Origin of the sequence: Candidatus Clostridium helianthi (assembly GCF_045310795.1) — a bacterium.
Taxonomy (GTDB): Bacteria; Bacillota; Clostridia; order Clostridiales; family Clostridiaceae; genus Clostridium; species Clostridium helianthi.
In genome coordinates, this window is record NZ_JBJIAB010000027.1 from 1 (window position 1) to 57,671 (window position 57,671).

General features: G+C 29.9%; 55 protein-coding genes and 1 pseudogene (1 of these 56 running past the window's edge). 47 read left to right on the forward strand and 9 right to left on the reverse strand.

Going from position 1 to position 57,671, the window contains the following annotated elements; genetic code table 11:
• Positions 1 to 49: 49 nt before the first annotated feature.
• From ACJDTP_RS18230 to ACJDTP_RS18260, 7 genes are all read left to right on the forward strand, one after another.
• On the forward strand, positions 50 to 562 hold the full coding sequence (locus tag ACJDTP_RS18230; protein WP_406762033.1) for an EFR1 family ferrodoxin: 513 nt from the start codon (positions 50 to 52) through the stop codon (positions 560 to 562).
• A gap of 74 nt (positions 563 to 636) precedes the next feature.
• On the forward strand, positions 637 to 1,257 hold the full coding sequence (locus ACJDTP_RS18235; RefSeq protein WP_406762034.1) for a GyrI-like domain-containing protein: 621 nt from the start codon (positions 637 to 639) through the stop codon (positions 1,255 to 1,257).
• A 62-nt stretch (positions 1,258 to 1,319) separates the two neighbouring features.
• Entirely contained in the window at positions 1,320 to 1,778 is a 459-nt protein-coding gene (locus tag ACJDTP_RS18240; RefSeq protein ID WP_077842521.1) for an AraC family transcriptional regulator, read from the forward strand.
• A 106-nt stretch (positions 1,779 to 1,884) separates the two neighbouring features.
• Positions 1,885 to 2,646, forward strand: coding sequence for an EFR1 family ferrodoxin (locus ACJDTP_RS18245; RefSeq protein WP_406762035.1), 762 nt, complete (start codon positions 1,885 to 1,887; stop codon positions 2,644 to 2,646).
• Between the two features lie 141 nt (positions 2,647 to 2,787).
• Complete coding sequence (locus ACJDTP_RS18250) at positions 2,788 to 3,243, forward strand: AraC family transcriptional regulator (protein ID WP_406762036.1); 456 nt, start codon at positions 2,788 to 2,790, stop codon at positions 3,241 to 3,243.
• 362 nt (positions 3,244 to 3,605) lie between these two features.
• Positions 3,606 to 3,932 carry a PadR family transcriptional regulator gene (locus tag ACJDTP_RS18255; RefSeq protein ID WP_161223789.1) on the forward strand — a complete coding sequence of 109 codons (327 nt, stop codon included), beginning with the start codon at positions 3,606 to 3,608 and terminating at the stop codon, positions 3,930 to 3,932.
• A 15-nt stretch (positions 3,933 to 3,947) separates the two neighbouring features.
• The gene (locus tag ACJDTP_RS18260) at positions 3,948 to 5,237 is read left to right on the forward strand and encodes an FtsW/RodA/SpoVE family cell cycle protein (protein WP_406762037.1); all 1,290 of its coding nucleotides are present in this window, start codon (positions 3,948 to 3,950) and stop codon (positions 5,235 to 5,237) included.
• Positions 5,238 to 5,483: 246 nt separating this feature from the next.
• Here the strand turns inward: ACJDTP_RS18260 and ACJDTP_RS18265 are convergent, their stop codons facing one another.
• Positions 5,484 to 5,822 (reverse strand): hypothetical protein, encoded by a 339-nt coding sequence (locus ACJDTP_RS18265; protein ID WP_078115415.1) that lies wholly within the window; start codon positions 5,820 to 5,822, stop codon positions 5,484 to 5,486.
• A 248-nt stretch (positions 5,823 to 6,070) separates the two neighbouring features.
• On the opposite strand from ACJDTP_RS18265, the gene ACJDTP_RS18270 reads away from it, so the two are divergent.
• Positions 6,071 to 6,358, forward strand: coding sequence for a putative quinol monooxygenase (locus tag ACJDTP_RS18270; RefSeq protein ID WP_406762038.1), 288 nt, complete (start codon positions 6,071 to 6,073; stop codon positions 6,356 to 6,358).
• Between the two features lie 657 nt (positions 6,359 to 7,015).
• Here the strand turns inward: ACJDTP_RS18270 and ACJDTP_RS18275 are convergent.
• Positions 7,016 to 9,829 (reverse strand): sigma-54-dependent transcriptional regulator, encoded by a 2,814-nt coding sequence (locus ACJDTP_RS18275; protein ID WP_406762039.1) that lies wholly within the window; start codon positions 9,827 to 9,829, stop codon positions 7,016 to 7,018.
• Positions 9,830 to 10,183: 354 nt separating this feature from the next.
• Here ACJDTP_RS18275 and ACJDTP_RS18280 point away from each other — a divergent pair, with 354 nt between their 5' ends.
• The 8 genes from ACJDTP_RS18280 to ACJDTP_RS18315 all read left to right on the forward strand — a co-directional run bounded on the left by ACJDTP_RS18280 (position 10,184) and on the right by ACJDTP_RS18315 (position 18,150).
• Positions 10,184 to 11,059, forward strand: a complete 876-nt coding sequence (locus ACJDTP_RS18280) for a PHP domain-containing protein (RefSeq protein ID WP_406762040.1) — start codon at positions 10,184 to 10,186, stop codon at positions 11,057 to 11,059.
• A 174-nt stretch (positions 11,060 to 11,233) separates the two neighbouring features.
• Positions 11,234 to 11,710 carry a PTS sugar transporter subunit IIA gene (locus tag ACJDTP_RS18285; protein ID WP_168981822.1) on the forward strand — a complete coding sequence of 159 codons (477 nt, stop codon included), beginning with the start codon at positions 11,234 to 11,236 and terminating at the stop codon, positions 11,708 to 11,710.
• 25 nt (positions 11,711 to 11,735) lie between these two features.
• Positions 11,736 to 12,020 (forward strand): PTS sugar transporter subunit IIB, encoded by a 285-nt coding sequence (locus tag ACJDTP_RS18290; RefSeq protein WP_206154658.1) that lies wholly within the window; start codon positions 11,736 to 11,738, stop codon positions 12,018 to 12,020.
• Between the two features lie 152 nt (positions 12,021 to 12,172).
• Positions 12,173 to 13,543, forward strand: a complete 1,371-nt coding sequence (locus tag ACJDTP_RS18295) for a PTS galactitol transporter subunit IIC (RefSeq protein WP_206154657.1) — start codon at positions 12,173 to 12,175, stop codon at positions 13,541 to 13,543.
• Positions 13,544 to 13,593: 50 nt separating this feature from the next.
• Complete coding sequence (locus ACJDTP_RS18300) at positions 13,594 to 14,256, forward strand: class II aldolase/adducin family protein (RefSeq protein WP_168981821.1); 663 nt, start codon at positions 13,594 to 13,596, stop codon at positions 14,254 to 14,256.
• A 365-nt stretch (positions 14,257 to 14,621) separates the two neighbouring features.
• Entirely contained in the window at positions 14,622 to 15,629 is a 1,008-nt protein-coding gene (locus tag ACJDTP_RS18305; protein ID WP_406762041.1) for a dihydroxyacetone kinase subunit DhaK, read from the forward strand.
• A 46-nt stretch (positions 15,630 to 15,675) separates the two neighbouring features.
• The gene (gene dhaL, locus ACJDTP_RS18310) at positions 15,676 to 16,308 is read left to right on the forward strand and encodes a dihydroxyacetone kinase subunit DhaL (protein ID WP_406762042.1); all 633 of its coding nucleotides are present in this window, start codon (positions 15,676 to 15,678) and stop codon (positions 16,306 to 16,308) included.
• Between the two features lie 396 nt (positions 16,309 to 16,704).
• Positions 16,705 to 18,150, forward strand: a complete 1,446-nt coding sequence (locus ACJDTP_RS18315) for a lipase family alpha/beta hydrolase (protein WP_406762043.1) — start codon at positions 16,705 to 16,707, stop codon at positions 18,148 to 18,150.
• Between the two features lie 206 nt (positions 18,151 to 18,356).
• On the opposite strand, the gene ACJDTP_RS18320 is transcribed toward ACJDTP_RS18315, so the two are convergent.
• Positions 18,357 to 18,563, reverse strand: a complete 207-nt coding sequence (locus ACJDTP_RS18320; protein ID WP_406762044.1) for a DUF5808 domain-containing protein — start codon at positions 18,561 to 18,563, stop codon at positions 18,357 to 18,359.
• A 327-nt stretch (positions 18,564 to 18,890) separates the two neighbouring features.
• The gene (fliB, locus tag ACJDTP_RS18325) at positions 18,891 to 20,051 is read right to left on the reverse strand and encodes a flagellin lysine-N-methylase (protein WP_406762045.1); all 1,161 of its coding nucleotides are present in this window, start codon (positions 20,049 to 20,051) and stop codon (positions 18,891 to 18,893) included.
• A 372-nt stretch (positions 20,052 to 20,423) separates the two neighbouring features.
• Here fliB and ACJDTP_RS18330 point away from each other — a divergent pair, with 372 nt between their 5' ends.
• From ACJDTP_RS18330 to ACJDTP_RS18390, 13 genes and pseudogenes are all read left to right on the forward strand, one after another.
• Positions 20,424 to 22,331: a BglG family transcription antiterminator gene (locus ACJDTP_RS18330; protein ID WP_406762046.1), complete on the forward strand. Its 1,908-nt coding sequence runs from the start codon at positions 20,424 to 20,426 to the stop codon at positions 22,329 to 22,331.
• The gene (gene ypdE / locus ACJDTP_RS18335; RefSeq protein WP_406762047.1) at positions 22,324 to 23,385 is read left to right on the forward strand and encodes an aminopeptidase; all 1,062 of its coding nucleotides are present in this window, start codon (positions 22,324 to 22,326) and stop codon (positions 23,383 to 23,385) included. Before ACJDTP_RS18330 ends, ypdE begins: the two co-directional genes overlap by 8 nt.
• Positions 23,378 to 23,701, forward strand: a complete 324-nt coding sequence (locus tag ACJDTP_RS18340) for a PTS sugar transporter subunit IIA (RefSeq protein ID WP_017210580.1) — start codon at positions 23,378 to 23,380, stop codon at positions 23,699 to 23,701. The genes ypdE and ACJDTP_RS18340 overlap by 8 nt, the downstream gene beginning before the upstream one ends.
• Before the next feature lies 1 nt (position 23,702).
• A complete protein-coding gene (locus ACJDTP_RS18345) occupies positions 23,703 to 24,041 on the forward strand; it encodes a PTS sugar transporter subunit IIB (protein ID WP_406762048.1) in 339 nt (112 codons plus the stop codon).
• A 12-nt stretch (positions 24,042 to 24,053) separates the two neighbouring features.
• Positions 24,054 to 25,367 (forward strand): PTS sugar transporter subunit IIC, encoded by a 1,314-nt coding sequence (locus ACJDTP_RS18350; RefSeq protein ID WP_168982199.1) that lies wholly within the window; start codon positions 24,054 to 24,056, stop codon positions 25,365 to 25,367.
• A gap of 128 nt (positions 25,368 to 25,495) precedes the next feature.
• Complete coding sequence (locus tag ACJDTP_RS18355; RefSeq protein ID WP_406762049.1) at positions 25,496 to 26,584, forward strand: M24 family metallopeptidase; 1,089 nt, start codon at positions 25,496 to 25,498, stop codon at positions 26,582 to 26,584.
• Positions 26,585 to 27,766, forward strand: coding sequence for a MalY/PatB family protein (locus ACJDTP_RS18360; protein WP_406762050.1), 1,182 nt, complete (start codon positions 26,585 to 26,587; stop codon positions 27,764 to 27,766). It begins immediately after the preceding gene.
• A gap of 12 nt (positions 27,767 to 27,778) precedes the next feature.
• Complete coding sequence (locus ACJDTP_RS18365) at positions 27,779 to 28,378, forward strand: RDD family protein (protein ID WP_406762051.1); 600 nt, start codon at positions 27,779 to 27,781, stop codon at positions 28,376 to 28,378.
• Positions 28,379 to 29,128: 750 nt separating this feature from the next.
• Positions 29,129 to 32,303: pseudogene (locus ACJDTP_RS18370) on the forward strand (efflux RND transporter permease subunit).
• Positions 32,293 to 33,549, forward strand: a complete 1,257-nt coding sequence (locus tag ACJDTP_RS18375; protein ID WP_406762052.1) for an efflux RND transporter periplasmic adaptor subunit — start codon at positions 32,293 to 32,295, stop codon at positions 33,547 to 33,549. The pseudogene ACJDTP_RS18370 and the gene ACJDTP_RS18375 overlap by 11 nt, the downstream one beginning before the upstream one ends.
• Positions 33,550 to 34,022: 473 nt before the next feature.
• Positions 34,023 to 35,189: a stalk domain-containing protein gene (locus ACJDTP_RS18380; RefSeq protein ID WP_406762053.1), complete on the forward strand. Its 1,167-nt coding sequence runs from the start codon at positions 34,023 to 34,025 to the stop codon at positions 35,187 to 35,189.
• Positions 35,190 to 35,881: 692 nt separating this feature from the next.
• The gene (locus ACJDTP_RS18385; RefSeq protein ID WP_017210572.1) at positions 35,882 to 36,373 is read left to right on the forward strand and encodes an RNA polymerase sigma factor; all 492 of its coding nucleotides are present in this window, start codon (positions 35,882 to 35,884) and stop codon (positions 36,371 to 36,373) included.
• Positions 36,360 to 37,535, forward strand: a complete 1,176-nt coding sequence (locus ACJDTP_RS18390) for a hypothetical protein (protein ID WP_406762054.1) — start codon at positions 36,360 to 36,362, stop codon at positions 37,533 to 37,535. The genes ACJDTP_RS18385 and ACJDTP_RS18390 overlap by 14 nt, the downstream gene beginning before the upstream one ends.
• A gap of 161 nt (positions 37,536 to 37,696) precedes the next feature.
• Here ACJDTP_RS18390 and ACJDTP_RS18395 read toward each other — a convergent pair whose 3' ends face one another.
• Complete coding sequence (locus ACJDTP_RS18395) at positions 37,697 to 39,070, reverse strand: MATE family efflux transporter (protein WP_406762055.1); 1,374 nt, start codon at positions 39,068 to 39,070, stop codon at positions 37,697 to 37,699.
• A 127-nt stretch (positions 39,071 to 39,197) separates the two neighbouring features.
• On the reverse strand, positions 39,198 to 39,674 hold the full coding sequence (locus tag ACJDTP_RS18400; protein ID WP_168982190.1) for a MarR family winged helix-turn-helix transcriptional regulator: 477 nt from the start codon (positions 39,672 to 39,674) through the stop codon (positions 39,198 to 39,200).
• Between the two features lie 333 nt (positions 39,675 to 40,007).
• On the opposite strand from ACJDTP_RS18400, the gene ACJDTP_RS18405 reads away from it, so the two are divergent.
• From ACJDTP_RS18405 to ACJDTP_RS18465, 13 genes are all read left to right on the forward strand, one after another.
• Positions 40,008 to 40,130 (forward strand): P-loop NTPase family protein, encoded by a 123-nt coding sequence (locus tag ACJDTP_RS18405; protein WP_406762056.1) that lies wholly within the window; start codon positions 40,008 to 40,010, stop codon positions 40,128 to 40,130.
• A gap of 315 nt (positions 40,131 to 40,445) precedes the next feature.
• Positions 40,446 to 40,790 (forward strand): cupin domain-containing protein, encoded by a 345-nt coding sequence (locus ACJDTP_RS18410; protein WP_270566843.1) that lies wholly within the window; start codon positions 40,446 to 40,448, stop codon positions 40,788 to 40,790.
• 42 nt (positions 40,791 to 40,832) lie between these two features.
• Positions 40,833 to 41,225, forward strand: coding sequence for a cytidine deaminase family protein (locus tag ACJDTP_RS18415; protein WP_077839186.1), 393 nt, complete (start codon positions 40,833 to 40,835; stop codon positions 41,223 to 41,225).
• A 73-nt stretch (positions 41,226 to 41,298) separates the two neighbouring features.
• Positions 41,299 to 41,772 carry an isochorismatase family protein gene (locus ACJDTP_RS18420; protein WP_270566844.1) on the forward strand — a complete coding sequence of 158 codons (474 nt, stop codon included), beginning with the start codon at positions 41,299 to 41,301 and terminating at the stop codon, positions 41,770 to 41,772.
• Between the two features lie 107 nt (positions 41,773 to 41,879).
• Positions 41,880 to 42,113: a hypothetical protein gene (locus ACJDTP_RS18425; RefSeq protein ID WP_065417196.1), complete on the forward strand. Its 234-nt coding sequence runs from the start codon at positions 41,880 to 41,882 to the stop codon at positions 42,111 to 42,113.
• Positions 42,114 to 42,126: 13 nt separating this feature from the next.
• A complete protein-coding gene (locus tag ACJDTP_RS18430) occupies positions 42,127 to 42,390 on the forward strand; it encodes a hypothetical protein (RefSeq protein WP_017210565.1) in 264 nt (87 codons plus the stop codon).
• Positions 42,391 to 42,545: 155 nt separating this feature from the next.
• Positions 42,546 to 43,478: a homocysteine S-methyltransferase family protein gene (locus ACJDTP_RS18435; RefSeq protein WP_406762057.1), complete on the forward strand. Its 933-nt coding sequence runs from the start codon at positions 42,546 to 42,548 to the stop codon at positions 43,476 to 43,478.
• 113 nt (positions 43,479 to 43,591) lie between these two features.
• The gene (locus ACJDTP_RS18440; RefSeq protein ID WP_406762058.1) at positions 43,592 to 43,942 is read left to right on the forward strand and encodes a TIGR04076 family protein; all 351 of its coding nucleotides are present in this window, start codon (positions 43,592 to 43,594) and stop codon (positions 43,940 to 43,942) included.
• A gap of 498 nt (positions 43,943 to 44,440) precedes the next feature.
• Entirely contained in the window at positions 44,441 to 46,144 is a 1,704-nt protein-coding gene (locus ACJDTP_RS18445; RefSeq protein ID WP_406762059.1) for an SWIM zinc finger family protein, read from the forward strand.
• Between the two features lie 121 nt (positions 46,145 to 46,265).
• Positions 46,266 to 47,084, forward strand: a complete 819-nt coding sequence (locus ACJDTP_RS18450; RefSeq protein ID WP_406762060.1) for a MerR family transcriptional regulator — start codon at positions 46,266 to 46,268, stop codon at positions 47,082 to 47,084.
• Positions 47,085 to 47,316: 232 nt separating this feature from the next.
• Entirely contained in the window at positions 47,317 to 48,132 is an 816-nt protein-coding gene (locus ACJDTP_RS18455; protein WP_406762061.1) for an MBL fold metallo-hydrolase, read from the forward strand.
• A gap of 133 nt (positions 48,133 to 48,265) precedes the next feature.
• A complete protein-coding gene (locus tag ACJDTP_RS18460; protein ID WP_078115438.1) occupies positions 48,266 to 48,523 on the forward strand; it encodes a hypothetical protein in 258 nt (85 codons plus the stop codon).
• Between the two features lie 451 nt (positions 48,524 to 48,974).
• Positions 48,975 to 49,604 (forward strand): HD domain-containing protein, encoded by a 630-nt coding sequence (locus ACJDTP_RS18465; RefSeq protein WP_406762062.1) that lies wholly within the window; start codon positions 48,975 to 48,977, stop codon positions 49,602 to 49,604.
• A gap of 122 nt (positions 49,605 to 49,726) precedes the next feature.
• Here the strand turns inward: ACJDTP_RS18465 and ACJDTP_RS18470 are convergent, their stop codons facing one another.
• On the reverse strand, positions 49,727 to 50,284 hold the full coding sequence (locus ACJDTP_RS18470; protein ID WP_078115441.1) for a DUF5662 family protein: 558 nt from the start codon (positions 50,282 to 50,284) through the stop codon (positions 49,727 to 49,729).
• A 695-nt stretch (positions 50,285 to 50,979) separates the two neighbouring features.
• On the opposite strand from ACJDTP_RS18470, the gene trxB reads away from it, so the two are divergent.
• Together trxB and tpx are read left to right on the forward strand one after the other, a co-directional pair.
• Positions 50,980 to 51,888: a thioredoxin-disulfide reductase gene (trxB, locus tag ACJDTP_RS18475; protein WP_406762063.1), complete on the forward strand. Its 909-nt coding sequence runs from the start codon at positions 50,980 to 50,982 to the stop codon at positions 51,886 to 51,888.
• A gap of 45 nt (positions 51,889 to 51,933) precedes the next feature.
• Positions 51,934 to 52,419 (forward strand): thiol peroxidase, encoded by a 486-nt coding sequence (gene tpx, locus ACJDTP_RS18480; RefSeq protein ID WP_077843333.1) that lies wholly within the window; start codon positions 51,934 to 51,936, stop codon positions 52,417 to 52,419.
• Between the two features lie 240 nt (positions 52,420 to 52,659).
• On the opposite strand, the gene ACJDTP_RS18485 is transcribed toward tpx, so the two are convergent.
• Complete coding sequence (locus ACJDTP_RS18485; RefSeq protein WP_077840388.1) at positions 52,660 to 53,259, reverse strand: acetate uptake transporter family protein; 600 nt, start codon at positions 53,257 to 53,259, stop codon at positions 52,660 to 52,662.
• Between the two features lie 693 nt (positions 53,260 to 53,952).
• Here ACJDTP_RS18485 and ACJDTP_RS18490 point away from each other — a divergent pair.
• Both ACJDTP_RS18490 and ACJDTP_RS18495 read left to right on the forward strand, forming a co-directional pair.
• A complete protein-coding gene (locus ACJDTP_RS18490; protein WP_406762064.1) occupies positions 53,953 to 54,969 on the forward strand; it encodes a pirin family protein in 1,017 nt (338 codons plus the stop codon).
• Between the two features lie 139 nt (positions 54,970 to 55,108).
• Positions 55,109 to 55,399 (forward strand): hypothetical protein, encoded by a 291-nt coding sequence (locus ACJDTP_RS18495; protein ID WP_017210553.1) that lies wholly within the window; start codon positions 55,109 to 55,111, stop codon positions 55,397 to 55,399.
• A 159-nt stretch (positions 55,400 to 55,558) separates the two neighbouring features.
• Here the strand turns inward: ACJDTP_RS18495 and ACJDTP_RS18500 are convergent, their stop codons facing one another.
• Positions 55,559 to 56,176 carry a DUF2238 domain-containing protein gene (locus tag ACJDTP_RS18500; protein WP_406762065.1) on the reverse strand — a complete coding sequence of 206 codons (618 nt, stop codon included), beginning with the start codon at positions 56,174 to 56,176 and terminating at the stop codon, positions 55,559 to 55,561.
• Positions 56,177 to 56,473: 297 nt separating this feature from the next.
• Here ACJDTP_RS18500 and ACJDTP_RS18505 point away from each other — a divergent pair, with 297 nt between their 5' ends.
• Positions 56,474 to 57,671, forward strand: the 5' portion of a protein-coding gene (locus tag ACJDTP_RS18505; RefSeq protein WP_406762066.1) for an aldo/keto reductase. 11 nt of this gene lie beyond the right edge of the window; only the first 1,198 of its 1,209 coding nucleotides appear in the window; its start codon is at positions 56,474 to 56,476; its stop codon lies off the right edge, out of view.

The following is a 57,671-nucleotide window of genomic DNA, read 5'->3' on the forward strand; positions in this document are numbered from 1 at the left end:
GTTGTTTTGTTCATTTTATATTAATGGATATTTTTCACAATAAATTATTTTGGGAATTTCATTTTGCAACATATATAATATAATGCTTAATTCTGGTTTTTTACTCCATATGCCATTAAATAATATTTTTGCTTTTGGATCAATTTCTATTGAAAAACAAAACAAAATTTTTCAAAAAGAAAAATATAAAGTAAAACATATAGCTAATATAGTTACAAAACACGAAAACTACAAATGTGAAGTTAGCCCATTGATATTTGATACATTGATTGATAGGATTTTTATAAAAACTACTGACAAGATAGTGAAAAACCTACATCTAAGAGATAAAGATTTTTGGGTTGATGATAATTGTAATGGTTGCAGATTATGTGAAAAAATTTGCCCTGTCAATAACATACAGTTTAATATTAATAAGCCAATATGGAAACATAATTGCGAGCAATGTGCAGCTTGTATTCAGTACTGTCCAAAAGAAGCAATTCAATGGAGAACGAAAACTAAGAAAAGAAGAAGATATAGAAATCCTAATATAAGTATTAACGAACTTATAGGGTGTTAGTATTAAGATTTATTTATAATATGACAGTATGTTGTCATGTTTAACAATTTATAATGATTATGGAGGTGATGAGTTTGAAATATGAATGGAGAAAAGAGGAAAAAGAGATCTATCTTCCAAAAGAAAAACCTGCTTTAGTTAAAGTCCCTAAAGAAAAATATTTCTGTATTAAGGGAAAAGGAAATCCAAATAATGAAGATTTTTCTAATAGAATTGCTGTATTATATTCTCTTGCCTATGCAGTAAGAATGATGCCTAAAAGTGGCTTTATACCTGATGGATATTTTGAATATACTGTTTATCCGTTAGAAGGATTATGGGATATGACTGAAGGTGGCAAGAGTAGTGATGTATTTAATAAAGATGAACTGATATATACCATAATGATAAAACAACCAGATTTTGTAAACGAAGAAGTAACACAGAAAGCCTTTGAAATTGCTAATAAGAAGAAGCCTGATAAATTATTAAAAGAAGCTTATTTTGATGAAATAGAAGATGGATTATCGGTTCAAATGCTACACATAGGTTCTTATGACAATGAGCCAGAAACATTTAGTAAGATGAAAGACTACATTAACAAAAGTAATTTAAAGATTAAAAGCTTAATTCATAGAGAAATATATTTATCAGACGCTAGAAAAGTTGAAAGAGATAAATTAAAAACAGTATTAAGATATACGGTAACTAAATAATAAACTTAAATTTGTACAAGAGTTTAAATTAATAATCATTTATACAATAAAGGAGAAATACTATGGCATATAAATTGAAAGAAATAACAACAAGAACAAATAATTCTGAAGAGGGAATAAAGATGATTGATGAACTATGGGGTGATATTGTAAGTGGTAAATTACCTCTTCTTTTTGATAGTGAACATATACTTCAAAAAGATGCTTCTCCAATTTCAAAATATAGTAACTATTCTAGTGATGAAAGAGGGGATTATGACCTTACAATAATGAATGTAACACCTGATTTCTTTGAGAAAATGGAAATGAAAGTGAGTAAAGGCCTATATAAAAAATATGATGAAAGAGATGAAGATGGGAAAATAGATGTGTGTGCAAAAAAAGCATGGGAAAAGGTATGGAGTGAGCAAAAATTAGGAGCTATAAAGAGAGCATTTTCGGAGGATTATGAAATTACTGTTCCTAGTGAATACGCAAAAGATGGAAATGCACATTGCTATTTATATATTTCTGTTCAGTAAAATAGAAAACATAATCCTAAAGATAATTTTAAATTCATAAATTTAGGTTTTAGAAATATTTATAAATTAGTCTTGTGGTAGTGGAAAGAAGTGATAGATTAAAAGTATGTTAGGAGTATATTTTAGTGGAACAGGTAACACAAAACATTGTATTGAACTGTTCGTAAAAGAACTTGATGCAACAGCGAAAAGTATTTCAATTGAAGATGAGAGTGTGCTAGATGAAATACAAAAAAGTGACTTTATCATTCTAGCGTATCCAATTTATTTCAGCAACTTACCTAAAATAATGAGAGATTTTATTTTGCAGAATAAACAAAAGTTTATGGATAAAAAAGTTTTTATCATTGCTACTATGGGATTATTCAGTGGTGATGGGGCTGGCTGTAGTGCAAGGTTACTTTCAAAATATGGTGCTGAGATTGTTGGCGGACTACATCTAAAAATGCCTGACTGTATAGGTGACGAAAGGGCATTAAAGAAAACATTAGAGCAAAATAAATCTATTGTAGAGCAAGCGCACATAAAGATAAAAAAATCTGCAAATCTCATAAAAGAGAATAATGCAACACAAGACGGAATTGGATTTTTCTATCATATTGCAGGTCTTTTGGGGCAAAGACTTTGGTTCTATGGAAAAACAAAAGAATATTCAAATAAGCTGAAGATAGACAATAAAAAATGTGTTTCTTGCGGAGTTTGCACGCAACTATGTCCGATGAAAAACTTAACTATTGTAAACCAGAAGGTAGCACAAAAGGGAAGATGCACCATGTGTTACAGGTGTATTAGTAATTGCCCTAAGCAGGCAATTACTTTGTTAGGAAAAAAGATATATGAACAATGTAAAATAGAAAAATATCTCTAATGGACAAAATGAGAATATACAGTATATATTCTTATAATGACTATTAATTTAGTAATTTTAAAAAATAAGTTGAAATACATTTTAAAGCGTTATATTATGAATTCAGGCACCGGTGTACTTTATTAACAAAGAAGGTAAGTCATGGATATTAATATTGAAATAATACCAGAATATAAAATTGCTTATATAAGGAAAGTAGGTCCTTATGGTTTAGAAAATGCGCAAGTAATGGAACAATTGAAAAGCTGGGCTACAGAAAATAGCTTATTTAATGAAAGGTCAATAATATTAGGAATAGCTCAAGATAATCCTGGAATCACAGAGCCTACAGATTGCCGTTATGATGCATGTCTAGTTGTTTCTGATGAATTTCATTTCGAAAGTAATAATATTAACGTTGGAAAAACTATGGGTGGAAAATATTGTGTGTTTAAAATAAACCATACAGTTGATGCTATACAAAAAGCTTGGATTGAAATATTTTCGGAGTTAGCAAAAAGAAATTATAAAATTGATGATAAAAGAAAGATTATTGAACGTTATACCATGCAAATGATAAGTAACCATTATTGCGAAATTTGTGTGCCTATAGTATAAAAAATATTAAAACAAATTCTAGTTTACCTGAGCAAACAATATGAAAGAGGTATGCTATGATTAATTTTGGATTTTAATATAATAATAAGCGTTTAAGATTTAGAATTAAATATCTGCATATTAGGAAGAAGTATCTAAAAAGATAAAGATACTTCTTCTTTTTGTAAATAATAAAGTGATGTTCTACATATGATCTAAAATACTTTATAAGCAAATATATTGTGTTATATTACAAGTTAGCGGCGAGTTTACTATAATTTTTTATAAGCGAAATTCCTAACATCAAGTTCATTTACAATATAAGGTTATTATGTTAATATATATACATAGATATACTAGGTATCATTAATGGAGGTCGCGTAATGAAAATAAATAAAGAACTTCTAAAAGGAAGCACAAATATCCTAATATTAAGTCTCTTACAGAGAAATGAAATGTATGGTTATGAAATAATAAAAGAAATGCAATTAAAGTCTAGTGGCGTTTTTGAATTCAAAGAAGGTACTTTATATCCAATACTTCATAGCCTTGAAGAAGAAAACTTAGTTGAGTCCTTTTGGAAGGAAGGTGAAAATTCAAGAAAAAGAAAATACTATAAAATAACCAAAAAGGGAAGAGAAGCTTTAAAAGAAAAGAAAGATGAATGGGGATTGTTTACGGCAACTGTAAACAAGATAATTACTGAATAGGGGTGAATAGTGGTTATGGGAAACGATACAATTGAAAACTACTTAAAAGAGGTATGTAGTTACATTAAGAATAAGGATGTACATCAAGAAATTTCAGAGGAAATAAGAAATCATATTAGCGAAATTGCTGATGAATATATTAATGATGGACTTGAAGAAGTAGAATCAATAGACAAAGCAATTGAAGGGTTTGGAAGTGCCTATGAGTGTGGCGCTAGGTTAAATAAGGTACATAGGGCAAAGCCTGATATAACTACTATAATATTGGCTATGGCGTTAGCAAGCATAGGCATATTTACCATGTATTCGATGAGCGAAAATAGTTCGGCAGTCTATGATTTAGCTTTCAATAATATAATTGGATTAATTATAGGAGGGATAATTGGTATAGGAATTTACTTCTTTGATTATAGAAAGCTAAAAAAATATAGTTACTATATTTTTTGGCTATCGATTATCATGTTAATAATTTCGTCAATGAAAGCAAATATTTTTCATGTTATAAAAATCGGTGAATTTTCTATTAGCGAGGTTTCAGTTCACTTGTCAGTAGTAACATTGGTTTTAATAGGATTAAGTGGAATAATAAACATTAGGAGCATAAATAACAAGATTGATTTGGCTCTAATTGGAGCTGTGGGAATTATCCCATTAATTGTATTTTATTCCACATCTGACATAACTATAGGATTAGTTTATTTGTGTGGTATAAATGTAATTTTTTTATCATCAAAAGTTAGTAAATCATTAAAAAAGAGTTTAATTTACATAGAAACAATTTTTATAGTAATATCCTTATTTTTATTGTTACGTGAGCCTTATAGAATTAAACGTATCTATAGTCTTATTAATCCAACCCAAGATCCACTTGGAGATGGTTATACTATTAATAGGATAAGAAATTTATTGTCTAATGTAACCTTGCTTGGAAACAAATTAAGTGTAAAAGAATTAAAAATTGGAGATGTAAAAAGTAATTTTGCTTTAATATATACTATATATAATTTTGGAATTATATTTGGAGGAATATGCATATCTGCAATGATTGTATTTGTAGCAAGAATATTTAATATCATGAGAAAAGTTAAGGATTCTTATGGAAGAATGCTAGTATTGTCCATAGGATATGTATTTTTTGTACAAACAATAATAAATCTTCTTAGTAATCTTGGAATTATGGGGATTTATATTAGTTTACCATTTATTTGTTTTGGAAGTATTGATTATATTATAAGTATATCAATGGTTGGCTTAATATGTAGTATATATCGAAGGAGAGGGCTTAGTGATAGAGCTGTTAGTTAATCATTCATTTAAATAAATATTATTTTAAATAAACCTTTTTCAAAATTTAAAAAGTAAAAAAGTTACGAAGGTAAAAACAAAAAAAGTTAACAATTTAACTTAAGGTGAATCTCTATCTAATTAAAAAAGCCCCTCTACTAGGGGCGAAATAAGCACTTTAACTTAACAGGAAATAGAATTATCATAATATTTAATAAATTTGAAGATATTTTTACAATAAATTATCGTAAAAAATCAAAAATATTATTATTGAGTTATGCTTGTTGGAGTAAAAACTAATTGGCCATTACCTAATACAACAAAATTAAAATCTTCCTTCATTGGCCTTAAAACATAACGTATTGAATTACCTTCTAAACGTATGGATTGCTGTATTACTTTGCTACCATCGAATATAATCAAGAAAACTTCAGTAGGGGAAACATTCTGAGCAGTATACGCAACATTGGGGAGCAGATTTAAATCCTTCATTCTGTAAATACCTTGTGAGAATGTTTTTTGAGCTGGAGACGCAAAAGAAGGAATTGTATTTAGGTTAAGCGATAAGAATAAAAAAATGGAGCAGATAAAAATAATTTTTTTCATCGATTTGCACCCCTTCATAATTTTAGTAACTAAATTTATTATGTGAAGGCTCAAAGAAAATATTCGTGTTAGAAGATTTAAATATTATAGTAAAAAAGATCAAGAAATAGTCAGTGAATAAGCAGTTTATAAAGCTAGAAAATGCTATATATAATATACATCTATCTGTAGTCAATAATAAAATACTTATCTAATATGCTATAATTAGTTTATTAAAAATTTATATTGCATATAAAGGGGGATTAATTATGATAGTAAAAAGTGTAACAATTTATGTAAAACAAGAGCATGTAGATGAATTTATTAAAGCAACTAAAGAAAATCAAAATAATTCATTGAAAGAAAAAGGAATTATATGTTTTGATTTTTTTCAATGCAAAGATGATTCAACTAGGTTTTTACTTTACGAAGGCTATAAATCAGAAGACGATGTGAACAAACATATGGAAACCGAACACTTTAAAAAATGGATTAATACAGTTGAACAGTGGTTTTCAGCTCCGAGAGATAAGGCTACATACATACTTGTTCGCTAAATAGTATAAACGTTAAATGTAGAATAGTAACTCTATTTTGTATTAATAGATGAAAAAAATTTATATTAAGTCTAATCCTAGGCGTTGAGAGGTAGTAAGAATAAATTGAATTAAGCTAAGATTTTCTTAAATTTAATGAAGCCTAGCTTTTTATATTTATTGGTATAGATAACTTATATGTAGCTTTCTTTCATTGATAAGTAATATTCTAACGAACTATAATTAATGTTAATGGATATAGGAATACTTATACAATGTTATCAAATATCACAATAAAGAATAAAATTTATATTTTAATAAATGCTTCAGACATATTAAAAAATTTTAAGAATAACATAAGGTTTCAGAAAGCTGCAAAATAATAGATAAAATATTTGTTAAACAGGAGGTAGAAAGAGTGGATTTTACAGGAAAAGATATAGCCTGGGAGGCATAGTAGTATATCTTTTATTTCGGGACTTCTTAAACAAAAGAGAGTAATTAGCATAGTAAATATTATGAAACAAAGCTGAAGTTTTTATAGTTAATATTGAAAACTTCAGCTTTAGTATTATATATTCAAGCAGATAATTTAAACATAAGATTCTAGCAATCCAGCTATTTAATTAAGTTTAGAATGTAGAAACTTAAATCCATTAGCCAATGAAATAAATTTTCTTATTTCTGAAGAACTTTAATAATATAACATATCTCATCATCACTAATGATTATATCGTATGCTTTCTCAAGGATATGACATGACGTTTTTATTTTGTTAAAATATGATATATTACTTTGTTTAAATTCTTGTAAGTTTTCAAATTTTATTAAATCACCATGTACACATCTTTCGAGCATACAGCCAATATGAATTAGCAAATCTAAAAGATTATCCTGGTTATTTTCGGTATAGTTTAAATCGATATTTTCAACAAATTTTTTTATAATAGCAATTGCTAATTTAGGGTTTATATATTTAACATATTGTTCAAGCATGTCTTTTGAAATCTCATATACGCTTTTTGTATTCTCTAAATTGTTATCAGATAATTGAGAGCTAATTAAACTTGAATCTAAAAATTTGATAAACTCTGTCTTAAACCCTTTGGTTAAGAGTTTATTTATAGGAAAGTAAGGTACATTTATGTTTGGCTTTAAACTTCCTACGCAGGCAATAATATCATAATCTTCTGTTATATTAATTAAATTATTTTCTATATCATTATAGTTTATAGCAATAACATCTACTTTTGTTTTATAAGATTCGCCTATCATATTTATAAGAATATCTCTTGCAACAAGACTTGCACCTTGTCCTGTTATACATACAGTAATAATAGTTTTCTTCTTGTTACATATTTTATTAGATTTCTCAGAGATTTCAGGCATATTTAAAGAATTATAAATCTCTTCTAAGCTTTCCTTTTTGTAAAGTACACTTCTGAGAGCATCTAAAGCAAGTAGGGTAGATGCATTCTTTATTGTTTTAATCTTAATTCCGGTTTCATTCATTATTTTTTCACCGAAATTGAGTAAAGATCCCATATCCGCTAAGATTAGAACACCTTGTCCGCTGTTAGCTGCTGTAACTTCTAACTTCACTTTTTGATAAACCCTTTCTATTTCACAATCTAAAGGCATGTTAACAGCTCTTATATTATTAACACCTAAAAGTTTATTAGCTACAGAAGCCATGCTAGAAGCAGTGCTATCTCCGTGGCAAACTAAAATAATTCCAATATAATCGTTGGTTACATCATCAATCTTATTATTTGCAAGGAGTATTGCAAGATATCCCTTTTCGTCTTCAGGAATAAGTAATGCGAGCTTTTCAGAAATCATTTGAACTAATTTAGAAGCAACTTTAAATTCATTTTGATGTTGCCTTTTGATAATAGCAATATTAGGATTTTTTATGGATTTATTTTCTCTTAGTCTTTTTATCAAGGAATATATATGAAAGGTAAAACCAAAGAAAAACTTATTGTTAAATCGTGTTTCTAATTCTGCCTGAGCAAGATTAATAAGTTCGATAGAAACGTTTACTACATCCCTAGGAATAACCTTATATAAATTTCTAATGCTTATATCATCAGGATTAAATTTGCTTATAACACTGTTAAAATGATTTTCAAGTTCACTGTTTATTTCATCCTCAATTTCTTTTTTACTTAAACCCGCAAATTTTAATTGTTCCATTTTCGTATTTATAGAATCATATATATCATCATTATCGTTTAAGCTTAATGAATTATAGTCTTTATTAAAATTCTCAGAAGGATTTATTATTATATCTTTGGTAAAAACGCTTAAAAAGACCATATCCTTATTAGGGATATTAATATAATTTAAAGTATGTTCCTTTATTTTACTGCTTAGCATTTTAAAATTTACATTAAGCTCTTGATTACTTTTCAGATGCTCAAAAAATGCTTTTGCACTTAATAATTTTATTTCAGAGTTTAGCTCACCTATATTCCCAACTTTAAACTCATATAAAGCTAATGATTTTACAACTTTAGAAGAGATTTTTATTGGCATATTAAGTTTTACTGCTTCGTTATAAAACAATTTCTCAATTATTTCAAATTTTTCTTCTATATTTTTACCTCTATATGAAGGGAGGCCAATTATTACTGGAATTCTTCTTAAAAATGTAGATAAGAATGTGTCATTTGGATTTTCAGTGGTTGCGCATATAATTAAAACGTTGCTTTTTCTTGTTTTTGTTTCACCAAGTCTACAAAATTCTCCCTTATCCATAAGATAAAATAGCATTTCTTGACCATCAGGAGGAAGCCGATGGACTTCATCTAAAAATAATATTCCATTATTAGCTTTTTCGACTAATCCTAATTTATCATTATCAGCGCCTGTAAAAGCGCCTTTTGCATGTCCAAAAAGCTGAGAAAGCAAAAGTTGTGCAGCATTAAAATAATCTGAGCAGTTAAAAGATATAAAGGGAAAAGTTTCAGAGTTCAAGTTTTTGTTGAGTTTAGCATACTCATATATAGCAGATACAAAAGTGGTTTTACCAACGCCGCTTTCTCCAAGTATTAATGTATGAAGACCATATGGCGGATACATAATAGCAGTTTTAGCTTGTTCAACTTGATGGGAAAGACTATTTTTATATCCTATTAAATAGCTAAAAGGATCTAAAGCATTATCATCTTTAACAAACTTCTTAAGTATTTCACTAAATTCTTCAAGAGAGAATATATTATTTTTCTTTTGTTCTTCAGATAAATTAAGGTTTGAAACTATATGTTTGGGAATAAAGGTTACTGGTCTGCTGTTTATTTTGATAAGCATGTTGTTTTTTAGTAATTCATTAAGCATAGTACTTGCATTATTTCTTACAATTTTAAAGTGTCGCTCAATTTCTTGAGCATCGACTCCAAAACTAATATTTTTCTTAAAGTTATTCAAAATTAATTCTAGAGTTACTTTATTATTTATATATTCATAAATAATCTCAGATTTTTTCAAAATTATCACCCGCCCCTAAAGTAATTTGTTATAACCGTTTTAAATTGAAACTTTATTAAATAGTAATTAAGACCACTATAATGTTAAGTCATATTTTAGTATAAAGTTCCATTAAAATCAATATATTGTAAATGGAATGTAGCGATGGTAGTATTGTATATAAGCAAAGTGAAAATTAATCTCATGTGTAAATCATATAGAAGGCTCGAGTATTCGTATTTTATAAGTATAGGGCATGCTTGAGGATAAATCTAGTGTTTAAAGTGTTTATCTATGTTAATGGAGCAAAAAATACATTTTGCTTACTTGCAAGAAAGTTGTTTAATTTATAGTAGTTAAGAAGTTGGGGGTAATATGGAAAATATAATTGATTTGCATACTCATACTGTTATGTCTGATGGGAGTGACACACCTAAAGAATTAATAAAGATTGCAAGTGAAAAAAATATAAAAGCTGTTGCTTTAACTGATCATGACAGTATTGAAGGAAATGAAGAAGCTGCAAATGAGGCTAAGAAAAGAAATATAGATTTTCTTCCAGGAATTGAAATAAGCGCAAAATATGATAACAATAGATTAGTTCATATTTTAGGATTAGGAATAGATATGAATAATAGAAAATTTTTAGAATCTTATAATAAGATAAAAAATGCAAGAGAAGAAAGTGTAATTAATATTTTGAAGATTTTAAAAAACAAAGGCATAGATATAAGCTATAGTGTCTTAAAACAAAGATGCATAAAAAAATATTTGGACAGATATGATATATACAGCTATTTTCTTAAGGAAAAAATATGCACTAAACCTCAGGATATATGGGATAAATATTTAGATCCAATACCTTATGGGCCTTATGAATTAATGGATGTCCGTAAAGCTATAGAAATAATAAAAGATGCAAATGGACTTTCATTTCTTGCCCATTATAGTAAGAAAATAGGGTTTAGCGGATATTCAAATACTGAAATAGAAGAGAAAGTATTAAGATTAATAAATTATGGGCTAGATGGACTTGAGGAATATTATCCTGATTTTACTGAAGAAAATAGATTCTTTGCTAAAAGCTTGATAAATAAATATAATCTGCTTTCTTCTGGAGGCACCGATTATCATGGTAAAAATAGAATTGATATAGAACTTGGAAAGGGATATAAGAATTTAGATATACCATATGAAATATTTAAAAAAATAAAAAAAGCATTAAGAAATAAGAAAAGTAAAAATCTATGAACGAATATAGAAATTAATACTAAAAAGTATGCACTATTACAAATTTGAAATTGTGAGTGCATACTTTTTTATTTTAAAACATGTATTTACTTATTAAGTTGAATTATGCACTAAGTTGGCATTAATATTGCTATATATAAAAGTGTAAATGTTTAGATAAGAGGAGGGATAAAAGTGAATGAGACAGAAAGTTTACTAGATGAAGAATTAGTTCTAATAGACTATGAAGCAAAAAATAAAGAAGAACTGCTCAAAAGCCTTGCATCTATTTTGCACGAAAGGGGGTATGTAAAAGAATCTTATATTAATGGAGTTTTGGAAAGAGAAAGAGTGTTTCCAACTGGACTAAATACAGATGGTGTAAAGGTTGCGCTTCCTCATACTGATGCAAAACATGTAAATAAGGCAGTTATATTATTTGCAAAATTAAAAGAACCAATTATTTTTAAAGAAATGGGCTTGAGCGGCAATGATGTTGAAGCAAGATTGATTTTTATGATGGCTGTTAAAAATCCAGAAGAGCAAGTAAAGTGCTTGGGTAATCTAATGTCAATATTATCAAAAAAAGAAATGCTCATAAGTTTATATGAAAGTTCAACTAAGTCAGAAGTAATAGAAAAGTTATCTAAAGTATTATACAAAAATATATAAAAAATATTAAGGAGGAATTTGTATTATGAGCGATATTAAAAGAATTTTTGTGGCATGTGGGTCAGGCGTTGCGACATCTCAGACAGTTGCATCCAAAATAGCAAGTATGTGTGAAGATGAAAATCTTCCAGTAAGTGTAGAAGCAGTTGATATTAAATCTCTTGAAAGTATCATAGATCAATGCGATATATATGTTTCAATTGTTTCATCAGGACAAGACTTAGGAAAACCAACAATAAATGGAATTGCATTTTTAACTGGGATAGGCATGGAGGAAGAATTCGAAAAGCTAAAAAGTTATGTGTTGTAAAAAAATAAGAATTTACCTCCAGTTAATTTATTTGCAGTAGACCAACTGGAGGTAAAGAAAAATGTTTTATTAAATGTATTTAATTTAACTATAGCATAAATTTAGTGAAGATAAAAGATTCTATAAATAAAATAGATAGGAGGAGTTTAATAATGTCGGTAATTAATTATATATTAGGACTTGGGGCGGCTGTATTTTTGCCTATAGTTATGATAATTCTTGGATTATGTATGAAAATGAAAATAAAAAAAGCAATAATAGCAGGTTTGACTTTAGGAATTGCCTTTACTGGAATGAATGTAGTCTTGTCATTTATGTTTAATTCCATTAGTCCAGCAGCTTCAGCATTTGTACAGAATACCGGAATTCAACTAACTTCAATAGATGTAGGCTGGTCACCAATGTCAGCAATAGCATGGGCATGGCCATATGCTGTGTTGTTATTCCCCCTACAAATAGGAATAAATATTGTTATGTTAGGGTTGAAACTTACTGATTGTTTAAATGTTGATTTATGGAATGTTTGGGGTAAAATTTTTACAGCAACTATGGTTGCGGCAGTAACAGGAAACGTATTTTGGGGATTTGTTGCTGCAGGGATTCAAGTAATTCTTGAACTTAAAAGTGCAGATATTTCACAAAAACAATTATATAGAATAACTAAAATACCTGGAGTAGCATGTTCTCATTATATGTGTATACAAGCAGCACTGCTTGCACCCATAAATAGACTTTTAGATTTTGTCCCAGGTATAAATAAAATAAACATAAATGCTGAACAGTTAAAAAAGAAGATAGGAATATTTGGTGAAAATAGTGTTATGGGATTTATTGTTGGAACACTTATTGCAGCCTTTGCTGGATATGATTTAAAGGGAATTCTGACTACTGCTGTGGAAGTATCCACCGCTCTTGTTCTTTTTCCAATGGTTGCCAAGTTATTCATGCAAGCCCTTGCTCCTATAGCTGATGCAACAAGCACTATTATGAAAAAGAAATTTAAAGGTAGGCAAATCTATATCGGTCTTGATTGGCCATTCTTAGCAGGACAATCTGAATTATGGGTTGCTTCAATAATACTAGTACCAATTGAATTGCTATTAGCAATAGTAATGTCAAAATCTGGTTTGAATAATGTTATACCACTCGCAGGTATAGTTAACACAGTAGTTATTGTCCCAGCTCTTATTGTAACAGGCGGAAACTTAATAAGAATGATTATATTAGGAATAATAGCAACGCCAATATACTTAGCTGTAGCAACAAGTTTTTCGCCAATAATAACTGATCTTGCAAAATCAGTTGGAACTATAACAATACCAAGTGGACAATATATAACTTATTTTGGAATTGAAATGCCTGAACTTAGATGGCTTCTTGCGCACGGGTTTAATATAGTCAATGGAGAAATACTCGCACCAATTTTATTAATAGGATATTTCGCTTTATTCTTATGGTATAAAAAGTATATGAAGAATAAAGATTTTATAGCTGAGTCTGAATCAAACGCAGCAAGTTTTTAATATGAAGTTTATTTAAAATAATAATAAATATTTGAATGAGGTGTATTTATATGTTAGAAGATTTAAAAAAAGAAGTTGTAAAAATAGCATTAGAGGCTGATAGATCAGGTTTGTGCAAACATAGGTCAGGAAATTTTAGCATAAGAGACGAGAAAACAGGATATGTAGTTGTGACACCATCAGGAGTAGACAGAGAAGAATTAACATATCATGATATTTGCGTTGTAGATTTAGAGGCTAATGTTATAGAGGCAGTAACAAAATTGAAACCAACAAGTGAACTTTTAATGCATTTACAAATATATAAAACAAGACCAGATGTGTTTGCTATAGCACATACACATTCTCGCATAGCTACATCATTTGCCGTGTTAAACAAGCCTATTCCAGCCATAATATATGAATGTGCTAATTTAGGGCTTAAGGATGCAGTAATTCCAGTAGCTCCTTATGGAAGACCAGGAACAAGGGAATTATCAAATAGTATTATAGAACCAATACAAAGAGCAGACTGTATTCTTCTAGAGGCACATGGGGTAGTAGCTGTGGACAAGAATCCAAAGGAAGCATTATTAAAAGCTCATTATGTAGAAGAACTGGCAGAAGTATACTACAGATCACTTGAAATAGGAAAAGGAGAAGAACCTAAATCATTTCCAGCAGAGGAACTTCAAAAGTGGGAATATCCATCTGAAATAAAACTTATGAAGTAAAATTTTCAAGTATAGTTTTGCAATTAAACTGAATTTAGTTGAACTAATACTCTTAGGAAGTGCCTAGTCTAGAGGATGCGGTTGTTATCTATTGCTTTAAGAAGATTGGGGTTGGAGTGTTAAGTTTGCTAGTTATCAGATAAAATAATAACTTTAGCTGCAGTATTTTTCTAAGATATTGCAGCTAAGGTATATGAAGAAAAATAACAAGTTCTTGATTCAATATATCCTTTATATTGGGTAAATAAGTATATTTGTTATATGACGTACTACTATATAATACTGACAAAGTATTAAATGTTGATTTGTTATTTTTCTCAATATCGCCAAAATATCATATTAAATTTCCTTGGAGGTAGTATTTTATGAAAAAGTTAATGAATAAAGCTCAAGATTTTGCCAGAGAAACCATTGAAGGAATTATTTTAGCCCATCCTGAATCCTTAAAGATGGTAAATGATAATTTTAGATGCATTGTGAGAGCAGATGAAAGAAAAGCAAATAAGGTTGCAATAGCTACAGGTGGCGGATCAGGCCATCTTCCAACTTTTCTTGGATATGTTGGATATGGATTAGCTGACGGTGTAACAGTTGGAAATGTGTTTGCTTCACCTAGTGCTGAATGCATGTATGAAGTAGATAAAGCTATTAATAATGGAGCAGGAGTTCTTCATCTTTATGGAAGATATGGTGGAGATATAATGAATTTTGGAATGGCAGAGGAGTTTGCATCTTTAGATGGCATTGAAGTTGAAGAAGTTTTAGTTACTGACGATGTTGCATCCGCGCCAAAAGGGGAAGAAGATAAAAGAAGAGGAGTTGCAGGATTATTTTATGCCTATAAAATAGCAGGAGCTGCAGCTGAAAAAATGTATTCACTTAAAGAAGTAAAGGAAGTAGCCCAAAAGGCAGTGAATAACACTAGAACTATGGGAGTTGCATTAAGTTCTTGTACTGTTCCTGAAGCAGGAAAACCAACATTTACAATTGATGATGATGAGATGGAAATAGGCATGGGTATACATGGGGAACCTGGAATAGAAAGAACAAAATTAAAAACTTCAGATGAAGTGGTAGAGCAAATGTTAAATAGAATTATAGAAGATCTGCCATATGAATCTGGAGATGAAGTTTCAATATTGGTAAATGGACTTGGGGCTACGCCGCTAGAAGAATTGTATATTGCTTATAGAAAAGCTAGCAAAATATTAGAAGAAAAAAACATAAAAATATATAGGAACTATATAGGTGAATTTGCTACTTCAATGGAAATGGCAGGGCTTTCAATAACACTTCTTAAACTCGATAGTGAATTAAAAGAACTTTTAGATTTTGAAGCATATTCTCCATTTTTTCAACAGAACCGAAAGTAAAATTTAGTTAAGACAAAGTATTTGTAGTTAAGGAGGATAATCGGAGATGGAAATTATAAATAAAATTTTATTGAAAAGCATACTTGAAGAAATATCAAATGTGATGAATGAAGAAAAGCAATATCTTATAGAACTTGATGGTGCTATGGGAGATGGAGATTTAGGCCTTACAATGTCATCCGGATTTCGAGGTGTCTATGAAGAAATAGATAAAATTGACTCTGATGATATTGGAATTGTGCTTATAAAGCTTGGAATGAAAATGAATTCTATTGTACCTTCAACTATGGGAACACTTATATCTACATGTTTTCTTAAAGCTGGTAAGGAAGTAAAGGGTAAAATGGAAATAAACCTTTTAGATATTGCTAAAATGGGAAGAGCTTCTGTTAATGGAGTAATGGAAAGGGGCAAAGCAAAAATTGGACAAAAAACTATGCTTGATTCCTTAAATCCTGCAGTTGAAGCGCTGGAAAGAGCAGTACATGAAAACCTAGAATTAAAGAAAGCTTTTGAAATAGCATATGAGGCAGCAAAAGTTGGTGCAGAAAATACAAAAACAATAAAATCTGTTCATGGAAGAGCAGCGTATTATGGAGAAAAGTCTGTAGGCAAACCTGATTCTGGAGCCACAGCAGTTATGTTTATATTTAAGGGAATTTTTCAAAGTTTTAAATAAGGTTATAATATTAAATAAGTAATCTTTATAAACAGCTATTTAAGAAAATATTCTTAGAAATCATAAATCCTAAGGATATTTTCTTATTATAATGTCTATCTTTCTTAAAATTAGTGATTAAGACATATAAGCAATAATCTGGAAAGTGTTCTGAACGACTGGAATTAAATGATAAATTTTCTCGTAACATCTGAAAAGTAATATATTATTAAAATTTTCACTGCACAAAATTCGTCTGCAATTTGCTTCTTTTTAAATTTAACTTAATTAATAGATAAGATGTAAGATAGTAAATTTAGTTAAATACATATTCTTCTTAAAATTATAGGGTTTTATCACATAATATGGTAAAATTGAAGTGCTTAATAAGAATTATAATGAGAGAAAGGAGAAAGTATGACCGAAATTATAGTGATTTTTGCATTAACACTGGTAACGCTTAGTGCCATATTCTTGGATATCACGAAAAAATTAAATTTGCTACATAAGATTTTAATGTATATATATTTTATCTTTGCGCCACATATTGTTGCGTTAGGATATTTTTTAATCCAACATAGTAAATTTGGACAAGATAATGCTATATACAGATGGGCTATTTTAACGGAGATAATTATTTTTATTCTATATATTTTTATAAAAGTAAACATAATTCCAAATAATAAAAAGCAAATAGTAAACTTTAGATTAAGAATAATGTTAGGCGGAAGATGTCTTGTTTTATATGGATTATATACAGCATTTGTTCAAATTATTATATATTTAATAGGAAATACAATGATGCAAAGATTAGCAATTCCAGAACACATATTAGTAATTGATAGTATTATTGTTATGTTAAACATTATTATTTTAATTATCAATGGAATGCTAAGAATTTTATGTACTTCAAGAAGATTAAATATTGTAAAAAGACTTATAGTAGGCTTTTGGAGTCTTATTCCAATCGTAAATATTTTTGTGATGTTATATGCTTGCCATATTGCAGCAATAGAGTATGATCATGAGTGTTATAAAGTAATTAATCATGAAGCGCGAGTTGATTCAGAAGTATGTAAAACAAAATATCCTCTTGTATTAGTTCATGGTGTAGGTTTTAGAGATTTAAAATATATTAATTACTGGGGCAGGATACCTAAAGAGTTAATTCGTAATGGAGCCACAGTTTATTATGGAAATCAGGAAGCTTGGGGAACAGTTGAGTATAATGCAAAAGATATAAAAAATAAAATATTAGATATATTGAAAGAAACAGGATGCGAAAAGGTAAATATTATTGCGCACTCAAAAGGTGGACTAGATTCACGTTATATGATTAGTAAATTAGAAATGGGAGATTACGTTGCATCATTAACCATGATATCATCTCCACACAGAGGATGTAAGTTTGTTGATCTTGCTTGTAAAATTCCTGATAAAATCTATAAAGCCATTGCAAGATTTTTTGATAACCGTTATAGATTTCTAGGTGATAAGAATCCTGACTTTTATACTGCAAGCAGACAGTTTTCAACTTACCATAGTAAAAAATTCAATGAAGAGGTAAAAGACGTAGATGGGGTGTATTATCAAAGTTACACATCTGTAGTAAGAAATATATTTAGTGATTATGTTGTTGCAATACCATATATTTTGGTAAAGTTAACAGAAGGTGAAAATGATGGTCTGGTATCTATTGAATCTGCTAAATGGGGAGAATTTAAAGGAGTATTGAGAAATAAACGAAGGCGTGGAATCTCTCATGGAGATATTATAGATCTAAGAAGAGATGACTATAAAGACTTTGATGTAATAGAAAAATATGTGGAAATTGTATCAGATCTTAAAAATAAGGGCTTTTAGGTAGTATTATAAAATTTATATGAAGCATTATAGCTAATGAGTAAAGGATTAAAAATACTAAGGCAGGTTTAATTAACTTCGCTTAATATTTTTAATCCTTTATATTTTAAACATTTCTATTTTATCGTCTAAAACCAATATTTATTACTTCTTAAACGTGTCATTTTACAAGTATATTCTGATTCAAACTTTAAAATTTTGTATTATTAAAAAAATCTAAAAGCAGCAAATACTAATAACATTATTATAACTGGAATAGACAAAATAGATGCCATTATACGTCTACCAATTTTACTTCCAAAATTAATAGTGCTTCCTATACCATTCCTCTTATCAACAGATTCAGATGGATTATCTGGATTATAGTAGAAAATTCCAAGTTTCCAATGTCTAGGGTCATCATCTTTATTCACTAGAAATACATCTCCTTATATTTATATACAAATAGTTAATTTTACATTTGTTTAATTATATACCTTTAATTGTAAATATTCAAATGTCTAATGAATCTACATATAAATTTTGAATATTGATTTTGAAAACAGGATGAAAAGCTAAAAATATACTAAATGCATAGTGTATTTAACCAAAAGACTCTGTATAGATGATTCTTCAACTGAGAATACTGTACAAGGTTTTGAAATTTTGGCAAATAATCAATAATAGTCAAAAATGAGAGTATAGCACAAATACTAGACTTTAATGTGAAAGATAAGTATTACGTATACTCTACATTATTTCTAATTCATTATTAAAATAAGTAATTGCTCTAAATCAAATATTCTGCTTGTATTAAACATTTCCTCAAGGTCATAAAGGGTTTTTTCTGAATTTTCAACTTCCTTAGAATACATATGTATTATGTCTATTTGATCATTTATATCAAAGTTATAATTATTATCAATCCAGCATACTACATTTAACTCTTTAATAATGAGATAACTCATGACAGCTAGTGTAACTTTAGAGGATAATTCTTCATCAAAAATAGCTTTCATAAAATATTGGAATATAAAATATACCATTAAATGTTCATATTCATAGGTTTTAGTTTTATAATATTCATTAAAAGCATCATATTGTTTTTTATAAAAAGTAACATCGTCTATTTTGTAAAAACATTCAATAGCATGATCTAGTATTTGTGGCCAGTTATCATTAATAGGATCGAGGTTTTTATACTCATTCATACATTTAAGCATATTTTTATACTTATCAGATTGTTTTGCTTTATACTTATCAAACTTATTAAGAAGCTCTTTCTTATAAGATTCGCTAGAATATCTATTTACTATATTTTTAATTTTTGATAGCTCATTTTTATTTATTTCTTCTTGAATATCATGAGCAAAATTAATTACTAATGCAATCCTATGATTTAAATCTATAGATCGGTCTTGTAGAATATCTAAGACCATTTTCCTAGCTGATATTAGTTGCACGGAAATATCAAAATTTATATCATCATATGGATCCTCTATTTCATAATCATCTGAAACTTCAAAAGTAATTGGATTAGGATCTTGAAGAATTAATCTTGTAGCCTCAGGACAGGACAAAGATATCCCCATCTCACGTAAATTACTATATTCCTCTATTAACCTTGGATATGTCTTGCATGTATAACATAAGCTTTTTTCTCCAAGTTCAGTATAGATATCACAAAGATTATTTTTATTTAAAAATGGGCAGTTATTATTTTGTAATACAAAACCTGGCTCTCCATCTTCATATAATGTTAAATTTGATCTTAATCTTTCACCAAATTCACCACTTACCTTGTTATAATTCTTATATGTTTCATCATCAATTATAATTTCCCACCCAGCACAACAAGTATCAGTACATTTTGAAGCGATGCATTTAAAATCTTTATAATAATTGGGTACTATTGTTTTCATGTAGATTACCTCTTATGTGTATTAATTAAATTCCATTATAATATACCACTTAATTTAACATTGAGGAAAGTATTTTAATGAGAGAACAATATTTTGTGGAATAATACTTGTTTGATTATATGGATAATGTTTTGACTGCAAAGAATAAAAGGATAAATGAAATTACTTTTGATTTTCATAAAATGTCCCTTAGAGATACAATAGTAGAGAGGACAGTATTTTGAATAATGATTGATATTTAGAGAAGTATTTTATTGTGAGTTGGCTATATATTAGGAAGATTATTGCATTTTTATATGCAAAAGTTCTCCTTTTATAGAAAAGATTATTTTTATATAATAAAAATATAAGGGATAGGAGAGTGTAGTTCAAATGAGATTTAGTCAGATAATGAGTGACTTTATAGACAATGAAGATTACTGTTCAATTGAATATTTTATTCACAAATACAAAGTATCTAAAAGAACAATTCAAAGTGACATTTCATATCTCATGAGAATTTCAGCTAGTAAAGGATTTGAAATACATATCAAAAGGGGAGTGGGATATTTATTAGAGATTAAGGACGATGAATTATTCGGGAAATTTCTTAAAACTTTAGATGAAAACATTGTTTTTAAGATAAAAGAAAGGCCATCTCAAGTGCTGGCATTTTTATCAGTCCAAGATGAATACATTTCAATGGATAAAGTTGCAGACACTTTTCAAGTTTCTAAAACACTAATCAAACATGATATTAAAAAGGTAGAAGAACTAGCTAAAGGTTACCATATGGCTTTGGAAAAAAAGAGCCATCATGGAATTAGAATAGTTTCTTCGGATAGATACCTTAAAAAATACTTATGCAAGGAATATCAAACTCAAAACGTATTTGTTCGAATGGCTGTTGATGGTGTTGTAATTGATTTTTCAAATGTTGAGTCTCATTTAATAAGAGAGATGAACAGAGAAAAATTAAATATTAATTATAATGAACTATTAAATATGATAGTTTTTCTAAAATTAATGGTATATATTGCACTAAAAGGGAATAAGCAATATGTTCAAGACTATGAATTTCATGAATCTAGTCCTATTGAAAAAATTGCTGCATCATTAATTAATACAATGGAAAAGAAATATAATGTATGCTTTGATAAGGATAGCGTTGAGGAATTGATAGAAGTTATGAAGAAAAATATCCGTAGGAAAGATGCATATGTTTCCTTTACTGACAATCTGATTGATGATATAGAAGTTTTTCTGAAAAAAACAGATGAAACCTATGATACTCACTTTTTTGAAGATCAGGACTTGAAACGGCTTCTACTTTCACATATGTCCCTGTTGGTGGACAGGCTTCACAATAAAATTTCATATAAAAATGCTCTGGCAAATGAGTTAAGTATCACATATCCCATGATATTTAATATCGCAATCCAATTTTGTGACATTCTTCATGAAAAGTATAATGTAGAATTTACCTTTGATGAGATAGGGTTTGTAGCTATGCATTTTGCAGCACATATGGTAAAGGAGAAACAGCTAAAGCTTCAATCTTACAATAAAATCTGTGTAGTATGCTCTTCTGGCGGTGGAAGTGCATATATGATTAAAATGCAGCTTGAATCCATATTTCCAAAGGCAGAAGTCAAAACTTTCTCTTTTTTGCAGCAGGATGAGATGATCAGCTATAAACCCGATATTATTTTTACAGTTATACCAATATCTTATGATGCCCATATACCTGTCATTTATATAAAAGAGCTTCTGGATGATAAAGATCTATATAGAATCAGGCAGATTCTGCAGTGCGATGATTATGATCCCTATACATTGATTAATGAAAATCCAATATACTACTCCTATTTCTCAAAAGAATTTTTCAATATAACAGAAGAAGATGACTATGAACATCTCATTAGAGGGATGGCAGAAGATCTTGAAAAGAAAGGATATGGCAAGGAGGGATATGCAGAATTAGTTATGGAAAGAGAGGCATTCATAAGTACCATTTATTTAAATGGCGTATGCATACCTCATCCTATTGAAACAGATGCCTTAAGAAATACAATATCAGTGAGTATATTAAAAAAGTCCTTTATATGGTTGGAAAAAGAAGTAAGGATTATTTTTATGATTTGTTTAAAAAAGGAACAGGTTGAGGTCTATAAAGACATTACTAAAAAGTTGTATCAGCTTATGCGGGAGCCAAAATACTTAGAAAGAGTTATTCGTGTTAAATCTTTTGAAGAGCTTATGGCAGTTATGAAAGAGATGGGCGGTGTTAATTATGAATGATATTTTATTGAAAGCATTAAGTGATGCGGACAGTATAGCTTCAAATGAAAATGAAGTCAGGGAGATTTTATACAAGGAACTTACAAAATATAGTGATGAGGTTTTTTGTGATAAAATTGGAAGTATTATATTTCATAAAAAAGGGAAAAGTGAGAATCCACTGAAAATTATGCTCTGCGCCCATATGGATGAAGTGGGCTTTATGGTTCGCAGTATTTCTGATATCGGGTTTATTTATCTTATAGCTGTCGGCGGGGTGCAGGATAAAAGCAAAGAAATGCAGTTAGTTAGATTAACAACCTTTACTGGTAAAAAAATAGAGGGACTGTTAAATGTTACAAAAGATAGTGAAGGAAATATAAAAGATATGTACGCTGACATTGGATGTGACAATTTTGATGAGGTTAAATCATTGGGAGTAGAAATAGGCAATATGGTTTGCTTCGCAAGTGAAGCAAGACAATTATCAAATGAAAAGGTTTATATAGGAAAAGCAATGGATGACAGGGCGGGCTGCTATGTTATTGCCGAGGCCATGAAGAGTATGAAAGATGATTTGGAAAATGACATTTATTTCGTTGGAACAAGCAGCGAGGAAGTCGGGACTAGGGGCGGGAAAACTTCAGCTTATATAATCAATCCAGACATAGTTTTTGCTTTAGATGTAGCAAATAATCCAGAACTTACAAAAAATTATACAAATCATCGTCTTATTGGTAAAGGACCAATGATTGTGCATTATGATAAGACAATGGCTCCTAATATAAAGCTCCTAAGGTATATCATTAATATGGCGGATGAAAAAGGAATTCCATATCAATGCGATATGTTTAGCAGGGGAGGAACTGATGCTGGAAATGCACATTTAGATCGAGGCGGAAAACTATCATTGGTCTTAGGAATACCACTACGGTATTGCCATGGCGCATATTCTTTTGTCCATAGTGATGATTTGGAAAATTTAATTAAACTTGTACATGAGCTATGTTATCGTTTAAAACGTAAAGATTACGATAAATTTATAGATTTTTTAGGAGGATATGAAAATGACTGAAGTAGAACAAAGCATTATTATGGAGATGATTTCTTCCGCTGGTGAAAGTAAGGTGAAATCTTTTGAAGCATTAAAAAAGGTAAAGACGAAAGAGTATGATGAGGCTCGCAAATTATTAAATGAAGCCAGAGAGGCAGATTTGGCAGCTCATCAAATTCAAACAAAGATTATAACTGCTGAATTGTCAAATAGCGAAAATAAACCTGAAGTTGGGTTATTAATGGTACATGCACAAGACCATTACATGACAGCTCAATTAGCTAGAGATCTAATTGAGGCGCTAATAAATGTATTTGAAGAAAGGGAGGAAAAGTAAAATGAAGATTGTATTATGTTGCGCAGGAGGCTTTTCAACTACTATGCTTATGGACAGTATGAAAAATACCATTAAAAAAAGTGAAAAACTTAAAGAGAAGGATTTTAAATTCATTGCAATCCCTGTAGATATTCTTGAAAGTGAAGTAGAAGGTTGTGATGCTGTTGTTGTAGGACCACAAATTGCACATAAGTTGGATTATATTAAATCAATTATTGATCTACATGAGATTCCTTATGTTGTTGTAGATAAGGAGACTTATGGCAAGATGGATGGAGCAACAGTATTAAAAAAAGTTCTTATAGAACGTAAAAAAGCTGATATGAAAAAAATAAAGTAAGGAGGTTGAATAATGTTTAACAAGTTTGAAGCTTTTATGAGCAAGTACTTAGCGCCACTTGCTAACAAGATGGATAAAGAAATTCATTTAAGTGCCATTAAAAAAGCCATGGTAGCTTTAATGCCTTTGTTAATTATTGGTAGTTTTTGTTTAATTCCAGAAGCCATCCCTAATATGATTGGTGAGAATAATCCAATATCTCAATGGATATTAGCTAATCTTGATATTATTTATATTCCTTACAACGTAGGTATGGCACTGATGGCCTTATACGCTACAGCTTTTATGGCCTATCATCTTGCCAATTCCTACAAGCTGGATGTACCAGGGTGTATCAGTATGGCGGTTATCTCTTTCCTTATGATGACTGTTGATTATACAAAAGATGGCGGAATTATGACTAAATATTTAGGACCTAAAGGTCTATTTGCAGCAATGTTTGCAGCAATTATTGCAGTGGAATTATATCGCTGGTGTAAGAAGAAGAAATTCACAATTAAAATGCCTGATTCAGTACCAGATTTTGTTTCAAGATCTTTTGAAATGATTCCAATATCAGTTATTATTATTGGTTTCTTCTTAATTATTCGTATTGTGTGTGTTAATGTGTTTAATATCATGCCTCCATTAATTTTTACAAGCATATTTGCACCATTAGTAGGCTCAATGGACAATCCATTGTCTTATACATTCTTAAAGATGTTGCAATGTTTATTATTTTTCTTTGGAATTCATCCTTCTGTATTGAGTCCAATAACAACTCCAATTTCTACTCAGTTCCTAGCGGAAAATATAGCTAACTATAAAGCCGGATTAGCCATGACTCATTTCTTCGCCCCAGGTCCAGAGTCTGCATTTGGTAACTTTACAGGAACAGGTATAACATTTGGTCTAGTATTCTGGTGCTTATTATCTAAATCAAAGGCCTTAAAGCAGATAGGACGTGTTGCATTAATTCCTGCGTTATTTGGAATAAACGAACCAATACTATTTGGTGCTCCAATTGTATTAAATCCTATATTTTTTATTCCATACGTTATTTGTGGTGGAATTATAGGAACTATCCCTGGTTGGATGATGAACTTTGGAATGTTAAGCTGTTCATTCTTTACACCTCCTTATGTGGGTGTTTTCTTAGAGGGATATCTTACTAATATGGATCCAATGTCCATTGTTGCAAATGCAATTCAATTAGTCTTGTCACTTGTTGTATGGTATCCATTTTTCAAGATATATGAAAAACGTTATCAACAAAAGGAAAATGATAAGAATAACATGTCTAAAGAAGATGAAGAAATCTTAAAGGATCTCGATTTGGACTTCTAAAAAGAAGGAGCTGTAGCATAAAGAACAAAATCACGATATATTGGATTAGATTTTTAAATCTTAAGACAACATATTGTAGTTAAATTTCTTTAATGTGACAGCTCCTCATTTTTAAGGATGGTGATAATATGGCTAAAAGAATAGAAAAAATACATGAGTTTATGCATCATAATAATATTGATGCTCTTCTTATTAAAAGTAAAACCATGAAAAAATGGTTATCAACTATGACAGGTAGCGGATGCAATGTCTTAATCACTCAAAATAAAGGTTTCCTTATATTAGATGGGAGATATTTGACTGAGGCTAAAGAAAAAGAACATGATCTTGAAATCATTCTTCACTCATCTCATGAAATGGGATGCAGTTATCTAGCGGCAGCTCAAGATATATTGAAGAAAGAACATTGCCACAATTTAGGGGTTGAAGCTTCTCAGATGTTAGTTAAAGAATACAGAGATGTTGAAAAGATTGGTGTTCAGATTATTTTGTTAGATGACGAAATAGCTGATTTACGTATTATTAAGCAACAGGAAGAAATAGATATCATGCAAGAGGCAGTTGATATAACAGACCATATTTATAAAAAGGTGCTCGCAAATATTCATTTAGGAATGACAGAGTATGAAATAAGCGCTTTGGTTCAATATTATTCAATTAAACAAGGAGCTCAGCAAATGTCTTTTGATACAATTGTAGCAACTGGGGAAAGGACAGCTTTTCCACATGGCAGGCCAACTGGACGCAGAGTCAAGGCTCATGAGCCAATTATGATTGATTTTGGAATACAATATAAAAATTATCAATCAGATATGACGAGGATGTGTTTTATGGGAGAGCCTGAACCTAAGATTAAAGAAATTTATGATATAGTTTTGAAAGCGCAGCTGATAGGATTGAACGCTATTAATGCTGGAGCTATTGCTAGTGATGTGGATAAGGCTGCTAGGGATGTTATTGAGAAAAATGGATATGGGCAGTATTTCAACCATGGACTGGGTCATGGCCTTGGAATCGGTGATGGCTGTGAATTGCCAATTTTGAATTCTGCAAGTAAGACTATTTTAAAGGAGCATATGATGATGTCATGTGAACCTGGAATCTATGTTCCAAATATCGGAGGAGTGCGTATTGAAGATGATGTGGTTATTATTAATGGCAGAGGTGTTCCCCTCAATAAAACTACAAAGGATTATATAATTTTGGAGGTGAAATAGATGAAATATAATTTTGATGAAGTTCATAATCGTTTAGGAACCTATTCTACACAATGGGATTATATTGAAGATCGCTTTCATAAAAAAGATTTAATACCATTTTCAATTTCAGATACTGATTTTACTATTCCAAAACCAATTACTGAAAAAATTCTTCAAGTTGCCAGCCATCAGATATATGGATATACCAGGTGGAATCATCATGATTTCAAATCTTCTATAACAGAACATTATAAGAGAAGATTTAATACATGCATTGAAGAAGATTGGATTTTATATAGTACAAGCGTTATGTATTCAGTATCATTATTAATCAGGCTGCTAAGTGCTCCAAAAGATAAGATTTTGACATTTAATCCTATGTATGACTCATTTTTTACAGTCATAGAGGATAATGATCGCATATTGGTATCAAATGATTTAATTCATAAAGAAGGTTCATTTGAAATTGATTTTGATCTATTTGAAAAACAGGTACAGGACTGCAAAATATTGCTTTTATGCTCTCCACATAATCCTACAGGTATGATATGGTCACAAGATGAGATGAAAAGCATGATATCATTGTGTAAAAAATATAATACAAAGATAATTTCGGATGAGATACATATGGATATACAGATTGGACAAAAGAAACAAATACCACTTTTATCCTATATCCATGATTATGATGAGTTATATACAGCATCTTCTTCCAGTAAAATATTTAATACACCTGGCATGATTGGTTCATATGTGATGGTACCAAATGAGACAGTGAGAAATGATTTTTTATATCATATTAGGAAGAGAGATTTTCTGAATTCTGCAAGTATATTTGGAATGTATGCGACAATGGTAGGATATATGCAATGCGATGATTATATTGATGAGCTAAATGACTATATCCGTGGTAATATGCAGCTGGTGGAGGACTTTATTAAGAGTGAGCTGCCTGACTTCAAATTTAAAAAACCAGATGCTACTTATTTGGCATGGATAGATGGAAGAGGAGTTCCATTCATTTCTGAACAGATTCAGGATGCTCTAGTAAATGTGGGCGGAGTTGCTATTATGAAGGGTGAAACCTATGGGAATAATGGTGCAAAATATTTGAGGATGAATTTAGGATGCCCCCGTTCAAAGGTTGAAGAAGGGTTAGAGCGCTTTAAAAAAGCCATGGATTATTTGTATTCAAAATAGGAGGAATGTTTTATGCATAAATCATGGGAAAAAGTGACATCATGGGTGGATAGGAAGCCGTCGAATGTGAGCATATCAAAACGGCTACTGGCTTACGTCATAGACTGGTGTTTGGGAGGAATTATCACAGGATTCCCTGCAGTTTTAATTTATAGTGCGGTGACAAAGAAAGGGGATATGTTTAGCAATCTCTATGTGTTTGCGAGTCTGGGATATTCAAACGGATGGGCATATTTAGCTGGTAGTCTCTGTTTCATTGCAGCCATAATTTATTATGTATATATCCCTTATAAAAAGTACCATGGTCAGACAATTGGAAAGCATCTAGTTAAGATTAAAATCGTAAAAATGGATTATTCAGAGATAGATTTAAAAACCCTTTTAATAAGACAAATTATAGGGCTCATGGCCATAGAGGGAACTGCAATTATTATAACAAGTTATTTAGTGCAGCTGCTTACTCTTGTGACCGGTTTTTATTTTGAATACTATCTAGGAATAGCAGCCAGAATTTTAACGATTGTGTCCGGAATCTTGGTTTTAAGTACGCTATCACATAGGGCTATTCATGATTATATTTCTGGAACAACGGTTGTATCAGAAAACGATTAGTATGTTTATGCTATTAATCTTTATCGAGTGAAACTTGATTCATGTGAGGGGAAATATCAAGCTGAATCTTAGTTGAACTTATCTAGACATCATATGATGCACTTTTGGCAGTAGATCTTCTTTGAAAAGAAATATTAGGTTAAAAATGGAGATACAGAGGATATAATAAATTTATGAGAGTTTATGTGTAGTAAGCTCTCTTTTTTAGCAGTAAAATGTACAGAATTTATATTAAGTATCAAAATTATTAAAAATATTGGAATATGAAATACAACATTAAATGTTTATATTTAAGAAGAAAGCTATTCTAATTTGGGTGCGTGCAGCATACATGTAAGAATCGGTATTATTTAGAACATAACTGTTTTTGTGTTAAATGTATGGGCAATATTCTTCGTTTTTTCTAAATAATGACATACCGAGAATGAGCGAGATAATGAGTAAAAATTTATCTGATAGCTAGCATCCGTAACACCATCACAATATATGAAGATCCTATTCCTTGCGTCAGATGAGGAAGTGATTCACACTAATTCAATTTTTGATGAGTTTAACTCATGAATGAGTTAGCTAAGTTCAAGTTATCAAATTGTAAATTTGGACTTTCACTTATCTGCTTAAGTGGGAGATAACGGCTGCATGCTCCTGGATAAGTTCAACTAAATTCAGATGGAGTTTACCCTCAAGGGGCACCAATAAAACTTCACCTGAAAAGTTTCACTTTATGAACATAGAGTTAGGGGGAGAGAAATGAGTATAACTGAAATATCAGTAAAAAGACCAGCAGCCATGTGGATGGCAGTAATCTTATTTATTGGACTTGGCATCATGGGTTATGAAAGCATGGGAGCAGATTTAATGCCATCTATGAACATTCCTGTTATATCAATAATGACAACTTATAATGGTGCTAGTGCAGAAGATATTAAAAAAGATATTGTAAAACCAATTGAAGATGCAGTTTCGGGAATAAGTGGTGTTGATGTTTTAAATTCAACTTCTGGAGAAGGCTATGGTACTGTTACAATAACTTTTAAAATGAGTGCGAATATAAACACCGCATATTTAGATGTCCAAAAGGCAGTTGAACTTACCTCTGCAAAACTTCCTAAAGCTGCAGATAAGCCTATTTTATATAAAATGGATATGAGTTCCATACCTTATGATGATAGTTTCAATAAATGGGGATGCCAGTTATGAGGAACTTTATAATCAATCTGATATCTTAAAGCAAAGATTAGAAAAAGTACCTGGGGTGGGGAATATTTCATTGCTGGGTGCTGATAAGAAGCAATTAATGATAAAAATTGATAAAGCAACTATGGAGTATTATGGAGTGAACATTGATACTTTAATGGGCACACTGCAGGCGTCCAACGTTAATGTACCAGCTGGAGAGATTAAGCAAGAAGGCTTAGATCAATCTGTTAGAATTATTGGGCAATTTAGTAGCGTTGATGAAGTTAAAAATCTATTAATACCAGCAGGTAATGGAGTGACAATTCGCCTTGGTGATATTGCAAAAATTGACTTAGAAGTCCCAGATGCAAATGTATTAACAAGGTTTGGTGGTAACAAGACCATAGCGATGATGCTTGGAAAGCAAAGTGATTCAAACGTAGTAGAAGTTGCTGATTCTGTAAAAAAGGAATTAGAAGATGTAAAAAATACACTTCCAAAAGGAACGGAAGTAAATATTTTAATGGATACTACTACTTTTATTAATTCTTCACTTACTCAAATAAAACATAATCTTGCAGAAGGTATCATAACTACTGCATTTGTACTTTATTTATTCTTCCGTAGTTTCCGTTCTTCTTTAGTAGTTTTAATTGCAATTCCAACATCGCTGGTTGCCACGTTTTTTATGATGTATCAGATGCACTTTACCTTAAACATGTTGTCTTTGATGGGATTATCTCTTGTTGTAGGTACCCTGGTGGATGATTCTATAGTTGTTATAGAAAATATACAGCGGCATATGGATATGGGAAAAAATCCTATAGCTGCAGCCATTGAAGGACGTAAGGAAGTTGGAATGGCAGCAATAGCTATAACTTTATGCGATGTTGTTGTATTTGCCCCTGTTTCACTTGTGTCAGGTTTAGTTGGGCAGATGTTTAGGGAATTTGGACTTACAATAGTTGCAGCTACAATGTTTTCTCTAATTGTATCTTTTACAATTACACCAATGCTTTCTTCAAGGCTATTAAAAAATGAGAACCTTAAAGATGTGTTAGTAAAAAAAGAAAAATCTAAATTTTTAAGCAAAATAAATTTTAAATTTATCAAAATAATAAGTTCTAAATTCAACAAAATAAATGCTAAAACAGAAGGCTCTTTTGATAAACTAGTAGAAACCTATAAAAAGGCTTTAATATGGTCTTTAGATAACAGAAAAAAAGTTTTAGCTATAGTTGTTGCAGGAGTTGTGCTTAGTGTCATGCTTATTCCGATGGGGGCAATAAAGTCGGAGTTTATACCTATGGCGGATCAGAGTTCTCTTCAAATTAGCATGAAGCTTGCACCAGGATCAACTTTAAAACAAACGGATGAAAAGGTCTCTGAGGTAGAGAAATATTTACAGGATACAAAAGAAGTAAAAAATTATTTTTCATTAATTGGGCATGATGGAGAAGCAACAGCAGATAAATCCATTGCTCAGATTTTCATTAACCTAGTTCCTAAGGGTGAACGTAAAAAAAGCCAAAGTGAACTTGCAAGTGAGATTCGCAGATTTGGTAAAAATATGTCTGGAGTAGATTTAAATGTAGCAGAGTCATCTTCGTCTGGTGGTAGTAGTAAGCCTGTATCAATTAAAATAAAAGGTAATGATACAGATACTATAAGAGATCTATCAAATGAGGTTGAAAAGCTACTAAGTGCAGTACCAGGAATCACTGATATAAGTAACTCTACAAGTTCAAGAAGCAGTGAGCTTAGGGTAAATATAGACAGCCTTGCAGCTACTCAGTACAATATTTCTACTACAAACATAGGAAGTGTTGTTAGAATGGCGCTTGCTGGAACTAATGTGGGAGTGTATAGATCAAAAAATGAGGAAAATGATATAACCCTTAAGTTCGAAAATGGACAAATAAAGAGTGCAGAAGATCTGAAGTCCTTGAAAATCACAAATTCATCGGGACAACAAATTCCACTTAGCCAAGTTGCATCCATTCAAAAGATAGATAGTGCTCCTACTATATCTAGGGAGGATAAGCAGGATATGGCAACTGTTGAAGCTAATATTCAAGGAAGGGTTCTTGGAGAAGTTACCGATGATATTAATGCTAAACTAAAGGCTCTTTCGGTTCCTGATGGATATAGTATAAGCTTTGGAGGAAATCAAAAACAGATGGCGGAAAGTTTTTCGTCTCTTGGACTTGCTTTATGTGCATCCTTAGCTCTTGTTTATATGATTTTAGTAGTGCTTTATGATTCCTTTTTAACTCCATTTATAAGAATGATGGCTCTACCTTGTGCTATTATAGGAGCTTTTGGTTTACTGGCTCTAACTGGACAGACTTTAAATTTAATGTCCATAATTGGATTAATTATGTTAGAAGGATTAGCATCTAAAAATGGTACATTACTTATAGATTATACTAATACCCTTATGAAGAGAGGAATGAATTTAAGAGATGCTCTTATAGAATCTGGTGCTACTAGATTAAGACCGATAATCATGACAAGTTCTACCATGATTGTTTCTATGTTACCAGTTGCTTTATCCATGGGTGAAGGAACTGAGATGAAAAAGAGTATGGCTATAGTAATCATTGGAGGAATGGTTGCATCGACAATACTTTCACCAATTGTATTACCAATTATTTATACATTAATGGATGATTTAAAAAAGGTAGTATCTTTTAAAAAGAAGAAAATTCATACCATAGAAGGAGGTAGCACCTATGAAATTTAAAGGGTTAAAGAAAAATAAAAAACTTTTAATAGGAGGAGTAGTTTTAGCAATTATTGTAGTCATAGTTATTTCTATCTTTGCTAAAAAGAAACCCGTAGAAGTAGTACAAGAGGTTAAAAATGTAAAAACGGAAAAAATAACAACTGGAACTATTTCTACAAGTGTAGAATATGCAAGTAACCTAAAGCCAGCAAAAGAGGTAGTGGTTTTGCCGAAAGCAGGAGGAAGAGTTGCAACTGTAGATGTAAAGGTTGGAGATAAAGTTAGTGTAGGTCAAACATTATTTACATTGGATACAACAGATTATGCAGCACAACTTCAGCAGGCAGAGGCTGGAGTGAGTGCAGCTAGTGCTAACTTAGAAAGAACAAGCGACTCAGGGTTTACACAGCAATTATTGCAAGCGGAACAGTTGGTGGGAAAGTTACAAATCCAATATAATAGTGTAAAAGACAGTTATGACAGAACACAAACTTTGTATTCAGCACAAGCAGTAGCTAAAAAGGATTTTGAAGACGCAAAAGCTCAATATGATGCAATAGCTATAGACTTAAAAAATGCACAAGATAGCTTAGAGCTATTGAAGAGTAAATCAGGGCCTCAAGCTATAAAAGCTGCTGAAGCACAGCTTGAACAAGCACAATCAGGAGTGAGTGCCGTGCAAAATCAAATAAGTAACGCTACCGTTACTGCACCAATAGCTGGAGTTGTGTCAGAAAAAGCTGTAGAAGTAGGACAACTTGCAAGTGCGCAATCAGGATCAGTTACTCTTATAGATTATAATAGTCTAAGTGCAGAAATAAATGTTCCTGATAAGATGCTTGAGAAAATTGAAGTAGGTCTATCTGTACCAGTTACTATAAATGCATTACCAGATTCAAAAATAGTTGGAGTAATAGATAATATCAGCCCAAATACAAGTTCTAAAAATAATTTCTACGTTGTGAAGGTTAAAATTGATAATACTAATAACAATATACAGGCAGGTATGTTTGCTAAAATATCATTACCAGCTGAAAAGAAGGACAACATCTTGATGGTTCCAAATGAAACAATTAAAATGGAGAATGGTGTAAATTATCTTTATGCAGTTGATAATGACGAGGTTAAAAAGATATCGGTTGAAACCGGAATTTCAGATGAGAAATTTACAGAAGTAACAGGCAAAGTTGAAGAAGGTTTAGATATCATTACTGAAGGCCAAAATTTATTAAGTGATGGAGAAAAGGTAAATTTAGTACAATAGGAAAATATGAATTTAATCAAAGGTAGTTATAAAAATGAAAAGAGGTTATGTAGGATGTTGATATATTAATAAGGATAAACTTATTGAATTTCTTTTCTTATGTTTGGAAACTGAGAATTTCTTGTACTATATTTTAAATATAAGTCATGTTTTTTTATGATCTTAAGATTTTTTATAAAAATTCTTATTTTTTTGCAACACTTCTCTAAGTTGGATTGTATTACTAATATAAAGGCAATCAAAAAATAACTAGTCCATCTGTCAGCTTATATTCACTCATGCTTTTTAGGCAGATAACACTAATATGTCCGGTCCACTATGAGTGCTATTTGTCTTCTTGCCTGATGATATGCTCATGGCAATTTTGGACTTGTTATTTTCTTTCAAGTGCCTAAAATGAAAAATTAAGATGCAAGCACATAAAAATAAATACAATATTAGATTGTGCGAGCTTAGAAGGAGAAGATAAGATTATGAAAAAATTAATGATAGGTTTATTAACAGCAGTAACAATTGTGGGTATGTTGGCTCAAGCATTTGCAGCAGATGATATATCAAGACACAAATCCAATCCAGCGAATATTATTTCTGATACTGTTCCAATATCAAACTATGCACCTAAGGATGTTGATATAAACAAGGTAGCAATATGCGGAAAAAATATTGAAATTGGAAGAAACGGAGTTTCAATATATAAAGGCAAAATTATGGTTCCTCTAAAATTTACGGCAGAGAGTCTTGGGTTTAAAGTTGAGCCAGATAAGGATAATAAAGTTATAAGCTTAGATAATGGTATAATTAAGACAAATGTTTATGTTGGACAAGATAGTTATTATTATTCAAGCAGCAAAGCAATAGGATTAACTATGATGCATGAATTAGGTGCAGAACCTATAATAGAGGATAATATGGTGTATGTTCCAATTAATTTTTATAATTTTCTATTCAATGATCAAAAAACAGTAGGAAGCTTTTTTGTAAGAGATAAAGATGGACAATGGATTTATTCAGCTAATGGGGAGTTAACAGTAGGATGGAAATTAATAAATAATAAGTGGTATTTCATGAATAATAATGGCATAATGCAAAGAGGATGGATTCAAACTAATGGCAATTGGTACTATTTATTAAATAATGGAGAAATGGCTGCAGGCACAGTAACCCCAGATGGATATAAAGTAGATGAAAATGGAAAATGGGATGGTAAACCAGCTGCTACAGTAGTAAATAAACCTGAAGATGCAGATGATATAATAAGTCCTATTGAGAGATTTGATACTATAGACGAAGCACAAAAAGCATTAAAATTTAAGATTACAGTGCCAAAAGAATTATTAGGTAAATACAATATAAAATATATAAATACTATATCAAGAGATTTATTTCAAATATGCTATGTAAACAAACAAAATGACATCATATTTAGAATGGGACAAGGAACTTATGATATAAGTGGTGATTATAACAACTATAAAATCAATAATACTGTAAATATAAACGGAATCAATGTAAAAGTAAAAGGAGATGACAATCTTATTAAAGTTGCCGTTTGGAGCGTAAATAATATGTCATATTCTATCTCAGTAAATGAAGGTATGAAACAAGATGATATTATTAATATTGTAAAAAGTACTTTTTAGTTATACAGAAAATCAACACAAAGACCTAATTTGTGCCTCAAATGATAGAAATTCAATACATATTTCTTCATATGGATTGATGAAATTTTTACTGGAATGTTCTAAGAAGAAGGTTTTATCTATTTATGCATATTTCATAAACAAGTTTTAGATATGCAATATCTAGGACAACCTCTATCTAAGGATATTTACTAAGATAAATTTCAAGTAACACCATAGCAAATATGTATCTGGTTTCTATCTAGAGGTTCAAAACAGGTTTTGTAAAAAAATATAGATACATATTAACCAAGTTTATGATTATATATTCTAGCAAATAATTCTCATTACATATTATTATAATTACAATTAAATAAAGTAAGTTAATCAGAACTTGTATTAGAAAGAAATTTAAATAACAAGTAACATAAGTAGAGACATGAATAATAAGGAAGAGTTAATTTTGGGACTATGGATAAACAGTTTGAAATATAGATTTAAGCAATACTATAACTTTTGATATGGTATTTATTAGATAAACATATTTAGTTGCTAAAATGGTGAAATCTACACCTTGGAATCTTCGGCGATATTTTCATAGCTTTTCGGAACAAAATATTTATGATTTCGGTAAGTTACCACATAAATTTAGTTTTAAAGTTGAATATCTACAATACATTGTTGTGCTACTGGATGGAAGGATGAGTTTTTTAATGAAAGATGTTTCATTGCGTACGGATGAAATTATTTCACAAGATTTAGATCATTATGGAGATATGCTGCTGAGGCTTGCATATTCATATATGAAAAATATATACGATGCAGAAGATGCTGTTCAAGATGTTTTTGTACAATTGCTTAAAAATATAGAGATATTTGAAAGCGACGATCACAAAAAGCATTGGCTTATTTGTGTTACCAGAAATATATGCAAAAATAAGTTAAAATCAGTATGGTTTAAAAAGCATGTAGAGTTAACTGATATGCCCTATTATGATGAATATAAAGATAACAATGTTTTAAATCAGGTTATGAAACTTCCACTGAAATATAGAGAAATTATTCATTTATATTATTATGAAGGCTATACTACGGTTGAAATATCAAATATAGTAAATAAGAAAGAAGCTACAGTAAGATCATTACTTAGCAGAGGAAGAAATATGTTAAAAATAGAGCTGAAGGAGGAGTATGATTTTGAGTAAGAAATATAAAGAAGAACTAAATAAAATAGTAATGAATGATGATATGAAAAAAAGAATACTCCAAAATGTTTTGGCTGAAAATAAAAATGATAATAATGAAGAAAAAGAAATAAAAGTCGAAACTACTATGCCAAAAGTAAAGAAATATAATGTTAAAAGAAATATGCAAATGGCGGCAGCCTGTGGTGCAATACTTATATGTTTAAGTGTAGCTAAAAGTTATCCTATGCTTTTCAAACATGCGTCTAATGATTTAGAACAGACTGAAGTGGAAGAAAATCATGAGGATAAGAATAATGACTTAAAATCTAGTGATGATAGTGAATTGATCTATAATAATGATAGTAAAGAAGCATCTGACAGTGATCATAAAGAAGAGATAGCTGTAAATCAAAATAATAGAAATAATAATAGAAATAATAATAAAAATGATAATAACTATAATAATGGCAGTAATCATGTGAACAAAAATACCAATAATGTCTCAAAAGCTAGACAGGAAAGAAAAGATAACTCACAATCTAACTCAGGATCAGAGGAGAAGAAGAGGCAGACACCCGAGAATAAAAATAATGATAATAAAGCTACTGATAATAAGGCTATAGAAAATTCAAATACCTCTTCAAAAACAAATCATAAAGATGATATTAATAATAAGGAAGAAAAAACTCCAACAAGCACAGATCAAAAAACAGCTCCAGAAGATGTAAAAGAAAATAAAATATCAGAAGATAATACAGATGATAGTGTCTCTAGTACATCGGTTGTAATGGACAAAAATGTAGGTTATAGTCAAGAATATAAGACATTAGATGAAGCGGAAAAAGCATTGAATTTGAAAGTAAATCCATTAAAAACATTGCCTAATGGATTTAAAGTAGAAAATGTAAGTGTTATATCAAATGAAATGATACAAGTAGATTATAACAATGGTAATAACAATATGATTTTCAGAGCAGGTAAAAGCACTGATAATATAAGTGGAGATTATAATACCTATCAAGTTAAGAATACAGTAAAAGTAAATGGGATAGACGTAACTCTTGAAGGAAATAAAAATGAAGAGTATAACTTAGCAACATGGAAAAAGGATGATATATCATATTCAATTTCAACTGAAGATGGTATTAATGAAAAGACAATGTTAGATATGATAATTTAACCATACTATTTTTAAAGTTTATAAAACCATGAGGTATCTTATAATGATATCTCATGGTTTTGATTTGTTTGAGAATATATATAGGTGTTTATATAATTTTATTTATGAAATTCATGTTCTGTATTAAATGAGAAATAATAATTCCTATACAATTAAAGTCTTTATAATATTACTTCATTAGATCTAACATCAGAGTTTATTTTTCTTTGAAGCTTGAATGTAAGAAAAATTGTAAAGATTGTAGTAAGGATATCTGCGAGAGGCTGTACAAAAATGATTCCATTTATTCCAAATGCATTAGGTAAAACGAGCATTAAAGGTATAAAGAAAATTCCTTGTCTAGAAATACTAGCAAGCATACCTTTTGTAGCTTTTCCCAAAGACAAAAATAATGTTGCATATATATATTGAACTCCAAGAGTTATATATGTTAAGCTATTTGCCCTCACAGCGTCAATTCCTATTGAGATAACAGAGGTATCTTTGGTGAATAAGGTAACAATTTGTTTCGCAAATATGATAAAAATGACTTCAAGAATTATACAGAAAATAGTTGACCATTTTAGAGATACAGAAATTGATTCCTTTAACCTTTTATAATTTTTGGCACCATAACTAAATCCTGCGATAGGTTGAAAGCCTTTTGCATATCCAAAAATAACATACGTCCCAAGTGCCATAATTCTTGTCATAACTCCCATTGCAGCAACTGCTGAATCTCCATAACGGCTTGCAGCAGTATTTGTTAATGCCATTGAAGCAGTTGATAATATTTGAAATAATAAAGTTGGTATCCCAACTTTAAATATTTGGCTATAAATAGTCTTACTTGGACAAAAATTTTTGATAGAAATATGCAAATTACTTTTTCCTGAGTGTATATACCATACGTAAAGTATGGTTGTAATACCTTGAGCAATTACAGTTGCAATTGCAGCCCCTTGAATTCCAAGCTTAAGTTGAAATATAAATATCGGCTCTAGTATAGTATTTATCAATGCACCCATAAGCATTGATATCATACTAATTTTAGCAGCCCCTTCAGACGCTGAAATATTGTTCATAGTTACATTAATAATATTAAGAATAGATCCTGGAATGTAGATAATTGCAAATTGATGTGCATAAATCAGAATTGTCGACGTTGCCCCTAATAAAGTAAGGATTTTATCTAAGAAACACATAATTATAGATACTGTTATAATACCGATGATGATACTAGAAATTAGTGCCGTTGAAGCTGCTTGGTTTGCTATATGATTTTCTTTTTGACCTAACAGTCTTGATACATAAGACGCACAACCACTTCCGAAAGTAAGGCCCAATCCTATAATTAATTGCAAAATCGGATATGAAATTGATACAGCCCCCATTTGACTAGTTCCGAGGCTACCAACAAAAATTGCATCCACGATATTATAAAATGAAGTAATGAACATACCAAAAATAATTGGTATACCGAGAGTAAATAGTGCTTTAGTAATATTTCCTTCACTCATTATTTTGATTTTTTTCTGCTTTGATTCCATTGTCATATAATCCTCCTAATATAAAATTCATACAATATGTTTAGATGCTATACTCTTTGGATAAAACATTTTTTAAGTAATTTAATAAAATTAGAAACGAGTTTAGCAGCTATACACTTCTAGTAAAAAAAAATTATTTATTAAATTCTGAGTCGAAAAATTCCATCTGATTCTCAAAAGAATTTAGAAAATCCTTTAGAAATTCTATATTTTCATTAGATGCATCTTTTAAAATACCATCAATTATTGAGTCATATTCATCATGAAGTTTTTCGTGATTCAATTCGGCAATTTCACCTTTTGAAGTTAAACTAAGCATTAATTTAGATTGATTATATAAATCAGTCTCTTTTTTTATTAAGCCTTTTTTATTAAGCTTATTTACTATTTGTGATACAGCTCCTTTCGTTACACCTAGTTTATCAGCTATTCCTGTTACATGTATACCTTCATTTTCTTTTATTATTCTAAGCATGTTAATTTCAGCACTAAATAAAGGTGTATCTGTTCCATAGCAATGAGTTTTCTTGTCGATTTCGTCAAATCTGTTAAGTATTCTTAGCAAGATATAACTTATTTTATTTTTGCGTTCACTATTAATATTCATCATAGAAAAAGTATATAGCAGCTAAATACTATTGTCAAGAAAACTTACATGTATTTAATTTTATTTAAGTATCACATAAAAATCAGGTTTATAATTTTACAACTAATCTAAAAAAATAAATTAGAATTGATTCTCTTTAATATTTAATTCGTGCAGCCTTTACATAATATGTTATAATTAGTTAGATATGGACGTTGGTTTGATTAACTCAAAACAGAAAGACATTGGGGGACTGGGTGGTAAAGAGTGGCGAAGTTAATAATTCTAAGAGGCAATTCTGGAAGTGGTAAGACTACTACGGGAAAATCTTTGCAAAGAAAATTTGGACAATAAACAATGCTAATTTCACAAGATGTTGTTAGAAGGGACATTCTATTTACAAAAGATGGACCTAATCCAAAAGCAGGTGAATTAATATTTGAACTTTCACTATACGCAAGAATCATTGTAATAAAGTAATTTTAGAAGGAATTTTAAATTCAAAGTGGTATAAAAAATTATTTCAAGATTTATAAGATGAATTCGGCAATCAAATCTTTGCATATTATTTTGATATACCATTTGAGGAAACTTTAAATCGTCACAAGCAAAAGTCCAATTCACATGAATTTGGAGAGAAAGAAATGAGAGAATGGTGGAACGAAAAAGATTTATCAGATGTTATTTCAGAAGTATGCTTACATAAGGAATTAATCTTAAATGAAATAGTGGATATAATCTACCAAGATGTTATAAAGTAAAACAGAAATTAAAGTTTATAGGGGTGATTCAAGGATGGAAGATTTTCCAGAGTTTATGAAAAGAGAAAAGAATAAAGTTCCATCGGAACAGCAGAATACGAGAGATATTGAAGGGTATTATTTTGAGGGAAAAGATGGTAGTCAAATGGCATTCTGGACATACTATTCTGATAGAGAATCAAAGGAACAAACACATGAATTTGATGAATATACGTTTTGCGTTTCAGGACAATATATAGAAATATTTAATGGTATAGAGCATGTTTTAAATCCTGGTGATGAGCTTTTAGTGCCTAAGGGAACACCGCATCGTGGCAAATGTATTGCAGGAACTAGGACAATTCATGCATTTGGTGGAAAGAGAATTCAAAAAGATTGATAGATAAATCTAAATACTAAATTAAAGATTAAGGAGAGCAATATGGAACAAATATGGGAAAAGCTTTATAAAGAAGCCATGAATGTAATAAATCCACATGAAATTTCAAGTACTATGTGGGTTGGAAGCGTTGCTTCAGCTGTACTAACAAAAAAAGGAAATATTTATACAGGAATTTGTATTGACACAAATAGTTCATTAGGAATGTGCGCTGAGAGAAATGCTTTATCAACAATGCTCACACATGGAGAAAATGAAGTAGATAAGGTCGTTTCTGTTTATAAGGATGGTAAAGTTATACCTTCTTGTGGTGCATGTAGAGAATTTATGATGCACCTTGGAAAAGATTCAGATAACATTGAAATATTACTTGATAATCAGGGAAGGTCAATCAAGCTAATTGACCTGCTTCCAGAATATCCAAGATATAAATAGTTTTGTGATATTTAAATTATAATTTTTAATTAAATACTGGGTATTATCAATAGTAATTTGTAGAGGTGAGTTAATGAAATGTTTATTAGTTATAGACATGCAAGAAGACTACGTTGGGGATTCTAGAAATGTAAAAATGTATCCTTATAACACCAAGGAACTCATAGATTTAATAAATGAAAAAATTTTGGAATATCCTAGTGAATCAGTGATTTATATTGTAAATAGATTCTTTTGGGAACTGTCGCGAAAACCAAAAAAATTAGTTGATGGGCTGTCTGTTATATCTAATAACGTATTTGAAAAAAGGAAAGCAAGCTGTTTTTCTAATAAGCAATTATTAGCGTATTTACAAAATATAAATGCGAGGGAACTTGAGTTAGTAGGTGTAGATGGTAATTACTGCATAAAAGCTTCGGCTATTGACGGAGTGGTTAATGGATATAAAATCTTGTTTAATGAATCATTAATTGGTATCGGAAATCATGGTAAATTCCAAAAGACTAAAAATACATTACAAAGAATGGGAATAATCTTTAAATCATAAAAAAATAAGATTATGAATTTAATTTTTAAATTGGGTAAGTTAGGAAAAACATTGTGCTAAGTTAATTCAAAATTTAAACATACTATTTAGATTAAAGGAGGAAAGGAATGATAAAATTAGGAAATGCACTTATCATTTTAGCATTTATAGCCGCTTTATTTTTTGCTGTTATTGCAATAATTAGAGGGCATAAAGGGATGAAGATGAGTAAACGCTTTGATACATCAGATAAAAAAGTAAAAGTTAGTTATTGGTTACTTTCTGCTATACATATGTGGGTCGGCATTTTGATAACATTATGTTATTTGATTGCCGGTGTATTCATTTTAAATAAATTATAGGAGAGGTGATATAATGGGATTTATAATTTTCTTTCCATTCTTTGCAGCTATAATTGGAATTATCATTGCTCTTATTTGTTTTATAGGAGTAGGTTTGATAATTATCGGTGGTACAGGCATAGGGATGAATAAAATATACTTGAAACAGATGAAAACAAAAGACAGTGCATTAAATTTTTCATTTAATATAGGTTCAATAATTTTAGGAAGCATATTTATATTATTTCCTTTAGGATGTGTTTTATATGGTATTATTTTTTCATTAGCATCAAAATAAGCGTATAAGCAGTGCTTATATAATAAACATAATCGATAGTAGACTTAATATAAAATATTCTATTGCTATATATAAAATTTAATGAGTGACTGTAAGTTAAATATCTAGTCAATGGCGTGAAAATTTTAAAAGTTGAAATGTAAAGAGGAGTATATATGGACTTTCAAACTTGCTTTGATAAAGCTTCATCTATTTTAATGGAGGGAGCTTTAGGAGAGAGATTAAAAAGAGAATTTAATATTAGATTTGATGATAAGGTTGCGATGGCTGGTTTAGTTTATGATTATGATTCAAGACAAGCCATGTGTAGTATTTATAAGGAATATCTGAAAACTGCTGAAAAATATGAATTACCCTTTATTGTAACAACACCAACAAGAAGAGCCAATAAAAATCGTGTCTTAGAATCTGAATTTACTGAAAAAATAATAGAAGATAACGTGAGATTCCTACAAAAAATAAAAAGTAATGCAAAGATAGATATGTTTGTAGGAGGTTTAATGGGATGCAAAGGAGATGCATATAAAGCTAGTGATGTCTTATCAATAGATGACGCAAAGGTATTCCATTCGTGGCAGGCAAATTTATTTAAAGAATCGGGAGTGGATTTTCTATTTGCAGGTATTATGCCTGCGTTGTCTGAAGCTACTGGAATGGCAAAGGTTATGGAAAGTACGGAATTGCCATATATAATTAGTTTTATGATTAGGGATGATGGGCGACTAGTAGATGGAACTACCATTAATGATGCAATTTTACATATAGATAATGCTACAATTAAAAAGCCGATTTGCTATATGGTAAATTGTGTTCATCCAGCAATATTAAAAAAATCTTTATCTTATTCTTTCAATAAAACAAAATTGGTTAAAGAAAGATTTCATGGAATACAAGCAAACACTTCGCAATTATCTCCAGAAGAATTAGATAATTCTACTGATTTGAAATTTTCTGATAGTGCTAGTCTTGCTGATGATATGATGGATTTATATAAATATTTTGTTCCTAAAATTTTAGGAGGTTGTTGTGGAACTGACAATACTCATATAGAAGAAATAGCGAAAAGGTTAAAGGATAAAAAAGTATGAAATCTGCTGCAATTAAAATAAAAAGAAGAGGTCGTCTAATATCTTCTGATTCAAAAATGGCAAATGAGTGTTAAATAATAGTAAACATATAAGTTATAATTTGGAGGGTAATTATGAAAAAATGGTATGATGAAGAGTACGAATGGGAAATTGAGGTAACAGGATTTCTTCGAAGTGACCACACAGAGAGGTATTGCCGAAACGGCGAGGAAGTTGGAGATAAGTATACTTGCACCTATGGTTGTCCTGTAAATAAGGATGGACAAGGTATATGTTCAAAAGTAATGATGATTATGTTCCCAATCATGGAGGCTGTCAGAAGCGGTGGCGATTTAGAGAATATTGGAGGAGATAGAAAGTATAGCAAAGATGTTGTATGTCCAGATGGCTGCGTTATATTTAGAATGACGGCAAAGAAACTTGAAAATGAGAATTTTTATAAAGGGAAGTTTTTCGAATCGTAGTAAGAGTAGAAAATCCAAAAGATTTTGAAGAAGGAAGTTTTATTTTAAGAAAAGTGATTTCATAAAAGGATCATCGTACTTATTAAAATTTAATTTGTACGATGATCTCTCTTTTATCCATGAAATATAGTAAAATGTTAATATAAATCTTTCTACATTCTAGTTCATTTAAATTTGATTATTACTGAAGTATATGAGTTGTTAAAGAGAGCTGTGTCTTATATACTTAATTATAGTGAATTAAAGTAGAAATATGTCCACTTGGAATTAATGGTAGGTATTATAAATATAGAGTTTTAATGAAGTTCAATAGTTTAAGGTAAAAAAGATAAGATGTATGTATTGAGCTTTTGGCAATGGAATAATCAACATAGAAACATTTGAAAATAGTTTGTTTGTTTTATGTTAGTATTACTGTATTTTAACTAATATAGTTAATATAATTCTGACCATTAGTCGTGAGGTTAAAGGTAATAAATAAATGAAGAGAGGGTTCTAATGAATATAGATAATTTTAAAGATTATATAAATAAGACAATTTTGGAAAGAGGTTATGATTATTATATTGATGGAAATATAATTGAAACTTATATGGACGGAGATCATACTTACATATTTGAAGTTGAAGGAAGTGAGGACTATCAGGTTATAGTAACGCTTGATGATAATGGAGAAATAATTAATTCTGAATGTAATTGTCCTTATGATTTTGGACCAATATGTAAGCATGAAGTTGCAGCGTATTTTGAATTGGCTGAAAATATAAACAAAGATATTGATAATAAAGCCGAAAATATAAATAATGATATGGCTAATGAAAAACCAAAAAAGGTAAAGACAAATGAACCAGAAATAAAGAAAGTTTTGAGCAATCTTTCAAAAGAAAAATTAATAGATATCATATTGGATATAACTCAAAAAGATCGAACTTTAAAAGATAGCATTATTGTAAGGTATTCAAAAGGAAATAGTGAACAGGAACTTAAAAAGTGTAAAAAATTAATAGATTCAATTGTAAGAAAGCATTTAGGCAGAGAAGGCTTTATTTCCTATAGAGAAGCGAGCTATTTTGCAAATGATATGGAAGAATTATTAGAAAAGATACGAGAAACAGATGACATAATATTAGCAGTAGATATTGCCTTTTTAGTAATAGATGAGGGAATAGAGGCTTTTCAGTATGCTGATGATTCTAATGGAGATGTTGGAGGTTTAGTTTCAGAAGTAATTGATTTAATGTATGAAATAATAAATGCTAATGAGGATGCAGATGTAGAGATAAAAGAAAAATTATTTGAAAGATTACTAAGCAAAAGTCAAAGTGATATTTTTAGTGGATGGACAGATTATAGAATGGACATTTTGGGATTATGTGTTGAAGTTGCAGCAACAGAGACCCTTAGAAATAAATTAAAGTTAAAATTAGAGTGCTTAATTGATAAAAATTCTAATGACGAGTATATGAAATATAGTAATGAAAGAATGCTTCATGTATTATTTGATATGATAAATAAGTATGGAACTAAGAAAGAGACAGATGAATTTATAAATGATAACTTAAATTTTTCGTCTTTTAGAGAACTACTTATAAATAAATATTTTGAAGAGAAAAATTATGAAAAAGTTATAGAGCTGGCACTAGAAGGAGAAAAAAGGGACATAAAATTTGCCGGATTAATTTTAAAATGGAAAAAAATAAGATATACAGCATACAAAGAACTTTCTATGAGGTATGAACAAAGAGACTTAGCTAAAGAACTTTTACTTCAGGGTAGTTTTGAATATTATAAAGAATTAAAAGAAATCACAGAAAATGAAGCAAGTTTCTATAGTGATTTAAAACAAGAACTTAAAAATCATAATGGTTATCAGGCGAAGAGGATTTTTCTTCAGATAATATTAGAAGAAAATGATTTGGATGAAATAATGGAATATGTAAGAGACAATCCAACAAGTATCGATAGCTATGCAGAAATTTTAATGTCTAAATTTAAAGATGAGGTTATAGAAATTTATAAAAAATACATAATGTTTGAAGCAAGTCGGGCTGCAAATAGAAGTCATTATAAAAATGTGTGCAGAATAATTAAAAAATATAAAAAGATTGCAGGAAAGCAAAGTCAAATCCCAATAGTTAATGAATTAATAGCTTTATATAGAAAGAAACCAGCATTTTTAGATGAACTTAGCAGAATTAAATAAAGAATTAAGACAATATTTTTTCGTAAGATAAAATTAAAATATAAATAATAAAATTACCTCTTGACTTTAACCTTAACTGGAAGGTTTATACTATGATTGTCGACAGGAAGGAGAATTAATTGTGTACACCATTGGACAGTTTTCTAAAATTGGGAGAGTTTCAACTAAGACACTTCGTTATTATGATGAGATCAATCTGTTAAAACCTATGCATGTGGACAGCGATACTCAGTACAGATATTACGCATATGAACAGGTTTTAAAACTTCTTTCTATATCTGAATTAAAAGAATATGGATTAAAGTTAGAAGAAATTAAAGCCATTATGGATAAAGATGATGCTGACTTACTTAAAAAGTTTTTGCAGAACAAAATTGCTGAGATTAATAAGGAAGTTCAAAACAGCTTGAAACTTAAGAATTCTATTGAACAAAAAATTAAGAAGATTGAGTTAGGAGGCAATATTATGGAAGCTAAGAAGGATTTAAAAGTTGAATTGAAGGAAAGAAAGTCGTTAATTGTTATCAGTAGGAGAACAATTACAAGTATGAGCAATATAAGTAGTGTTATAGGAAAGGTATTTGAGGACATCTTCAGGATGAATCTTAAGCCATCGGGGCCAGTAATGACAATTTATCATGATAAGCAGGAATTTGATGTGGAAAATGCAGATTGTGAAGTTTGTGTTCCAGTAAATAGCAGGGTGAATGCAGAGAAAAATGAAAATATAAAAGAACTTGCAGGAGGGATGGTTGCATCCACAACTTTTGTTGGGCCGTATTCAAGGCTTGGAGAAGCTTATGCTAAAGTTGTCAAATGGATTGAGGATAATGGATATAAATATAATGGAGCTCCTTTTGATATTTACTTGAATGGACCTCAAAGCGTTAAAAGTCCAGAAGAATTTGTTACTGAGGTTTGCTTTCCAATTAGTAAATAATATGTAGATGAGCAATAAAAATTTAAGATTTATTTTTAATTAATAAACTAATTATAGTAAAATATAATATAAGTGAAAACAGAGTAACTTTCAATATTAAAATTGGATTTTTAATTTTTAGAAACATTACGAGAAGGTGAAATTATGAAGATATTTTTACGTATGCATCCTAAGAATAGAGTATCCTCTGTGCAAATATAAAATTAATATTGTACAGAGGGGTGCATATTAGATGAATAGATTAAATAAGCCAGTTATTACGAAAGAAACAATCAAAGCAATGGAGGATATGTCGTTTTTCATTCATGCAAAGATTTTTGACGATTTGCTTATTGTTGCACAAAAAGAAACAAATTGTTTTGTATTAAAGACAAGTGAAGGGCTTATAGTGATAGATGCTATTTGGCCATCAAAAAAAGCCTTTGAAGCGATAGTTAATGCAATTAAATTTATAGGATGGGATCCTAATACAATAAAAAAACTTGTTTTGACTCATGGTCATGTAGATCATACAGGGTGTGGAAAATGGTTTATTGATAAATACCATGTCCCAACATACCTTTCCAAAATAGATGATATTTTTTGGGAGGAACATCCAGCAAAACCTGATAGACCAGAAACGTGGAAAGATTATAAAATTGATGTTTATGTTAAGGATGGAGATACAATAACATTAGGTAATAAAACAATCTATGTTTACGGTACTCCAGGTCATACTCCAGGAGGATTAAGCTATATATTTCCTGTAGAAGAAGATGGCAAACTTCATATGGCAGCATTATGGGGTGGTACTACACCACCATGGGCAAAGAATGAAGTGAAAGAATATATCAAATCATTGGATTATTTTATTAGTGAAGCAATGAGTAAAAAAGTAGATGTGGCTTTAAGTAATCATACATCTATAGATAATGGATTGGAGCGTATCACATATTCAAAAGTAAGAATGGACTACATGCCGAATATTTATATCATCGGACAAGATGGATTTAAAAATTACTGCCAAGTATTTAAGACATTAAGTTATGATGCACTAGAAAGATTGTGAGTTGTAACATGAGATCAATGAAGTTAAATTTTTATTAGTGCAAAACCTTAAAAAGTTGATATATGTTTTTAATATCACATTATTCAAAACAATATATGAATAGTGTGATATTTTTTTGTTATGGAGGTATAACATGATTCCTTTTATAATAATTTTTATATTTACCATTCTAAGCACAATCTACATAGATAGATTAGTAAGCATTAAGTTTCGAGATGAAAGAAGATCTGTATGGAAAGCTATACATATAGTTGCTTATATAATAATATTTATTCCTTTGCTGTGTATAGCATACTTAGTATCTGACGGAAACTTAATTGAAATTGGAATATTGTTTCTTAGCATATTATTATATTTAAGCTTTAAAAAATATAATAAGCCAGGGATTTAATTATATGGCATAGCATAATTTAAATCCTGTTAAAAATAAACAAGTTTTCAAAGTTTCCATTAAAAATTCTTTTAAAGAAACATAGTTTCAAACAAAACTTTTTTACAATGTAAAAATGAACGAATTTAAGAATAAAAAAAGTTAACAATTTATTGGAAACATAAGGGCTCAGAGATGTTAAAAAGCTTTTGAGAAATAATATAATCTAAAAATTTAGAGGATGAGATATTTATTTTTGGTGTGTTTAGCGATAAATATAAATGATCTAATTAATATTTAATTCGGTAAATAAAAAATGTACTACTAGAAAACATAATAGTATAACATTTACAAAACATGCTATAATTTACTTATAAACAAACATCATATTCATAGAGTATTAAATAGTGATTTAAGCAACTGAAATCAGAATAATAAATTAGAATTTATATGATACATTTAGGAGGATAATATGTTTCCAAGTAGAGAAGTGGCTGAAAAAGAATTAGAAATAGCAGGACAATTAAATCAAGGACCATGGACAGAGCATTCTATAAATGTTGGATTAGCAGCGCAAATTATTGCTAAAAAATGTAGTGATCTTAATCCAGACAAAGCTTATGTGCTAGGACTTCTTCATGATATAGGTAGAAGATATGGCATAAGTGCAAGAAGACATGGCATTGACGGATATAAATTTATGTTGGAAAAGGGTTGGGGTGAAGTAGGAAGAATTTGTTTGACACATTCATTTCCGATTCCTGATTTTGATAAAGAAATAGGACAAAATGATATGAGTGATGAAGAAAGTAAATTTGTTAGAAAATATATTAATGATTTAACCTATGATGACTATGATATATTATTAATTCTTTGTGATTCACTTGCGGACGCTCAAGGATTTTGTATGTTAGAAAAGCGATTTGTTAATACTACAAGACGCTATGGAACTTTTCCATTTACTGTAGAACGTTGGAATGCAACATTTGAAATGAAAGAATATTTTGAAAAGCAGATGAATTGCTCTATATATGATATTCTTCCTAATATAAAAGAAACTACATTTATGGAGGCGCCATTATGGAAACCACCAGTAAAATAGAAATAGATAATAACAAAGTGGTTGAAAAAATACATCTAAAAGTAAGCCTGGATTTGCATTCTACAAATCCCAGCTTAGAAGAGGTTGTAGCCATATTGGGGAGCAGCTCAAAGAAAAATAAACTAAAGTGTTTTACTATAAAATTTTTCTGTATTTTTCAGAATGTTGTTTTTAACATATGAAAAAGTTTTGTCTTCTCCTTCATTGGCTAGTTTATTAAGCAAATTTTCTAAAAGAGCACGTACATCTTCATGTAATACATAATAATGTTTCCTATTTTCGTAATAACTAAGAGGACTTTCATCAGTATATTTTTCTTTTAAATAATTTTTTGAAGCACAAACCCTGTCTATAAACATTTCTACAACATAATTAACAGGCATTTTCATTCCTTTAAGACCTTCTACTTCATTTACTCCATAATCAATCCAATACTCGAAATGATGCTTATTTCTACCCTTATGATGTAGCCATGCTGATGAATATCCTTCAACAGCTTTTTGAACACCATTAGGACTTGCATACCCCTTATAATACTTTATTCCAGCTGAAAACTCTACAAACGAGTACTTTGATAAATCATGAAGGAATCCTTGTTTATATAAACCTACTTTAAAACAATATTTCATAACTAATAGTTTATGGTTAGTTATAGTTTTAAAATGATTAATAAAATTCATAATTATTATTTTCTCCTATCTGAAACTAGGCTTATGTTTAAATCTACTGAAGTAATACATATTTTTACTTTGAAACACTGTTAAGATACTTAGCATAAAGATATATTACCAATTTCGGTGAAGTTATATTTATAGGCCTAGGCTATAGTTTTCCTATATATTTTGCAATTCACAATGCACATTTCACAATTCACAATTACGGATAAAATTCTTGTAGTATTTTTAGAATTATGATGAAGGATTATTTTTGCAATATATATATTATATATTTTTTGTGTTTAAACATAAAGAATTAAAACTCAGAATAAGAATAATGAAAATATCTAAGAATTATAGATAACTAAACTAATACCTGAACTTATGAGTGTGCCTCACCGAAATGAATAACGCACTTTTGTTCCAAAAAGCTATGAAAATATATTTATGATTTCTGATTGAAAGATATTTCATAGTCTAAGTATAGTTTATGATTATTTTATCTATACGCAATAATTTTTTAATAAATATCAAATTTTTTATTGCAAAATAGTTGACTTATTATATCATTAAAGCTAATATAATATTATAAAATAAAATATAACAAAATTTAATTTTATAAAATTAAATAATTAAATTTATAACAACTTAGTGGAATTTTTATAAATTGTATATTATCAAAGAATATATAAATGATTAGTAGGAGAGGTGTTGGTAATATGAAAGATATTATTATAATTGGAGGAGGACCAGCTGCCCTTACAGCAGCATTATATGCAGGTAGAGCCGGATTAAATGCATTAATGCTTGAAAAACAATATGAAGGTGGCCAGATAGTTACTACAAATGAAGTGGAAAATTATCCTGGTTTTCGCAGCATAACAGGGCCAGAACTTGCCAATACTATGTATGAACATGCAAAAGATTTTGGAAGCATTATGGAATATGAAGAAGTAATAGATATAAAAGTTGATGGAGATATAAAAAAAGTTATAACTGGAGTGAATACTTATGAAAGTAAGGTCATAATCTTATCAATGGGTGCAAAGCCTAAAAAATTAGGAGTTGATAGAGAAGAAGAACTTACAGGTAAGGGTGTATCATACTGCGCTACTTGTGATGGAGGCTTCTTTAGAAAAAAAGTAGTTGCTGTTGTAGGTGGTGGAGATACAGCAGTAGAGGATGCACTTCATCTTTCGAGAATTACTGAAAAAGTGTATGTAATTGTCAGAAGAGATTCACTTAGAGCAAATAAATCTGCACAAAAAAAGTTGTTTGAAACAAATAATGTTGAAATAATCTGGAATAGTGGAGTTACAAAACTTAATGGAGAAGAAAAATTAAGTGGTATAGAAATTAAAAATAATAAAGATGGTAAGATAGATAATTTAGAAGTTAATGGTGTTTTTGTAGCAATTGGAAGTGATCCATCGTCAGAATTAGTTAAAGACTTAGTAGCTTTAGATAAAAATGGTTATATTATTGCAGATGAAAGCTGTAAAACAAACGTAGATGGTATATTTGCCATAGGAGATATTAGAACAAAAGAAGTTAGGCAAGTACTTACAGCTGCTGCTGATGGAGCCGTTAGTATATATGGGGCAGAAAAATATTTGATAAACCACTAAGAAAATAGTTAAAATATAATATTAATAATTTAGGAGGAATGAATTATGAAAGTTAAATTTCAAGGAAATGAAGTAACATTAGAAGGAAGAGAAATTAAAGTCGGTGATACTGCGCCAAACTTCGTAGTAACAGATAATGGTTTAAATGCTGTTAATTCAAAAGATTTTACAGGAAAGAGAGCATATGTAAGTGTTCCATCAATAGATACACCAGTATGTGATCTTGAAGTAAGAAAATTTAATGAAGAAGCTGGAAAATTAAATAATGTAAAGATATATGTAGTATCAATGGATCTACCTTTTGCACAAGGAAGATGGTGCGGAAATCAAGGCATTGATGCAGTACAAACATTATCAGATTATAAGGATAGGAGCTTTGGTAAGGAATTCGGAACTTACATTAAGGAATTAGGTTTGCTAACAAGAGCAGTATTTGTAGTTGACGAAAATAACAAGGTTACTCATGTAGAATATTGTGAGGAAGTAACATCAGAACCAAATTACGAAGCTGCTTTAAACGCATTAAAATAAAGTGAATTTTATTTGTGCACAGAGATGTTATTATAACTATGCATCCTTTGTGTACCTATAAGATGTCCTCTAAAGAAGAAAAAACAATAAAGATTAAAGTTCTCTAATATTATTTGTATATAGGAGAACTTTAGTCTTTATTTTTATTCTAAATCTCAGGTTACTGTTGAACCTGAGATTTTATTTTATGTATACATTTACTTTTTAGTAAATAGATTAGTGCAGTTAAAGTGACGATATCTATTTAATAATTGGACCTGGTGAAGGGTAGATTTGTCTACCAAAAGCGGTATTAACAATAATTGCAGCGGCAAGATAAATTCCTAAAATACCTGCTATTAATAATCCAAAGGCAGGTATATTTGAAAAAATCTTTGGTAATACTCCTAAATCAATTAGAGAAATACAGAGCGAAGATAGATCTAAAGCAAAAACGATTAGGGATAACACTAATGGTGTTTTGAGGAATGCTGGTGTCCACATGATAAGTGAAATACTAAGTACTAACCATGCCCAACCATCCATGCGCGTATCTAGAGAAATTCCGTTAGTTACTGCATTAAATTTAATGAGCATTTCAATTCCGCCTGTTAACATAAAAAATGCACTAAAGAATAAAAATGTGTTTCCCCCAGTAGTATTGCCACCTTTTAAATCGATTAAAGCAACTACAACTTGTACGACAAAACCTCCAATAAGCCAGCATCCAAGAAGTGGCAAGGCTCCGCTTGTTACTCTTCCTGATAATAAGGCAAAAAAGCAGAAACTTGCTACTGCTAAAGCAACTAGGCCTGCGGGACTAGGATTAGACCATTCTTTTGTTCCGTTTACCTGGTTCAATATGATATCCTCACTTTCATATATTATTTTAAAGTTTGGAGAAAAGATTATTTTTCCATCCTTTAAAGATAATTATATAGAATATATTACAATTAATCAACATTTTTCGAGCAAAATTGTTAATTATTTATCACCTTTAATAACCTTTTTTTACTTTATAAGTTAATAAGATAATATTTGTATCGAAAAATACTAATACATGAGTTTAACCGCCATTTCATTAAAATTTAGAAGGAAAATTAATAATATGTAATATCAAATAATTCTATAGCAATATCGTTCATTTACGATATTGCATAAAAAGCGTGAAATTTATTGTTAAAGTTTTCTCAATTCATTTTATTAAATATAAATGGCTCAACATTTCAGATAGACTTACGGACTTTGCAAAGAATATGTATACAGTAGAGAAATTTTTCCTATATACTAAGTATTAATAAAATGCAATAAATTATTAGAAGCAATATACAAATAATGAAAGCTGTGCTATAATTTTATCGATAAATAATAATCATTATCAATTAATAAAATTTATAAGCTTTGATTGATTTTACAAAAGTAACATATAATAAAATGGAGAAAATTTAATCAATATATTTTTTAAAAATTAGATAATTCTAACTTGATTGATATTATAGGGGAATTATTAAAGACTATTTATAAATTATATGAAGTATCAAGGGAGGTTACGAAATGGAAAAAAATAATATACTTAAAATAAGCAAGCTAAGTTCACAGTGGCAGACAAGTGATCCTTTTATATTTTGTGCACATCATAAGGATGCTTATCCAAAGGGCAATAGTGAGATGGGACCAGATGCATCTTTGTATGGAAGAACTATTGGAAATGACTTTAGAGGAATTGATGGATGGAACATGTATCATGGAGATACCATTCCAGGCTTCCCTCAGCATCCTCACAGAGGGTTTGAAACAGTCACAATAGTTCTAAATGGATATGTTGATCATGCTGATTCAGCTGGTGCTACAGGACGCTATGGAGCTAATGATGTGCAGTGGCTGACTGCAGGTAGAGGCTGTAATCATACGGAAATGTTCCCTTTAGTTAATACTGAAAAGGAAAATCCACTAGAATTATTTCAAATCTGGCTCAATCTGCCTAAGAAAGATAAATTCGTTGAACCACATTATAAAATGCTTTGGGCAGAGGATATATCCGTTATAAACTCAAAAGACAATAATGGAAAAACAAGTACTGTAAAAATTATTTCTGGTACTTATAATGGTACTAAAAGCTTAGAACCTTCGCCTAATTCATGGGCAAGTAAAGAGAATAATCATGTAAGAATATGTATTATACGTATGGAACCTGAAGCAAGTATAGAACTTCAAAAGGTATCTTCAACATTAAATAGAACTATTTATTTCTATGAGGGAGAGACAATACGGATTGAAGGAACTGATATTGATGTTTATAATAGTGTAAAACTTACAGGTGATGAAGTTGTAAAAATAGAAAATGGTGCTAAGGAAAGCTGTATTCTGCTTTTAGAAGGAGAACCTATTGGAGAGCCAGTTGTAAGTTATGGACCTTTTGTTATGACATCAGATAAAGAAATTATGGATGCTTTTGCAGACTATAAGAGCACTGGTTTTGGGGGCTGGCCATGGGAACGTGACGATTTTGTTCACCCAAGAGAAAAAGGAAGATTTGCACAATATCCTGATGGAACAACAGAATTTAGATAATATCTTTAAAATAAAATATTATTAATAATCTATAAGAAAAAAATTTAGAAACAATATACAACTCATGAAAATTATGCTATAATTTTATTAACAAATAATTATTATTAATTAATAAAGTCTTGTGAATGGAGTGAGATGTATGAAAACAATGGATAGTTTTAAATTCTTTTCAAGATTTTCTGAAATAGATGGAATGAAAGATGTAGATGCTAGCAATAAAGTTTTGAGAAATTTAATAGATTATGATGATGAGGTTTGCTTAGGACAAAGACAAGTAGGCGAGAGAAGTTACCATATCTTTTATTTAAATAAAAGACAATTTTGTGTTTACTATCATGGTGGCGGTACAGATGCAATGTGTTGTTCAAAGAAATTAGATGATGTTCTAGGGTATGTAAACAGCTTAAAGCCTGAAGATTTCAAAAATTAATAAAATCAGATTCCGAAAGGAAGCCTTAGGCTGTCGATAACTTCGACAGCTTTTCATTTATGTATAAAGAAAAAATTAAAGGCGTCTAAATTTACTAGACGCCTTTAATTAATGTGCAAATATAGACTATTTATCTTAAAGATATAATTAAAATCTATTTTATAGATTGTCAGAATCACCAATCACTTCTGATGAAACTTTAAAGTTTACTTTAAAATTTTTGTAAGTGTAAATGCTAGTAAATAGGGCGCCAATACTTCCGCAGATAATGTCTCCCATAGTATCCACTAGACTATTATTTTGGCTTCTAAGTCCAAATAATCTGTCAGTTGTAAACTCGTAAATTTCCCAAACTCCAGCCATAGCTATTGCAAAGAAAAGGCTAAAAAGGATAATTGTTTTTATATTAAGCTTATTTGTTTCATTTTTATTTATAAGTTCCAATATTAACGAACCTATATAGAAGAGTATAACCCCTGACGACAGATGTTCTATTTTATCAAGATAAGGTATAAATGAATAACCTTTAAATTCATTAGCAAAAAACATAGTAACAAAAATAAATGCTAAAATAGAAAATCTTAAACCAGTCGAAATTGGAATTCTACTTTTCTTTATTAATACTTTTATAACAGTTAACACTAGGATTATTAATATGGGTTGAAGTGTTCTTTGCATATCGCCCTTAATAAGAAAATAAATAGAACAAATTACAGCAAGAGCACATAAAAACAACTCAAAGTAGTCATTGAAACCATAGTTTCTTTTAGTTTTCATTTTCTATTCTCCTGTCTTAGAAATTTTTATTTAATATCATACAGTAATCAGATTTCTACATCTTATTTTAAACTCAGCAGTTGCTTTACTAGGATTTTGAATGTATTATTTATCATTAAAGCAGTTTACTGAGGGGTAACAACAATATTATACTAAAATTAATTAACAATCAATTATATTTTAAAGTCAGATTTACCACATTTTTCTTAACGAAAGAATATTAAATCAGCTATTGGCAAAAAGTTCAATTTGTTATAATATACATATATTATATAAATTGTTGATGAGGTGGTTGCAATGATGGGTTCTGTTGAGGAATCTTCAAAAATGAAATATAGAGAAGATAAAAACGGAAATAAGTTATCAATATTAGGTTATGGCTGTATGCGTTTTACTAGAAAAGGAACCAGCATTGATATAGATAAAGCAGAAAAAGAAATTATGGAAGCAATAAATAACGGTGTGAATTACTTTGATACGGCTTATGTTTATCCAGGTAGTGAGGCTACACTTGGGGAAATTTTAAAAAGAAATAAATGTAGAGAGAAAATATTTATTGCAACAAAGCTCCCACATTTTATGGTTAAGTCAAAGAAGGATTTAGAAAAGTATTTTAAAGAACAATTAAGAAGACTCCAAACAGATTATGTTGATTATTACCTTATGCATATGCTTACTGATGTGCAGACTTGGAACAGATTAAAAGCATTAGGAGCAGATGATTGGTTAAAAGAGAAAGTTCAAAATGGGCAAATTCGTAATGTTGGCTTTTCCTATCATGGAAATACAGAAACTTTTATTCAGCTACTAGAGGTTTATGATTGGGACTTTTGCCAGATTCAATATAATTATTTAGATGAACATAGCCAGGCAGGAAAAAGAGGATTAAAGGCTGCTAATAAAAAAGGTCTTCCTGTAATTATAATGGAGCCATTACGTGGTGGAAGATTAGTTAATTTATTACCTGAAAAAGCTAAGAACATAATAAAGGAAAATTCAAAGAAACGTACTCCAGCAGAATGGGCATTTAGATGGCTTTGGAATCAGCCTGAGGTTACATGCGTATTATCAGGAATGAACTCACTTGAAATGCTTCGTGAAAATATAGATATTGCAAGTAATGTGGAGGTTGATGAATTCACAAAAGAAGATTTTGACTTAATAGAACAGATTAAAAATGAGCTAAATAGAAATATTAAAGTTGGCTGCACAGGTTGTGGATATTGTATGCCATGTCCTAAGGGGGTAGATATACCAGGAACTTTTCATTCGTATAATCTTATGTACTCTGAGAATAAAAAGTCAGGCAGGCATAATTATCTAATGTGCACTGCAGTGCGTAAAAATCCAAGCAGTGCTTCACAATGTGTTGAATGTGGTAAATGCGAAAACCATTGTCCACAGCATATAGAGATTCGAAAAGAACTTAAGAATGCAAGCAGAGAGCTTGAAACACCTGTATATAAAATTGCAAAAACAGCAGTGAAATTATTTA

Coding starts and splice junctions, on each gene's coding strand:
- ACJDTP_RS18305 (WP_406762041.1), top strand. CDS start 14,622: ATGAAAAAGTTAATGAATAAAGCTCAAGATTTTGCCAGAGAAACCATT.
- ACJDTP_RS18330 (WP_406762046.1), top strand. CDS start 20,424: ATGAGATTTAGTCAGATAATGAGTGACTTTATAGACAATGAAGATTAC.
- ACJDTP_RS18270 (WP_406762038.1), top strand. CDS start 6,071: ATGATAGTAAAAAGTGTAACAATTTATGTAAAACAAGAGCATGTAGAT.
- ACJDTP_RS18445 (WP_406762059.1), top strand. CDS start 44,441: ATGAATATAGATAATTTTAAAGATTATATAAATAAGACAATTTTGGAA.
- ACJDTP_RS18375 (WP_406762052.1), top strand. CDS start 32,293: ATGAAATTTAAAGGGTTAAAGAAAAATAAAAAACTTTTAATAGGAGGA.
- ACJDTP_RS18410 (WP_270566843.1), top strand. CDS start 40,446: ATGGAAGATTTTCCAGAGTTTATGAAAAGAGAAAAGAATAAAGTTCCA.
- ACJDTP_RS18360 (WP_406762050.1), top strand. CDS start 26,585: ATGAAATATAATTTTGATGAAGTTCATAATCGTTTAGGAACCTATTCT.
- ACJDTP_RS18260 (WP_406762037.1), top strand. CDS start 3,948: ATGGGAAACGATACAATTGAAAACTACTTAAAAGAGGTATGTAGTTAC.
- dhaL (WP_406762042.1), top strand. CDS start 15,676: ATGGAAATTATAAATAAAATTTTATTGAAAAGCATACTTGAAGAAATA.
- trxB (WP_406762063.1), top strand. CDS start 50,980: ATGAAAGATATTATTATAATTGGAGGAGGACCAGCTGCCCTTACAGCA.
- ACJDTP_RS18460 (WP_078115438.1), top strand. CDS start 48,266: ATGATTCCTTTTATAATAATTTTTATATTTACCATTCTAAGCACAATC.
- ACJDTP_RS18295 (WP_206154657.1), top strand. CDS start 12,173: ATGTCGGTAATTAATTATATATTAGGACTTGGGGCGGCTGTATTTTTG.
- ACJDTP_RS18425 (WP_065417196.1), top strand. CDS start 41,880: ATGATAAAATTAGGAAATGCACTTATCATTTTAGCATTTATAGCCGCT.
- ACJDTP_RS18455 (WP_406762061.1), top strand. CDS start 47,317: ATGAATAGATTAAATAAGCCAGTTATTACGAAAGAAACAATCAAAGCA.
- ACJDTP_RS18390 (WP_406762054.1), top strand. CDS start 36,360: ATGATTTTGAGTAAGAAATATAAAGAAGAACTAAATAAAATAGTAATG.
- ACJDTP_RS18250 (WP_406762036.1), top strand. CDS start 2,788: ATGGATATTAATATTGAAATAATACCAGAATATAAAATTGCTTATATA.
- ypdE (WP_406762047.1), top strand. CDS start 22,324: ATGAATGATATTTTATTGAAAGCATTAAGTGATGCGGACAGTATAGCT.
- ACJDTP_RS18385 (WP_017210572.1), top strand. CDS start 35,882: ATGAAAGATGTTTCATTGCGTACGGATGAAATTATTTCACAAGATTTA.
- ACJDTP_RS18490 (WP_406762064.1), top strand. CDS start 53,953: ATGGAAAAAAATAATATACTTAAAATAAGCAAGCTAAGTTCACAGTGG.
- ACJDTP_RS18290 (WP_206154658.1), top strand. CDS start 11,736: ATGAGCGATATTAAAAGAATTTTTGTGGCATGTGGGTCAGGCGTTGCG.
- ACJDTP_RS18380 (WP_406762053.1), top strand. CDS start 34,023: ATGAAAAAATTAATGATAGGTTTATTAACAGCAGTAACAATTGTGGGT.
- ACJDTP_RS18365 (WP_406762051.1), top strand. CDS start 27,779: ATGCATAAATCATGGGAAAAAGTGACATCATGGGTGGATAGGAAGCCG.
- ACJDTP_RS18400 (WP_168982190.1), bottom strand. CDS start 39,674: ATGATGAATATTAATAGTGAACGCAAAAATAAAATAAGTTATATCTTG.
- ACJDTP_RS18415 (WP_077839186.1), top strand. CDS start 40,833: ATGGAACAAATATGGGAAAAGCTTTATAAAGAAGCCATGAATGTAATA.
- ACJDTP_RS18470 (WP_078115441.1), bottom strand. CDS start 50,284: ATGAATTTTATTAATCATTTTAAAACTATAACTAACCATAAACTATTA.
- ACJDTP_RS18430 (WP_017210565.1), top strand. CDS start 42,127: ATGGGATTTATAATTTTCTTTCCATTCTTTGCAGCTATAATTGGAATT.
- ACJDTP_RS18465 (WP_406762062.1), top strand. CDS start 48,975: ATGTTTCCAAGTAGAGAAGTGGCTGAAAAAGAATTAGAAATAGCAGGA.
- ACJDTP_RS18240 (WP_077842521.1), top strand. CDS start 1,320: ATGGCATATAAATTGAAAGAAATAACAACAAGAACAAATAATTCTGAA.
- ACJDTP_RS18300 (WP_168981821.1), top strand. CDS start 13,594: ATGTTAGAAGATTTAAAAAAAGAAGTTGTAAAAATAGCATTAGAGGCT.
- ACJDTP_RS18265 (WP_078115415.1), bottom strand. CDS start 5,822: ATGAAAAAAATTATTTTTATCTGCTCCATTTTTTTATTCTTATCGCTT.
- ACJDTP_RS18350 (WP_168982199.1), top strand. CDS start 24,054: ATGTTTAACAAGTTTGAAGCTTTTATGAGCAAGTACTTAGCGCCACTT.
- fliB (WP_406762045.1), bottom strand. CDS start 20,051: ATGAAAACAATAGTACCCAATTATTATAAAGATTTTAAATGCATCGCT.
- tpx (WP_077843333.1), top strand. CDS start 51,934: ATGAAAGTTAAATTTCAAGGAAATGAAGTAACATTAGAAGGAAGAGAA.
- ACJDTP_RS18495 (WP_017210553.1), top strand. CDS start 55,109: ATGAAAACAATGGATAGTTTTAAATTCTTTTCAAGATTTTCTGAAATA.
- ACJDTP_RS18255 (WP_161223789.1), top strand. CDS start 3,606: ATGAAAATAAATAAAGAACTTCTAAAAGGAAGCACAAATATCCTAATA.
- ACJDTP_RS18315 (WP_406762043.1), top strand. CDS start 16,705: ATGACCGAAATTATAGTGATTTTTGCATTAACACTGGTAACGCTTAGT.
- ACJDTP_RS18245 (WP_406762035.1), top strand. CDS start 1,885: ATGTTAGGAGTATATTTTAGTGGAACAGGTAACACAAAACATTGTATT.
- ACJDTP_RS18500 (WP_406762065.1), bottom strand. CDS start 56,176: ATGAAAACTAAAAGAAACTATGGTTTCAATGACTACTTTGAGTTGTTT.
- ACJDTP_RS18435 (WP_406762057.1), top strand. CDS start 42,546: ATGGACTTTCAAACTTGCTTTGATAAAGCTTCATCTATTTTAATGGAG.
- ACJDTP_RS18340 (WP_017210580.1), top strand. CDS start 23,378: ATGACTGAAGTAGAACAAAGCATTATTATGGAGATGATTTCTTCCGCT.
- ACJDTP_RS18395 (WP_406762055.1), bottom strand. CDS start 39,070: ATGACAATGGAATCAAAGCAGAAAAAAATCAAAATAATGAGTGAAGGA.
- ACJDTP_RS18355 (WP_406762049.1), top strand. CDS start 25,496: ATGGCTAAAAGAATAGAAAAAATACATGAGTTTATGCATCATAATAAT.
- ACJDTP_RS18440 (WP_406762058.1), top strand. CDS start 43,592: ATGAAAAAATGGTATGATGAAGAGTACGAATGGGAAATTGAGGTAACA.
- ACJDTP_RS18420 (WP_270566844.1), top strand. CDS start 41,299: ATGAAATGTTTATTAGTTATAGACATGCAAGAAGACTACGTTGGGGAT.
- ACJDTP_RS18405 (WP_406762056.1), top strand. CDS start 40,008: ATGCTAATTTCACAAGATGTTGTTAGAAGGGACATTCTATTTACAAAA.
- ACJDTP_RS18345 (WP_406762048.1), top strand. CDS start 23,703: ATGAAGATTGTATTATGTTGCGCAGGAGGCTTTTCAACTACTATGCTT.
- ACJDTP_RS18280 (WP_406762040.1), top strand. CDS start 10,184: ATGGAAAATATAATTGATTTGCATACTCATACTGTTATGTCTGATGGG.